Here is a 56,788-nt window from a genome sequence, read left to right as displayed (position 1 = left end):
ACACGGTCTGCGCGGGAGAACGCGTGCGCGCCAGCATCGCGCCCACGCTGCACGCCGGTGCGCCATCGGCATGCGGCGCCGCCTGGATCACCATCGGCGCCAGCGCGCTCTTCTCGATGGCGGCCTTCATCACCGGCAGCAGCGGCTCCGACACCACCACGGCGCGCGCGCCGCTATGGCCAAGCATGTAGGCGTAATCGTCCGCGGTCAGCAGGGTATTGACCGCCACCGGCACCACCCCCACCAGCAGGCAGCCAAGGAACACCGTAGGGAAATCAACGGTATCGAGCGCGCACAGCAGCAGCCGCTCTTCCTGGCGCAAGCCCGCGTCGCGCAGCGCTCCGGCAAAGCGTCGGGCACGGGCATCGAGCTCGGCATAAGTCAGCGAGGTGGTGTCATCGATGTAGGCTGCCTTGGCCCCGCGCCCTGCCTCGAGATTGCGCGACAGCAGGTCTTCGGCGGCGTTGTAGCGGGTGGGCAGTGCCGCAACGACATCGGTGGTGGGTGGAACAGCCGGCGGCACGGGCGATGCAGCCGCTGGCATGCCGGCGGCGGTATTGGGGGGCGTCATTGTCTCCACTCCTTGGTGTCGCGCCGCGGGCCATGGGCGCCGCGCCAACGTCAGTCCAGTCGCTGTTCTGTTTGCCGATGTCCGCCAATGTGCATTCCGGCATCCGCTAGTTAATGCATTTTATTTCATATCAACTATTATGCAAGCGAGGGGATGCACTATAGGACAGGCTTTATCGAACCGACTGCCTGCCGCGCCACTTGGCGCACCAAGGCTGCTCGTATAATGCGCCCTTGCTTTTCCTGCCGGTCAACCCGAAACCACCACCATGCGCCGCGATCCCGCCCCGCTGCCCGCCAACGAGACCGATGCCGACACGCGCCCTGCCGGGGACGCGCCCGCTGCAGCCGCCAACGCCGAGCGCGACCCCTACCTGACGCTGCTGGGCGAGCGCATCCGCTCGCTGCGCGCCTCGCGCGGCATGTCACGCAAGGACCTGGCGCGCGGCGCCGGCGTGTCCGAGCGCTACCTGGCCAACCTGGAAACCGGCACCGGCAATGCGTCGGTGCTGCTGCTGCGCCAGGTGGCGCGCGCGCTCGACGTGCCGCTGCCGGTGGTGCTGGCCGAAGTGGACGGCCTGAACGGCGAGCAGGCCACCGAGTTTGCGCAGATGGTGCAATGGCTGGCGCAGTTGCCCGCAGGCGAACTGGCGCGCGTGCGTGAAGCCTGCCGCCATGCACTGGCCCCCGCAGGGTCCGGCGATGCGCGCCAGCGCCGCATCGCGCTGATCGGCCTGCGCGGCGCCGGCAAGTCGACCCTGGGCCGCGCGCTGGCTGCGGCCAGGGACGTGCCCTTTGTCGAACTGAACACGGTGATCGAGCAGGAAGCCGGCGCCAGCCTGTCGGAAATCCATTCGCTCTACGGCCAGGCGGCCTACCGCCGCTACGAAATGCGCGCACTGGAGCGCATCCTGCGCGAGCACGACCGCCTGGTGCTGGCCACGCCGGGCAGCCTGGTCTCTGAACCCGCCACCTTCAACCTGCTGCTGTCGCAGTGCTACACCATCTGGGTGCGCACCTCGCCGGAGGAACACATGGCGCGCGTCGTGGCCCAGGGCGACATGCGGCCGATGGAAGGCAACCGCGAGGCCATGGCCGACCTGCGCCGCATCCTGCAGGCACGCGCGCCGCTCTATGACCGCGCCGATATCTCGATCGACACCAGCGGCCAGGACGCCGCCGCCTCGCTGCAACAGTTGCGCGCCCAGCTGCAGGCCGCCGGCGCCTGACTACCCGCCGGCCGCGCACGGCTGACAAAGACATTGCGCCGGCCGTCTCCATGCACTATATTTCATCAAAAGCCGCAAGGCACTATAGTGCACTCAGGAGACAACCATGTCCGCGCCGGCAACCACCCCACTACGCCCTGACCAGGCAGATGCCTCGTCAGACAGGCCCGCCCCCGTCACCTTCGAGCGTCATCCCGACCAGTACCACCACTGGAAACTAAGTTTCGGCGGCCCCGTCGCCACGCTGGCGATGGACGTCGACGAGGAAGGCGGACTGCGCCCCGGCTACGCGCTGAAGCTCAATTCCTACGACCTTGGCGTCGACATCGAACTCCACGACGCGCTGCAGCGCATCCGCTTCGAACACCCTGAAGTGCGCACCGTGGTGCTGACCAGCGCGCGCGACCGCATCTTCTGCTCGGGCGCCAATATCTTCATGCTGGGGCTGTCGTCGCATGCGTGGAAGGTCAACTTCTGCAAGTTCACCAACGAGACCCGCAATGCCATCGAAGATGCCAGCCGGCATTCGGGGCTGAAGTTCATCGCCGCCTGCAATGGCACCACCGCCGGCGGCGGCTATGAACTGGCGCTGGCGTGCGACGAGATCGTGCTGGTCGATGACCGCTCGTCCGCGGTAAGCCTGCCCGAGGTGCCGCTGCTGGGCGTGCTGCCCGGCACCGGCGGGCTCACGCGCGTGACCGACAAGCGCCATGTGCGCCGCGTCCATGCCGATATCTTCTGCACCACCACCGAGGGCGTACGCGGGCAGCGCGCCAAGGACTGGAAGCTGGTCGATGAAGTGGTCAAGCCGGCCCGCTTCGCCGAGTACGTCGCCGAGCGCGCGGCGGCGCTGGCGGCCACCAGCGACCGCCCCCAGGGCCACCACGGCATCACGCTGACACCGCTGTCGCGCACCATCGAGCCCGACGGCTACCGCTACGAGACCGTGCGCGTGCATGTCGATGCCGCGGCACGCAAGGCCACGGTCACCGTGTTCGGGCCGGACAAGCACCAGCCCGCCGACCTTGCCGGCGTGGTCTCGGCCGGCGCGCAATGGTGGCCGCTGAAGATGTCGCGCGAACTGGACGACGCCATCCTGACGCTGCGCACCAACCATCTCGATATCGGCATCTGGGTGCTGAAGACCGATGGCGACCCTGCCGCGGTGCTGGCGGCCGATGCCCTGCTGCACGCGCACGCTGGCCACTGGTTCGTGCGCGAGACCATCGGCATGCTGCGCCGCACGCTGGCGCGGTTCGATGTGTCCTCGCGCAGCCTGATTGCGCTGATCGAGCCGGATTCGTGCTTTGCCGGCACGCTGCTGGAACTGGCGCTGGCCGCCGACCGCAGCTACATGCTGCACCTGCCCGACGCCCCCGACGACGCACCGCGCGTGTTCGTCTCGGCGCTCAACTTCGGCCACTACCCCATGCCCAACGGCCAAACCCGGCTGGCGGCGCGCTTCTACGGTGACGAGGCCGCGCTCACGGCGGTGCGCGAGCATATCGGCGCGCCGCTGGATGCGCTCAGCGCCGACTCGCTCGGGCTGATCACCGCCGCGCCCGACGATATCGACTGGGAGGACGAAATCCGCCTCGCCCTGGAAGAACGCGCCAGCCTGTCGCCGGATGCATTGACCGGGATGGAAGCCAACCTGCGCTTCGGCGGCGCCGAGACCATGGAAACGCGCATCTTCGGCCGCCTGACCGCATGGCAGAACTGGATCTTCCAGCGCCCCAACGCCGTTGGCGAGAACGGCGCGCTGAAGGTCTTCGGCAGCGGCAACAAGGCACGCTTCGACTGGGACCGGGTGTAGCGCCCGGGCCCCGCCAGACAACAAGGAGACAGCACGTGAGCATCGACTACAGCCAGAAGATCCCCAACAACGTCAACCTGTCCGACGACCGCGCGCTGCAGCGCGCGCTGGAACACTGGCAACCGGCGTTCCTCGACTGGTGGCGCGACATGGGGCCTGACGGCTCGGACAACTTCGATGTCTACCTGCGCACCGCGGTGTCGGTCGATCCATCGGGCTGGGCGCATTTCGACCACGTCAAGATGCCGGACTACCGCTGGGGCATCTTCCTGCAGCCGGCCGACCCCGAGCGCAGGATCCACTTCGGCGAGCACAAGGGCGAAGCCGCCTGGCAGGACGTGCCGGGCGAGCACCGCGCCAACCTGCGCCGCATCATCGTCACGCAGGGCGACACCGAGCCCGCCTCGGTCGAGCAGCAGCGCCATCTGGGCCTGACCGCGCCGAGCCTGTATGACCTGCGCAATCTGTTCCAGGTCAATGTGGAGGAAGGCCGCCACCTGTGGGCAATGGTGTACCTGCTGCACCGCTACTTCGGCCGCGACGGCCGCGAAGAAGCCGAGGCGCTGCTGGAGCGCCGCTCGGGCGACCAGGACAATCCGCGCATCCTCGGCGCCTTCAACGAGCGCACACCGGACTGGCTGGCGTTCTTCATGTTCACCTACTTCACCGACCGCGACGGCAAGTTCCAGCTGTGCGCGCTGGCCGAATCCGGCTTCGATCCGCTGGCGCGCACCACGCGCTTCATGCTGACCGAGGAAGCGCACCACATGTTCGTGGGCGAATCAGGCGTGTCGCGCGTGATCCAGCGCACCTGCGAGGTGATGCGCGAACGCGGCATCGAAGACCCCGACGAAGTGCGGGCCGCGGGGGTGATCGACCTGGAGACCATCCAGCGCTACCTGAACTTCCACTACAGCGTCACCATCGACCTGTTCGGCGCCGACCAGTCGTCCAACGCCGCCACCTTCTACAGCGCCGGCCTGAAGGGCCGTTTCGAGGAAGGCAAGCGCGCCGACGACCACGTGCTCAAGAGCGATGTCTACCGCGCGCCGGAAGTGCGCGACGGCCGCCTGGGCGAGCGCGAGGTGCCGATGCTCAACGCGCTCAATGAAGTGCTGCGCGACGACTACATCAAGGACAGCATGGGCGGCGTGGCGCGCTGGAACAAGGTCATCGAAAAGGCCGGCATCGCGTTCCGCCTGACCGTGCCGCACAAGGCCTTCAACCGCAAGATCGGCACGCTGGCCAATGTGCGTGTCTCACCCGGGGGCCAGCTGATTGCCGAAGCCGAGTGGAAGGCCAACCAACGCAAGTGGCTGGCCACCGACGAAGACCGCGCCTTTGTTGCCTCGCTGATGGGCCGCGTGGCGGAGCCGGGCAAGTACGCCAACTGGATCGCGCCGCCGGCGGTGGGCATCAACCGACAGCCGATGGATTTCGAGTACGTGCGTTTCAACTGAACCAGAACAACAAGGACAGGCCAGGAGCCACCGGAGACACGCCATGGGCGCCCCCGACATCATCAAGCAGCACCTGATCGATCCGGAAATCTGCATCCGCTGCAATACCTGCGAGGACACCTGTCCGATCGATGCCATCACCCACGACGACCGCAACTACGTGGTCAGGGCGGACGTGTGCAACGGCTGCAACGCCTGCCTTTCGCCCTGCCCGACCGGCGCCATCGACAACTGGCGCACCATGCTGCGCGGCCAGGCCTACCCGATCGCGGCGCAACTGCTATGGGACGAGTTGCCGGCCGAGGTGCCGCTGCCGGAACTGGCCGACCTGGGTGAGGCGCCGCAGGCAACCCTAGGCAGCGGCACGGCAACCGGCGCCGCGCCCGACGCCGCCATCCAGTCCGTGGAAATCAGCCGCCACACCTCGCCGCGCGCGCCGTGGTCGGCGGCCCATCCCTATGTGAATCTGCATGGCGTGCGCGCGCCGGTCACGGCAACCGTGGCCGGCAACTACCGGCTGACCGCCGCGGACGCGTCCAGCGACATCCACCATATCGTGCTGGATTTCGGCACGCACTTCTTCCCGATCCTGGAAGGCCAGTCGATCGGCATCGTGCCGCCCGGCACGGATGCGTCGGGCAAGCCGCACTACATCCGCATGTACTCGGTGGCCAGCCCGCGCGACGGCGAGCGCCCGGGCTACAACAACCTGGCGCTGACCGTCAAACGGGTCGACCAGGACCACGACGGCAAGCCGGTGCGGGGCGTCGCGTCCAACTACCTGTGCGACCTGGCCAAGGGCGACAACGTACAGGTGGTGGGCCCGTTCGGATCGACCTTTCTGATGCCCAACCATGCCGAGGCCAGCATCATGATGATCTGCACCGGCACGGGCTCCGCGCCGATGCGCGCCATGACCGAGCGCATGCGCCGCAACATGGCGCACTTCGGCGGGCGCCGGCAGCTGTTCTTCGGTGCGCGCAACGCCAACGAACTGCCCTATTTCGGCCCGCTGCTGAAGCTGCCCAAGGACTTCCTGGAGATCCATTTCGCCTTCTCGCGCGAGCCCGCCGCGCCACGCCGCTACGTGCAGGACGCGATCCGCGAGGCCGCGGACAGCGCCGCCGCCCTGCTGGCCGATCCCAACGGCCATGTCTATATCTGCGGACTGAAGGGTATGGAGGCGGGCGTGCTGGAAGCATTCGAAGCGGTGTGCGCCGGCGCCGGGCACGCCTGGCCCGAGATTGAGGCCACCATGAAGGCGGAGGGCCGACTCCATATCGAGACCTACTGACGCGGGACCCCGCAGTTCGCTGGTCTTTTCACCAATCGCTTCCCTTCTGAAATGCATCGCCTATAATATTTCTCAAGAAACAGGAGTGATGGCGATGCAATCCAGGCGGATTCCGGAAACCGATCCCGCCGGCGGCCCCGACCCCGGCACCACGCTGACCAAGGCTGTGATGCGCGCCGCTGGCTTCCTCGGCATCAGCCAGGCCGTGGTGGCAACCGTGCTGGGCATCAGCACGGCATCGGTGTCGCGCATGGCGTCTGGCGGCTATGTGCTCGATGCGCACCGCAAGGAGTGGGAATTCGGCGTGCTGTTCGTGCGCCTGTTCCGATCGCTGGATGCCATCCTGGGCCACGGTGACCAGGCCCGGCTATGGCTGACCAATGAAAACCTGGCGCTGGGCGGCAAGCCCCTTGAAATGATCCGCACAACGGAAGGTCTGGTCCGTGTCGTTCACTACCTGGACGCCACCCGCGGTCGCATCTGAGCGCCGGCAGTTCGCGCTCACGCTGTGGCGGGCGGTGGAGGCCCAGCACGTCGTGTCCACCATGCCGCTGGTCGACAGCCTGGAAGAACAGGCTGTGCTGGAAGCCGTGCTCGACGCCGGCAAACCCGCCGTGCCCGCCGAGGCACGCCACCTGCACTACCTGCTGTTCACCCCGTTCCGCTATCCGCCCTCGCCCTGGGGCTCGCGCTTTCGCGCCAGCCAGGATCCGGGCGTGTTCTACGGCGCCAACGAGATCCGCACCGCCTGCGCCGAACTCGGCTACTGGCGCTGGCGCTTCCTCAACGACAGCCCGGCGCTGCCGCGCATCGACGCCCGTGCGCAGACGCTGTTCGAAGTGCGCGTCGACACCTGGGGCGTGGCGCTGGACACACCGCCGTTCGACCAGGACCACGCAACCTGGACCAACCCCGTCCACCACGAGCCCTGCCAGGCCTTCGGCCGCATCGCGCGCGAGGCCGGCCTCGGCATGATCCGCTACACCTCAGTGCGCGATCCCCGGCATGGCCCCTGCGGCGCGGTGCTGACTCCGCGTGCGTTCTCCCACCCGGCGCCGCTGGCCACCACCACCTGGATGCTGACGGTACGCCGCGACCGCGTGATCTGGCAGCGCGACGACCTGCAGCAGCGCGACAGCTTCGAATTCGAAGCCGCGCTGTGGCAGCGCACCATCGATAACGCCGGCAACGGCTGAACCTCTGCCCCGTGCCGGCAATCTAATCGTTATGGCAGGCGGCAATGCTCATCGCTGGAAGGTATTCTTAAACAGGTGTTGCATTGCGCAACCAGATGCTATATAGTCTTCTCTTCGACGGACGCGGGGTGGAGCAGTTGGCAGCTCGTCGGGCTCATAACCCGAAGGTCGCAGGTTCAAGTCCTGCCCCCGCAACCAACCGCATGATGCGTATCAGCGGCACCGTCAAAGCAGATAAACCCGCCTCCGGCGGGTTTTTTGTTTTCTAGTGCTCTCCGACACCGGGCGACCCGATGCTGCCCTCCGTGCAGCGCCCGTCTGCCTTGGTCCCAGGGTGCCCCACCACCCCAATCATGCCTGCCGGCCCCCTCGGCGAGGGTGATACACTTTCGCCATTCCTCCCGGACGCCCCTCATGAAATTCTGCTCGAACTGTGGTCATGCGGTCGTATTGCGCGTGCCTGACGGCGACAACCGCCCGCGCAGTGTTTGCGACAACTGCGGCACCATCCACTACGTCAATCCCCGCAACGTTGTCGGCACGATCCCGGTGTGGGAAGACAAGATCCTGCTGTGCAAGCGCGCGATCGAGCCGCGCTACGGGTTCTGGACCCTGCCGGCGGGCTTCATGGAGATCGGCGAAACCACCGCACAGGCTGCCTCTCGCGAGACGCTGGAAGAAGCCGGGGCGCGCGTGCAGGTCGGCGAGCTGTTCTCGATCCTGAACGTGCCGCATGTGCACCAGGTGCATCTTTTCTACCTGGCCACGCTGGATGACCTGGATATCGCCCCCGGCGAGGAAAGCCTGGAGGTCAAGCTGGTGGAAGAGGCCGATGTGCCCTGGGATGAACTGGCATTCCCCACCGTGATCCACACCCTGCGCTGCTTCTTTGCCGACCGCGCCGCCGGGCGGCTGCAGGACGGCAGCTTCCGGCTGCACAGCCTGGATATCGACAAGCCCATGCGCCCGCTGACCAGCCGGGCCACGGTCACGCCCTGAGCGGCGCAGCTGCCGCGCATCGCCCTACGGCGCAGCCCGCATGATTGCCTGGCTGGACCCGCAAGACCCGTTTCCGCCGGTTGACGAGGCGCTCGGGCCCGATTCCGAGGCCCCCGGCCTGCTCGCCGCCAGCCGCGACCTGTCGCCCCAGCGGCTGCTGCTGGCGTACCGTCAGGGCATCTTCCCGTGGTATTCGAGCGGCCAGCCGGTGCTGTGGTGGAGCACCGATCCGCGCATGGTGCTGCCCCCGCCGGCGCTGCGCGTCTCTCTGAACCTGCGCAAGACCCTGCGGCGCGTGCTGCGCGATGCTGACTGGGAAATCCGCGTCGACGACGACTTCCTGGCGGTCATGCGCGCCTGTGCGACCACGCCGCGCGACGGCCAGGATGGCACCTGGATCACCGACGACATCATTGCCGCGTACGGTGCGCTGCACCGCAACGGCATGGCCCATTCCGTCGAAAGCTGGTACCGCGGCGAACGCGTGGGCGGCCTGTATGGGGTGGCGCTGGGGCGGATGTTCTTCGGCGAATCGATGTTCGCACACCGCACCGACGCCTCAAAGATTGCGCTGGCGGCGCTGTGCGCGTTCCTCGGCAATCACGGCGTGGCGATGATAGACTGCCAACAGGAAACCGACCACCTGGCCTCGCTGGGTGCGCGCCCGATCCCCCGCGCGGAATTCGTGGCCCATGTGCGGGCGGCGACGGCGCAGCCAGCGATCAGCCCGTGGCGGTTCGACAAATCGGTGCTGGAGCGCTGGGCCGGGACGCCAGCCGCGCCAGCTGGCTGAAACCTGGCACGGGACGCCCCGCTGACTGCGCGTCCGGCCGCATCGTCCCGCCCGGAGCCCCCTGAGTCATGAGCAAGCTGAAGGAACTTCCGCTCTCCGCGCTGCAGTTCTATGCCACGGCGCCCTACGCTTGCAGCTATCTCGACGGCCGCATGGCACGCTCCCAGGTCGCCACCCCGGCGCACCTGATCAATGCCGACGTCTATTCACGCCTGGTGCGCGCCGGCTTTCGCCGCAGCGGCATCTTCACCTACCGGCCTTATTGCGACGAATGCCATGCCTGCACGCCATGCCGCGTGGTGGTCGACCAGTTCGCGCCGGACCGCTCGCAGCGCCGCGCCTGGAGCCGGCACCAGCACCTGCAGGCACTGGTCGCGCCGCTGACCTATGTCGAAGAGCATTACTCGCTGTACCTGCTGTACCAGTCGATGCGCCACGCCGGCGGCGGCATGGACCAGGACAGCCGCGACCAGTATGAACAGTTCCTGCTGCAGAGCCGCGTCAACTCGCGCCTGGTGGAGTTCCGCGAACCGCCGGGCTCGCCCGAGGCCGGGCGCCTGCGCATGGTCAGCATGATCGACGTGCTCGACGACGGGCTGTCGTCGGTCTACACCTTCTATGACCCGCTTGAGCGCAACGCCAGCTATGGCACCTACAACATCCTGTGGCAGATCCGCCAGACGCTTGAGCTGGGCCTGCCGCACCTCTACCTGGGCTACTGGATCGCCGACAGCCGCAAGATGGCCTACAAGGCACGCTTCCGGCCGCTGCAGGTGCTGACCGGCAACCACTGGCATGCGTTCGAGGACGAAGCCGGGGATGCGGCCAGTCCGGCGCCTGCACCCACCCGGGAATAGCCAGGCCGCAGCATCCGGCCGCGCGCTGCCCGGGCATGCAGCCCAGCCGCTACAATGCGGGCCTGGTATTCACTCTGCCCTTGCCCCACGTGCTCAACGCGCTCTACCCCCTGTTTCGCCCCGCCCTGTTCTCGATGGATGCCGAGGACGCCCACCATTTCACGCTGAACAACCTGCTGCGCGCCCATCGCATGGGCCTGGGCGGCTGCATCGGCAACAAGATTGCCGCCGACCCGCGCACGGTCATGGGGGTGCGTTTCCCCAACCCGGTCGGCCTGGCCGCGGGGCTGGACAAGGACGGCGCCTATATTGACGGGCTGGCCGCGTTCGGCTTCGGCTTTATCGAGGTGGGCACGGTCACGCCGCGCGCGCAGCCGGGCAACCCGCGCCCGCGCATGTTCCGGCTGCCGCAAGCGGATGCGCTGATCAACCGCATGGGCTTCAATAACGGCGGCGTCGATGCCTTTGTCGCCAATGTGCGGGCATCGCGCTGGAAGGCCGAGGGCGGCGTGCTGGGGCTGAACATCGGCAAGAACGCCGATACGCCGATCGAGCGCGCCAACGATGATTACCTCTACTGCCTGGAACGCGTCTACCCGCACGCCAGCTACGTGACGGTCAACATCTCGTCGCCCAACACCAAGAACCTGCGCCAGCTGCAAGGCGCGAGCGAGCTGGACAGCCTGCTGTCGACGCTGAAAGACGCGCAGCAGCGCCTGGCCGACCAGCACAAGCGCTATGTGCCGCTGGCGCTGAAGATCGCGCCGGACCTGGATGCCGACCAGATCGGCAACATCGGCGACGCGCTGGTGCGGCACAAGATCGACGGCGTGATCGCCACCAACACCACCATCTCGCGCGATGCGGTCAAGGGCCTGCCCCACGCCGAGGAAGCCGGCGGCCTGTCCGGCCGCCCGGTGTTCGAGGCCTCGACCCGGGTGGTGCGCGCGCTGCACGGCGTGGTCGGCGACGCGGTGCCGATCATCGGTGTGGGCGGCATCTTCGGCGGCGCCGATGCGCGCGCCAAGATCGACGCCGGCGCGAAGCTGGTGCAGGTCTACAGCGGCCTGATCTACCGCGGCCCGGCGCTGGTGCGCGACTGCGCCGCGGCGCTGCGCGGCTGAGCCGGCGCCGTCAGGCAGCCTTTCGAAACGTGAATTCAAGATCCCCGCTTCGACTGCGAATATGTTGCGCGTGCCGCATCATTTTCCTCATGCCGGTGCAAGCCAGCATTCGAGGAAAACCTCGCCCCCGGATCGCGCAATTGCATGAAGATGTGGCCGCCGCAATCAGGGTAATCCACAAGCCAAATATGAATCCCGCGCAATAAAATGCGCCTCGATGGCGGATTGCGGGCGTCTGGCAGCATCCGATGCCCCACTTCCGCATGATGACTGTCCATATCGTGCGCGGGAAGTGGTATCCTCGCAGGCTTATCGCTGTCGCATCCGACGCGCCCGCGCACGCTCCCTCCAGCCGCAGGAAGCCGCTCGCGCCCGCCCGGACCGGCACCGTACGCCACCATGCGCGCGGGCCAGGACTGCGGACCGAACCATCCGCGGCCGTATCCAATCCAGAACCGAGTTTCGGGGGAGAGCAGACAATGAAGTCCATCAAGGGTCTCGCAGCAACCAAGTCCATCCTGGGCGGCGCCGTGGCGCTGGCACTGCTGTACGGCGGCGCCGTGCAGGCCCAGACCGTCAAGGTGCTGTCGATCGTCGACCATCCCGCGCTGGACGCCATCCGCGACGGCGTGCGCGCCGAGCTGAAGGCCGCCGGCTATGACGCCGACAAGAGCCTGAAGTGGGAATACCAGAGCGCCCAGGGCAACACCGGCACCGCGGCGCAGATCGCCCGCAAGTTCGTCGGCGACAACCCGAACGCCATCGTTGCCATCGCCACCCCGTCGGCCCAGGCCGTGGTTGCCGCCACCAAGACCGTGCCGGTGGTCTACTCGGGCGTGACCGATCCGGTCGCCGCGCAGCTGGTCAAGAGCTGGTCGGCCTCGGGCACCAACGTGACCGGCGTGTCGGACAAGCTGCCGCTGGACAAGCAGGTCGCGCTGATCAAGCGTGTGGTGCCCAAGGCCAAGACCGTGGGCATGGTCTACAACCCGGGCGAAGCCAACTCGGTGGTGGTGGTCAAGGAACTGAGCGCGCTGCTGGCCAAGGAAGGCCTGACGCTCAAGGAAGCCGCCGCGCCGCGCACCGTGGACATCGGCCCGGCCGCCAAGAGCCTGATCGGCAAGGTCGATGTGATCTACACCAACACCGACAACAACGTGGTGTCGGCGTATGAGTCCCTGGTCAAGGTCGCCAACGAATCCAAGATCCCGCTGGTGGCCGCCGATACCGACAGCGTCAAGCGTGGCGCCGTGGCCGCGCTGGGCATCAACTACGGCGACCTGGGCCACCAGACCGGCAAGGTCGTGGTGCGCATCCTGAAGGGCGAGAAGCCGGGCGCGATCGCCTCGCAGACCAGCGACAACCTGGAGCTCTTCGTCAACACGGGCGCCGCTGCCAAGCAAGGCGTCACGCTCTCGCCGGAGCTGGTCAAGGAAGCCAAGACGGTCATCAAGTAAGCCCGGACCAGCACTGCCCCCTGCCGTCGCGAGACGGCGGGTGCTCCGTCGGGCCTATCCGGCCCGACGGGACAGAACAGGGCGAGGCGGCCGTCAGCCCCACACGGGCGTGCCGGCCCACCCGCCCCGAAGGCGGCGCCAAGGCAGCCGCCAGCCCCTGCAACAGGATTCCCCCATGTCCCTCTTTTCCCTTCTGGGCGCCCTGGAGATCGGCCTGATCTTCAGCCTGGTGGCGCTCGGGGTGCTGATCTCCTTCCGCATCCTCAACTTCCCCGACCTGACCGTTGATGGCAGCTTTCCGCTCGGCGGCGCCGTCGCCGCGACGCTGATCGCCGCTGGCCAGGACCCGTTCGTGGCCACTGCCGTGGCGATCGCGGCCGGCGCGCTGGCAGGCTTCATCACCGGCTGGCTCAATGTGCGCCTGAAGATCATGGATCTGCTCGCCAGCATCCTGATGATGATCGCGCTGTACTCGGTCAACCTGCGCATCATGGGCCGCCCCAATGTGCCGCTGATCACCGAGCCCACGCTGTTCACCATCCTGCAGCCCGACTGGCTGCCTGACTACGTGCTGCGCCCGCTGGTGCTGCTCGTGGTGGTGGTGGTGGCCAAGGTCGGCCTGGACTGGTTCTTCAGCTCGCAGCTGGGCCTGGCGATGCGCGCCACCGGCGCCAACCCGCGCATGGCTCGCTCGCAAGGCATCCCCACCGGCCGCGCCACGCTGGCCGGCATGGCGCTGTCCAATGCACTGGTGGCACTGGCCGGCGCGCTGTTCGCGCAGACCCAGGGCGGCTCCGATATCTCCATGGGCATCGGCACCATCGTGATCGGACTGGCCGCGGTGATCATCGGCGAAACCATCCTGCCGGCACGCCGCCTGATCTGGACCACGCTGGCCGTGGTGCTGGGCGCCATCCTGTACCGCTTCTTCATCGCGCTGGCGCTGAACAGCGACTTCATCGGCCTCAAGGCGCAGGACCTGAACCTGGTCACCGCCGCGCTGGTGACGATCGCGCTGGTGCTGCCGGCGACCCGCAAGAAGCTGTTCGCCCGCAAGAACGGAGGTGCCTGAGATGCTGCGCGCACAAGACCTGAAGCTCACTTTCAACCCAGGCACCCCCATCGAGACCCGCGCCCTGCGCGGCCTCAGCCTGGAGATCCCGAGCGGCCAGTTCGTGGCCGTGATCGGCTCCAACGGCGCCGGCAAGTCGACCTTCCTGAACGCGATCAGCGGCGACCAGATGGTCGACTCGGGCCGCATCACCATCGATGACACCGACGTCACGCGCCAGCCCGCATGGGACCGCGCCCACCTGGTGGCCCGCGTGTTCCAGGACCCGATGGCCGGCACCTGCGAGGCGCTGACCATCGAGGAAAACATGGCCCTGGCGATGGCCCGCGGCAGCCGCCGCGGTTTCCGCCCGGCACTGAACCGCGCCTCGCGCGAGCTGTTCCGCGAAAAGCTGCGCCTGCTCAACCTGGGCCTGGAAAACCGCCTGACCGACCGCATCGGCCTGCTCTCCGGCGGCCAGCGCCAGGCGGTGAGCCTGCTGATGGCCTCGCTGCAGCCGTCGCGCATCCTGCTGCTGGACGAGCACACCGCCGCGCTGGACCCGAAGACCGCGGCGTTCGTGCTGGAGCTGACCGCGCGCATCGTCGAGGAAAGCAAGCTGACCACCATGATGGTCACGCACAGCATGCGCCAGGCGCTCGACTACGGCCAGCGCACGGTGATGCTGCACCAGGGGCAGGTGGTGCTGGACGTGTCGGGCGACAAGCGCAAGGGCCTGGATGTGCCGGACCTGCTGAAGATGTTCGAGCAGACGCGGCACGAGCAGCTGGATGATGATGCACTGTTGCTGGGTTGAAGACAGCGGGCAATGAAGACGGGGAGCCAGGCGGCTCCCCTTTTTCATCCCAGTGCGCGACGCTTCAGTCGATAGTGATATGCCGCTGCCGAATCACGCCGGCCCAGCGCGTGCTTTCCTTCTGGATGGTAGTGGCAAGCTGCTGCGGCGTGCCGCCGGCGGCTTCCATCCCCAGCGTGGCCAGCTTTTCCTTCAGCGTCGCATCAGCCAGCACTGCATCAACATGCTGACTGAGCTTGCGCACGATCTCCGCGGGCGTACCGGCCGGGGCCATCAGCGCATACCACGACAACGCCTCGAACTTCGGGAAGCCCTGTTCGGCGATGGTCGGTACATCGGGCAGCACCGCGGAGCGCTTGGCGCTGGCCACACCCAGCGGGCGCAGCTTGCCGGCCTTGATATAGGGCAGCGCCGCCGACATCTGCGCGAACATCATCGTCACCTGGCCGCCGACCACATCGGTCATGGCCGGGCTGATGCCCTTGTACGGCACGTGGTTCAGCTTGACATGGGCATCCAGCTGCAGCAGTTCGCCGGCCAGGTGCGCCTGGCTGCCGGCGCCGGGCGAAGCAAAGCTCAGCTCACCCGGCTTCTGCCCGGCCAGCTTGAGCAGTTCCGCCAGTGATTTGACTGGCGTGGCCGCATTAACCACCAGCACGTTCTCGGCGGTGGCCAGCATCGCCACCGGCGCCAGGTCGGCCGGCTTGTACGGCAGGTTCGGCATCAGCGTGGGGTTCACCGCGATATTGCCGACCGGCACCAGCGCCAGCGTATAGCCGTCGGGCGCGGCCTTGGCCACCATGTCGACGCCGATAGTGCCGGCGGCGCCGGCCTTGTTCTCTACCAGCACGCTCTGGCCGGTGGCCTTGGCGATGCCTTCGCCGACCGCGCGGCCGAGCACATCGGCGGGCCCGCCGGCGGCGAACGGCACCACGATGCGCACCGGCTTGGCGGGATACCCAGGCGGCTGGGCCAGCGCGGGTGCGGCAGCGAGCCACGGCGCGCAGGCCGCGATGCAGCCAAGCAGGCAGCGCATGGCCATGCGTCGAAGGACAGGATTTACGGCGGGCTTCACGGCAGCTTCCACATCAGGTTTCACAGCGGTCTTCATGACGGTTCCCCTATTTGGCAGTGATCAGGCTTGGCTCCCCCACCGCGCCGGCAGTCTAGTTATTGTGCTTGGCCGTGCCCGGTCCGGCATCGGTCAGCGCAAACCCCGCCTGGTCCGCTTCGCGTGCGAGTTCAGGCAGAACGGCATAGTCGGGCGGTTGCACCGGCGCAAAGCGCGCCAGCCCCAGCATGGACAGCAACGCGCTCCCCGTTGCACCCTCATGCAGCGTCAGCAGCGCGGCACGCACATACGCGCACTCGTGCCGGTCGGCCTGCGCCGAGGCGACCAGCGGCGGGATCGGCGCGGCCGGGGTCACCTCCAGCGTTTTCAGCTGGCCCGCGAGCCCGGGTTCGAAGCGGCGCAGCAGGTCCAGCACATAGCTGTCGACCACTCCCACCTCGGCGTCCCCGCCGATGACCGCGTCGATGACTTGGCGCGGGGTCGGCGTGGGTGCGGCGGCAGGCCGGTACAGCGCACGGGTGCCGGCCGGCGCCAGCCGCATCAGGTGATGGCGCGGCGCGTTGTAGCCCGAGTTGGACTCAGGCAGCATGCATGCCAGCCGAGCGCCGAAGGTCTGCGCCAGCGCCTGCACCGGCGCGTCAGCACGCACGATGAATTCGCTGAAGTAGACCGGGCGCCCGCCGTAGCGTGCCAGCGCCGGCACCGGCGCGGCCAGCAATTGCGGCGTTACCGGCGCGCTGGCATAGGGGTAGCCGCACATGAATACACAGCCGCAGTCCGGCCGCGCCCACAACGCGTTGACCGGGGCCGGCGCGGGATGTTCGACATATGGCAGGTCCACGCCGGCGCGGTCGGCCACGTGCGCCAACAGCGCGCGCCACGCCTGCTCCACCGGCGCGCTGACCGAGTACATGCGGGCGTTGGCGATCATGCGTAGAGCAGCCTCTGGCCCAGGCCGCGGCTCTCGGCCTTTTTCAGGATGGCGTGGCCCAGCGCGATATCGCTCAGCGACAGGCCGCGGTGCCAGAACAGGTTGGTCTCGTCGTCGCTCTGGCGGCCCGGCTTGCGCCCGGCGACGATCTCGCCCAGTTCGGCATAGAGCGTCTGTTCCGACAGCTTGCCGGCTTCCACATGCGCGCGCAGCGAGCCGAACATGCCGCCCTTGCACTGGCCCCAGTCATCCACCACCATCCTGGTCATGATGTCGGTCAGCGACAGCTCGACCGCGCTCATGGTGCCGTACGGCACGACAAAGGCGCCGGGCTTGATCCACTCCGTCTTCAGCATCGGCGTCGGCCGCTCCAGGCGCGAGGCCTCGATCACAATATCGGCGCCGCGCACGCACGACTCCCAGTCTTCGGTGACGACGATCTTCTTGCCGAGATCGCGCTCCAGCCTCGCCGCGAAGGCATTGCGGCTTTCGGGGCGGCGCGAGTGCACGCGGATCTCGTCGAAGTCGAACAGGCTGTCGAGCAGGCGCACGTTCCAGTAGGAGGTGCCGCGCGCGCCGATATGGCCCAGCACCTTGCTGTTGCGGCGCGCCAGATGCTTGGCACCGAGCGCGGTCAGCGCGCCAGTGCGCGCGTCGGTAATGAAGGTGGCATCGATCATCGCCACCGGCATGCCGGTGCGCGGATCGAACAGGTTGAGCATCGCCATTTCCGATGGCAGCCCGAGCTTGTAGTTGTCGACGAAGTCGCCGACGATCTTGACGCCTGCCAGTCCCAGCGGCGCCACATAGCCGCGCAACACGTTGAAGTGGCCGTTGAAGGCGGGGTCGGGAATCAGGTGCACGCGTGGCTCGATCACGGTCTGGCCGTTGCCCTGCGCCACCAGCGCCTGCTCGACCGCGTCGAGGATCTCGGCGTCGGTCATTTCCAGGCGCGCAATGTCCTTGCCGTTAATGTAGGTGAGATGAATGTCGCTCATACAGTCTCCTGCCTCCGGGATGGAAAACCCTGCACATCGCTGGTGCGTGCCCTGTGGCGCGCGGCGTGTGTCGATGGAGTCCAGTGTAGGTATGGCGCCATTGACTGTCATATGCTTATATGTCCGCCAGCCTTAACATCAGGTTAATACCATGAAAATGAACCTACGCCAGATCGAGGTATTCCGCGCCGTGATGCTGACCGGCTCGATCAGCGGCGCGTCCAAGCTGCTGTATGTGTCGCAGCCGGCCATCAGCCGGCTGATGTCGCACACCGAGCAACGCCTCGGCCTGGAACTGTTCCGCCGCACCAAGGGGCGGCTCTACCCCACGCCGGAAGCGCGGCGTCTGCTGGGCGAAGTCAATGCGGTCTACGAAGGGATCGAGCGCGTCAACGAGATCGCAGAGGACCTCGCGGCCAACCGAACTGGCAGCCTGCGCATCACGTGCAGCCCCAACCTCGGCCAGACCGTGCTGCCGCGCGCCATCGCCAGCTTCCGCGCTGCACACCCGGCGGTGCGCGTGGTGGTGCGTACGCAGATTCCGGGCAACATGCTGCGCGCGCTGCTATCGGGACAGGTGGACCTGGCGGTGTCGAACATGCCGCTGGTGCACCCCAACCTCGAGGCGCGCCTGCTGGTGAAAAACGAGATCGTGGCGCTGGTGCCGGTGGGGCATCCCCTGGCCACGCGCAAGTGGGTGCGCCCGGCCGACCTGATCGGCGAGGACCTGATCGGCTACGGACAGGACGTACCGTTTGGCTTGCTGGTGCACGAGATGTTCGGCAACGAGGGCGACCAGCCCGATATGCGGGTGCAGGTGGAACAGGCCCACGTGGCGCGCGCACTGGCGCAGGCCGGCGCCGGCATCGCGCTGGTCGACGCCATGACAGTGTTCGGCGGGGACTGGCCCAACATCGTCGCGGTGCCGGTACGCACGAAGGTCAATGCCTCGGTGCAGATCTTCCATGTGCAGACTGAACCGCTGTCGCGGCTGTCGCTGGAATTCGTGGATACGCTGACGGGGATGATGAAGGGCTAGTAGTGGTGCTGTACTGAAGCCTCAGACCGTTGCCGCCTTGTCCAGCCAGCGCGTCAGCTGGTCCGTCACAGCCGAACTCGAAAACGAGCAGCTATCCTGCGCGAACACTGACGACATCTCGAGCCGGCGCAGCAACTCTTCCATCGCCTGCCCGTAGACCGGCGGCAGCGCCAGCCCGGTACCGGCTTCGCGCCATGCGCGCACCAAATCGCCAGCGGGCATCGATCCGGCCAGGTGCTGGTCCAGTGCGGCACGCATGCGCGCCAGGACTTCGCTGTTGGCTGTGCTCATGAACGTGCTCTCCTTTCCTTGTATAGTTCGCGGAACGTCCGGCCCGACGGGGCCGGCATGTCGCGGGTTTCGGTCCAGCCCTTGCCCGCCATCGGCAGGCTGGCAATCAGCTTGTTGCTGCCGCCCATGCGCCCCAGCAGCCAGGCGCCGATGCGCGTGGCAAAGGCATACAGTTCCGGGCGCTTGGCGACGTAGTCCCACGCCTGCAGCGCAAAGCGCTCCTGCCACGGCCGCAGGCCGCGCTCCATCTGCTTCTCGCGCAGCTTGCGCAGCAGGTCCGACAACGGGATCGATGCCGGGCACACGCGGTTGCACTCGCCGCACATGGTCGCTGCCTGCGGCAGGTCCACCGCATTGGCCAGGCCGACGTAGCTGGGCGTCAGCACGCTGCCCATCGGGCCCGGATAGACCCAGCCGTACGCGTGGCCGCCGATCTTCTGGTAGACCGGGCAGTGGTTCATGCAGGCGCCGCAGCGGATGCAGCGCAGCATCTCCTGGAAGTCGCCGCCGATCAACCCGGTGCGCCCGCCATCGACCAGCACGAAGTACATGTGCTCGGGGCCGTCGCGCTCACCATCGGCGCGCGGGCCGGTCAGCAGCGAGAAGTAGTTCGAGATGGCCTGGCCGGTGGCCGAGCGCGGCAGCAGGCGCATCACCGTGGCCAGGTCTTCCAGCGTCGGCAGCACCTTTTCGATGCCGGTCACGGCCACGTGCACGCGCGGCATCACCGTGCACATGCCCTCATTGCCCTCGTTGGTGACCACCGCCACCGAGCCGGTCTCGGCAATGATGAAGTTGCCGCCGGTGACACCCATGTCGGCGCTCAGGAACTCCGGGCGCAGCACTTCGCGCGCCTCGCGCGTCATCTCCGGGATCTCGGTCAGCCGCGGCTTGTGGTGGACCCTGGCGAACAGGTCGGCGATCTCGTCCTTGTCCTTGTGCACCACCGGCGCAATGATGTGCGACGGCGGTTCCGAGTCGTTGATCTGCAGGATGTACTCGCCCAGGTCGGTCTCGATGCTCTGCACGCCCATCTCGCCAAGCACCTGGTTCAGGCGCATTTCCTCGGTCACCATGGACTTGCTCTTGATGACCTTCTTCACGCCGTGCTTCTGCGCGATCTCGGCGACCAGGCGCGCGGCATCGGCGGTGGTCTCGGCAAACAGCACCGTGGCGCCGCGCTGCGTCGCATTCTCTTCGAAGGTGGCCAGCCAGACGTCGAGGTTTTCCAGCGCGCGGTCGCGGCGCTCCCTGAGGGCCTCGCGCGTGGCGTCGAAGTCGATATCGCGGATCGCGTCGGCGCGTGCCGTGACGAACTTGGTCGAAAGCTTCTTCAGGTTCTGCTGCAAGCGCTGGTCGGCCAGCTTCTGGCCGGCGCGCGCCTTGAATTCCATGCTGTGGACTTGCATCGTGGCGATTCCCCCGATTTCAGCGCATGTCAGGCGTCGCCCGCCAGCACCTGGGCAATATGCAGCACGCGCGTGCTGCTGTCGCCGGTGCGGCGCAGGCGGCCTTCGATATTGAGGATGCAGCCCAGGTCGCCCAGCACCACTGTATCGGCGCCGCTCGCCTTGATGTTGGCGCACTTCTCGTCGACGATCGCCGTCGAGATATTGCCGTACTTGACCGAGAAGGTGCCGCCAAAACCGCAGCAGGCTTCGCAATCCTTCATTTCTGTCAGCTGCACGCCCGGCAGGCGCGACAGCAGCTCACGCGGCTGCTGCTTGACACCCAGCTCGCGCAGGCCGGAACAGGAGTCGTGATAGGTGACATGGCCCGAGAACGACGACGGCAGCGTCTGCACCCTGGCCACGTTGACCAGGAAATCCGTCAGCTCGAACACGCGTTCGCGCAGGCGTTCGTAGCGGCCGTTGAGTTCGGGATCGTTGCGCAGCAGGTCGGCGTAGTGGTGGCGGATCATGCCGCCGCAACTGCCCGACGGCACCACGATGTAGTCGAACATCTCGAACTCGCGCAGGAATTTCTCCGCCAGGTCGCGCGACACCGCGCGCTCGCCCGAGTTGTAGGCCGGCTGGCCGCAGCAGGTCTGCGCCTCGGGCACCATGACCTCGTAGCCGGCGGCTTCCAGCAGCTTGAGCACCGAAAACCCGATTTCCGGACGCATCAGGTCCACCAGGCAGGTGGCGAACAGACCAACTCGCATTGTCGACTTCTCCAGACCCGAAACCCCGCAATTATGCGCGTTTGCGTCGCACGTGGCGCACAAACCGTTGAGCAAGGACGTGAATCCGGTGCAATGCACATCACTTCCCCGGGGCAACATCACCGGGCGTTTCTTACGGTAATGTCATTTCACCTATTGAAATTTTCACGATGCGAGATAGAATCAGGCAGACGCTTAAAAATGCCGCAAGGCAACATTTCTCCTTTTCCCATCTATGTCCGACGCAGACAAGTCACCCGGCAAGACGTCCATCCAGGTCATCGAGCGCATGATGACCCTGCTGGACGCACTCGCCCAGCACGCCGACCCGGTCAGCCTGAAAGAGCTGTCGCTGGCCACGGGGCTGCATCCTTCCACCGCCCACCGCATCCTCAACGACATGGTGGCCTGCCGCTTTGTCGACCGTTCCGATCCTGGCAGCTACCGGCTCGGCATGCGGCTGCTGGAACTGGGCAACCTGGTCAAGGCACGCCTGTCGGTGCGCGACGCGGCGCTGGCGCCGATGCGCGCGCTGCACCGCGTCACCGGCCAGACCGTAAACCTGTCGGTACGCCAGGGCGACGAGATCGTCTACATCGAGCGCGCCTACAGCGAGCGCTCGGGCATGCAGGTGGTACGCGCCATCGGTGGCCGCGCGCCGCTGCACCTGACCTCGGTCGGCAAGCTGTTCCTGGCTGCCGACGAAGCCGCGCGCGTGCGCAACTACGCCACCCGCACCGGGCTGGCCGGACATACCCGCACCTCGATCACCGACCTGACCAAGCTGGAGCGCGAGCTCAGCTGGGTGCGCTCCAACGGCTATGCGCGCGACAATGAAGAGCTGGAACTGGGCGTGCGCTGCATTGCCGCCGGCATCTATGACGACTCGCGCCGGCTGGTGGCCGGGTTGTCGCTGTCGGCGCCGGCCGACCGGCTGCAGGATAGCTGGCTGCAGAACCTGAAGGACACAGCGCTGCAGATCTCGCGCGGCATGGGCTACGTGACCGAAGCCGCCGCCTGAAAACCGCATTACCAGCCACCACCAACGCGCGGGCTGCCGTCATGGCAGTCCGCGCGTTTTGCTTTTGGGGCTGCGGTCATCCCAATTCAATGGTTTACCCTTAGTTTTCAGATAACCAGCAAACCTTATAATCGGCACCCATGCGAACCCGCGCCGTCACCCTCACCGAACAGGTCACCCGCCAGCTGCGCGCCGATATCGAAAGCGGCGCCTACCCCGTCGGCAGCCGGCTGCCGACCGGCAGGCAGCTGGCCGAGCAGTACGGCGTCAGCGCCGCGGTGATCCGCGAAGTCACCGAGCACCTGCGTTCGCAGGGGTTCGTCGAGTCACGCCAGGGCGTTGGCTGCACGGTGCGCTCGCGTACCGGCGCGGCGGGGTTCCAGCTGCCGCGCGAACCCGATATCGACGCCAGCGGGCTGGCCGACCTGTACGACCTGCGCATCGACCTGGAAGGCGCCGCCGCGGCGCTGGCCGCCATGCGCCGCACCGATGAGGACGTAGCCGCACTTAGCGCATTGCTGCAGCGGCTGCACGCTCATCTCTACGACCCGCAGCCGGCCGCCGATATCGACGCCGCCTTCCATATCGGCATTGCCGCCGCCACGCACAACCCCTATTACCGCCAGCTGCTGCAGTACCTGAACCTGCAGCTGCACCAGGCCGTGGCCACCGCGCGCGCCAATACGCTGCGCCAGGCAGGGCTGGCCGAGACCGTGCATGCCGAGCATGAAGCGATCGTCGAAGCCATCCGCCGCGGCGATGCCGCGGCAGCCCGCGCGGCTGCGGTGACGCACCTGCAATGCGCCGCACGCCGGCTTGGCCTTGTGCTGCGCGCGCGCGCCGATGAAGCGTCGACAGCGCGCGGCGCCAGCCACCCTTCCCTTTCCTGAGACGACACCGCCATCATGCATATCGGCCAATTCGCCCAGCGGCTCACCGAGGCCCTCGGCACCGACACCGTCCTGACCAATCCCGACGACATCGCCCCGTGGCTGTCTGACTGGCGCGGCATCTACCGCGGCCAGGCCCAGGCCGTGCTGCGGCCGCGCACCGTGGACGAGGTGTCGCGCGCCCTGGCGCTGTGCCAGCAGGCCGCGGTGCCGGTGGTGCCGCGCGGCGGCAATACCGGCCTGTGCGGCGGCGCCACGCCCGATGCGCAGGCGCAGAACGTGGTGCTGAGCCTGGATCGCATGAACGCGGTGCGCTCGCTCGACACCATCGCCAACACCATGGTTGCCGAGGCCGGCTGCATCCTCGGCAACCTGCGCCGCGCGGCGCAGGACGCCAACCGGCTGCTGCCGCTGTCGCTGGCGGCCGAAGACTCGTGCCAGATCGGCGGCAACCTTGCGACCAATGCCGGCGGCGTGAACGTGGTGCGCTATGGCATGGCGCGCGAGCTGGTGCTGGGCGTGGAAGCGGTGCTGCCCAATGGCGAGGTCTTCCACGGCCTGCGCACGCTGCGCAAGGACAATACCGGCTATGACCTGAAGCAGCTGCTGATTGGCTCCGAAGGCACGCTCGGCGTGATCACCGCGGCCGCGCTGCGGCTGTTCCCGCGCACCGACACGCGCAGCGTGGTGCTGGCGGCGGTGGCCTCGCCGGCGCAGTCGCTGGCACTCTATGAGCTGCTGTTCGCGCAATGCGGCGCACGCCTGCAGGCCTTCGAATTCTTTACCGGCGACTGCCTGGACCTGGTGCTCACGCACGCGGAAGGAGTGCAGGAACCGTTTGCGCAACGCTACCCCGCCTATGTGCTGGTGGAGCTGGCCGACACCACCGATGAAGCGGCACTTAACGCGCTGCTCGAACGCGTCATCGGCGAGGCGCTGGAGCGCGAGCTGTGCCTCGACGCCGCCGTGTCTGCCTCGCTCGCACAATTGCAGGCGCTGTGGAAACTGCGCGAGGAAATCTCTGAAGCACAGCGCGCCGACGGCCCGCACCTGAAGCACGACATCTCGCTGCCGATCGAGCAGATCCCGGCCTTCATGACCTCGATGGAAACGCGGCTGCGCGTGCTCGATCCCGCCATCCGGCCCTTTATCTTCGGGCACTTCGGCGACGGCAACCTGCACTACAACCTGTCGCGCCCAGCCGGCGCGCCCAAGGACTGGGCGGCCACGCAAGGCGATGCGGTGACCGACGCGGTGCTGGACGAAGTGATGCGCTACGGCGGCAGCATCAGTGCCGAGCATGGCATCGGCCAGCTCAAGCGCCATGCCTTCCTGGCCATGAAGGACCCGCTGGAACTGCGGCTGATGCGCGAGATCAAGGCCGTGTTCGACCCGGCCGGCATCATGAACCCCGGCAAGCTGCTCTGACGGCTGTGGCCGCCTGAAAGAAAAACGCGCCGTAGCACGGCGCGTTTTTTTTCTGGACAGGCGTTCCGTATCAGATGCCGCGCGACTGCTGCGCGGCCAGGATCGCGTGCGCGCCGCCCGGGGCCTGCGTCAGGTTCGGCGACGACGGGAAGCCACGCGGCGGGGACGATGGCGACGGCGCATGCTCCAGCCAGTCCTTGACGCGGTTGGCATCGGCAAAGCGCGACAGCTTGCCGGCCGAGTCCAGGAACACCATCACCACGTTGCGGCCCTGGACCTTGGCCTGCATCACCAGGCACTGGCCGGCTTCGGAGATAAAGCCGGTCTTCTGCAGGCCGATCTCCCAGTTGCCGCCGCGCACCAGGCGGTTGGTGCTGACGTAGTGCTGGGTGCGCCCCAGCACGTTGACCTCATGCTCGGTCTGCGTCGAGAACTCGCGGATGGTCGGGTTGCGGTACGCCGCGTTGACCATGCGCACCAGGTCCGTTGCGCTCGACACATTGCTGCTCGACAGGCCGCTGGAATCGACGAAGTGGCTGTCGTTCATGCCCAGCTCGCGGGCCTTGCGGTTCATCGCCTGCACAAAGGCCGGCAGGCCGCCCGGGTAGTTGCGGCCCAGCGCCGACGCGGCGCGGTTCTCGGACGACATCAGCGCCAGCAGCAGCAGTTCCTGGCGCGTCAGCTGCGTACCAAAGCGCAGGCGCGAGCTGCTGTGCTTTTCGGTGTCGCGGTCGTCTTCGGAGATGGTCAGGACTTCGTCCATCGGCAGGCGGGCGTCCATCACCACCAGCGCGGTCATCAGCTTGGTGATCGAGGCAATCGGCAGCACCGCACTGGCGTTCTTCTGGAACAGCACCTCGTTCGAGTTCTGGTCCATCACCAGCGCCACGCTGGAACGCAGTGCCAGCGCGTCATCGGTGTCGCGCAAGCCCATGGCTTCGCCCAGCGACGGCTTGGCCGGGGTGAAGACGGCGCGCACGGGTGCCGCGCGCTGGGCCACGACGGTGTGGCGCTTGCCGTTCTTCAGCACCACCACTTTGCGCGTGCCGCTTGCTTCGCTCTTGGCGACCTTGGCGCCACGTGAACTCTTCGAAGCACTTTTTTTCTCGGCGTTAGCCGATGTTGCCTGCTTCTTGGATGTTTTTTGGGTAGTTGCGGACGTGGTGGCCGCATCGGCCACGGGCGCCGCGACCATCGACACCGACACCAGGACCGCGGCGGCAACAGCGGACAGGGGTGCGGAGCCGAAGAATCTGGAAAAAATGGAATCAGACCGGAACATGATTCGTTCAGCGCATAAGAATGGCGCTAGTGTAGGAAAGAAAGAAATTGTTAGCAAGATTAAAGACTTACAGACGCTCCTTAAAGTTCGATTTGCAAACATTTCCACATTACGGAAAAAACCACCAAAAGGTCACGTTTGCATGCGAACCGCCTCTGGCTTGCCCCAGGCGTACCCGGGTTCAACTTGCTGCCCTTTGAAACACTCCAGCCAATACAGGGAAATCGCCTTGTATATCGGCATTCATCGTTACACATTGATACAAACTTTGCTATGAGAGGAAACGCGCGAACCCGCTGACCGGTTCACGTTCCGTGGTCAGTTGGTTCTCGATCGCCTCCGGGTCGGCAAAACCCAGTGACATGCCGCACACCACCATTTCCTCCGGCGGCAGCCGCAGGTGACTGCCAATGATCTTGTGGAACTGCGTGAACGCCGCCTGCGGGCAGGTATCGAGCCCGCGCGCCCGGGCGGCGACCATGATGCTTTGCAGGAACATGCCGTAGTCCAGCCAGCTGCCCTGCTCCATGATGCGGTCGATGGTGAAGATCATCCCTACCGGCGCATCAAAGAAACGGAAGTTGCGCGCGTGCTGTTCATGCATGCGCGCCTTGTCTTCGCGGCTGATCTCAAGCAGCCCGTACAGGTCCCAGCCCACCTTGCGCCGCCGCGACAAGTAGGGATCGGCCCACTCGCGCGGGTAGTACGGATACTCCTCCAGGTATTTGCTGTCGCGCTCGGGGTCTTCGTAGGCGCCCAGCACATCGGCGCACAGCTTGGCCTTGGCCTCGCCGGACAGCACATAGACCCGCCACGGCTGCGTATTGGTGCCCGACGGCGCACGGCTGGCCACGCCCAGTATTTCTTCGACGGTCCGGCGCGGCACGTGCGTATCGAGAAAGGCCCGCACCGAACGCCGCGTCAGGATCGCGCGATCCACGCAGTCCACGGCATCCTGCGAACCGAATTGCATCTCGTGGGACATCTTGTTCATCTCCAGTTGCCCCGTCCTTACCCTTGCCCGCCCGTCACTGCGTCGGTCATCACCAACGGCAGCAACGCCTCGCGCAGCGGCTCGGGCAACGGCACCGGCCGGCGCGTGGCGCGATCGACATAGACGTGGATGAAATGCCCCTGCGCGGCAGCGGTCTCGTTGTCGCCGCTGAACAGCCCGACCTCATAGCGCACGCTCGACGTACCCAGCCTTGTCACGCGCAGGCCGGCCACGACGGTCTCGGGGAAGCTGAGCGACGAGAAGTAGTTGCACTGCGTCTCGATCACCAGCCCGATCGTGTCGCCCGACGTGACATCGAGCACGCCCTGCCGGATCAGGTAGGTATTCACCACGGTATCAAAGTAACTGTAGTAGACAACGTTGTTGATGTGGCCATAGACATCGTTATCCATCCAACGCGTGGTGATCGGCTGGAAGTACGGATAGGCACTGCGCGACTCGGCTTGCGGTTTCATGAGACGTGGGCGGGACAAGAGGGGAGAGGAATATTCTGAAATCCCGCATACGCAACACGAACGCGCCGCGGCTAGCGGCGGATGACAAGTGCGACCCCAAGCGCCGCGAGCACCATGCCGGCGGCGGCCAGCGGCGGAAAGCGCTCGCCGAAGAGCAGCCAGGCCATCACCGCGGTAGTGGGCGGCGTCAGGTACATCAGGCTGGACACTTTGGTGGCCGCGCCCTGCCGGATCAGCAGGAACAGCAGCGAGATCGCGCCGATCGACAGCGCCACCACCGACCACGCCATGGCACCAAACATCGCGGCACTCCACTGCACCGCGCGGGTCTCGAACAGGAACATGAACGGCACGCACGCAAGTGCCGCCGCGGCGAACTGGATCACCGAGCCCATGCGCAGGTCGAACACCGGGCAGAAGTGCTTCTGGTAGACCGTGCCGACCGTGATGCTGAGCAAGGCGCCACCCGCCAGTGCCAGGCTTGCCGGCGTGAGCCCGCTGGCACCCAGCTTGTTGGCCACCACCAGCGCCACGCCGGCAATGCCCAGCAGCAGCCCCAGCCACTGGTGCGCGCCGATGCGCTCACCCATGCGCGTGGCGATCAGCGCGGTCAGGATCGGCTGCATGCCAACGATCAGCGCCGATACCCCGGCGGGCATGCCAAGCTTGATCGCCGCCCAGACGCCGCCCAGGTAGCCCGTCTGCAGCAGCAGCCCGGCGACGGCGATATGGCCGACCGCGCGCCAGTCTGTTTCCGCCTTGCCTGGCAGGCGCGGCAGCGGCACGCGCGCCAGCAGCACGAATGGCACCATCAGCACCACCACGCCGGCAAAGCGCAGGAACAGAAAGGTCATCGGCTCCGCATACGGCATGCCGTATTTGGCGACGATAAAGCCGGTGCTCCAGATCAGCACGAACAGCCACGGCATCGACGCCACCCACAACGTGGCGCGGGCGCCTGCCGCTGCGCCGCCTTGCTCCATCACCCCGCTCATGAGGCCAGCGCCACCTGTGCATGGCGCGCGTGATATTGCGCGGCCAGGCTCACAGTCTGCGCGTGGACCGCAACAGTGTCCTCGATCTGGTTGCCGTAGCCGCCCGCCATCGCCACCGCCACCGGCAACTGGCGCGCATGCGCGGCATCGAACACCAGCCGGTCGCGCCGTGCCAGGCCCGCAAGGGTCAGCCTGAGCCGCCCGAGGCGATCGCCCTCATGCGGATCGGCACCGGCCAGGTAGATGAGCAGCTCAGGATCGAAGCGGCTGAACAGCGTGCCCAGCGCCGCCTGCAGCGCCTGCGCATAGGTGTCGTCGTCGCAGCCGTCCGGCAGGCCGACGTCCAGGTCGCTGGCCTCTTTGCGGAACGGATAGTTCTTCTCGCCATGCAGCGACAGCGTGAACACGGACGGATCGCCTTGCAGGATCGACGCGGTGCCATTGCCCTGGTGCACGTCCAGGTCGACCACGGCCACGCGCCGCACGGCGCCATCGCGCTGCAGCACGCGGGCCGCAATGGCGGCATCGTTGAACACGCAGAAGCCGCCGCCCTTGTCGGCATACGCATGGTGGGTGCCGCCCGCCAGGTTCACGGCAATGCCTTCGCGCAGCGCCATCCTGCAGGCCTCGATGGTGGCGCCAGCGGAGCGCCGCGAGCGTTCCACCATGGCCTCGGACCACGGGAAGCCAATTTCGCGCTGGCGCGACGCGTCGAGCGTGCCGGCTGACGCGGCCTGCACGTACCCGGGCGTGTGCGCCAGCAACAAGGCGTCGTCACCCGCGCGCGGCGCCTCCACCAGGCGCAGCCCCGGCACCTGCGCCGCGACGGCATCGCGCAGCATGCTGTACTTGCGCATCGGGAAACGGTGCCCGGTTGGCAGTGGCAGCACAAAGTGGTCGGCGTAGAAAGCGAGCATGGCGGTGGCCTGGGCGGTTCTGTTCACGTCTTGTTGGATCCCCGGCGGCGGCCAGCCGTGCGGGCGCGGGCAGTCTGCGATAGTAGCACCCCTGCCCGGCCATCGCCGGAGCGCCCCGGGGTGGCGGCGCAGCCACATCCGTGTATCGCGTGCAACGCTGTTTTGTGCATCGCACAAAATCCACTTGACATTGAATCCGGCGTCTCTAAAATAGGAATTGTTGCGGCGCACCAAACAAGAAATGCGCCTTGACCCACCCACACGCCTGGGCTGGCCGATTCGGGCACAACGCCGTCACGGCCCTGACATCTAGGCGGCTTAATTTGCTAGACCTTGAAGTTCACCACTGGAGACCAGCAATGATCCTCACCCCGGAACAAGTTGCAGCAGCGCAAAAGGCTAACCTCGAAACGCTGTTCGGCCTGACCACCAAGGCGTTTGAAGGCGTCGAAAAGCTCGTCGAGCTGAACCTGCAGGTCGTCAAGACCACGTTCGCAGAAAGCGTGGACAACGCCAAGAAGGCGCTGTCGGCCAAGGACGCACAGGAACTGCTGGCCATCCAGGCCGCAGCCGTGCAGCCGGTTGCCGAAAAGACCCTGGCCTACACCCGCCACCTGTATGAAATCGCTTCGGAAACCCAGAGCGAATTCACCAAGGTAGCCGAGGCCCAACTGGCCGAAGGCTCGAAGAACGTGCAAGCCCTGGTCGAGAACCTCGCCAAGAACGCCCCGGCCGGTTCGGAATCGACCGTGGCCATCGTGAAGTCGGCGATCTCCGCTGCCAACAACGCCTACGAGTCGGTGCAGAAGGCGACCAAGCAAGCGGTCGAAATCGCCGAAACCAACTTCCAGGCTGCGGCAACGGCTGCCACCAAGGCTGCCCAGCAAGCCAGCGCCACGGCCCGTACGGCCACGGCGAAGAAGACGACGGCTGCCTGATAGCAGTCTGCGTTGAAGATGGACCGGCTGCGGCCGGTCCGTTGGCAAAGCATATCGACGCCTGGCGTTTGCGGTGTGCTTTGCCAACGATGAAGGTAGTGCCCTGACCGAGCTGGAGCGGCGCTGCCTTGTCTGCCGATGTCTCCTCGGTACCGCGGTCTCCTTGTCCAAAGGTATCGTTAAACCCGACCTCTACAGGTCGGGCTTTTTTTTTGTTCTTCATCCTTCCACGAGGTTGGTCCCAGTGACCAGCGGCGGAGAGCCCCACGCCTGCATGCCGGCCTATTCCACGATGTGCACAGGAATCCGCCGCCGCCCAGGACAGCGGAGCCCGGGTAAAAGTGGTTGAGCGGCTCCTTTTCGACAGGATCGATACAGAAGCCGGACGAGCGGCCATAGGCGGTCAGCGCCATCCGCTGGCGCACGAAGCAAGCGCCGCGCTGCTCGCCATGCAGGCGGCAATGGCGCGGGCACAGGTCGCACTGCATGCGGCCGTCATCCAGGAAATGCCAGTAACGGCCGGGATAGCTGCCTGAGCCAGGCGCATCCTTCATGGATGGTCCTTGTGCGGTTTGCTGACCACTGTTACCGACAACACATCCAGGTCGAAGAACGGGCTGTCCGCCGGAGGCGGGGGCAATCCGGCACCCCAGCCGGCGATGGCATGCTTGATGTACTCTGCCATCTGCTCGTCGGCAACGTCCCTGGGCTGGTCGATCATCACGACATAGCGGCGTGTGCTCATGGCGGATCCTTTATGGCGCCCGTCACAGGCACCATGGTGGCGTCACGAACGTGTCCGGCGTCATCGATGCCGGCGACCCATTCACGCGACGTTTAGCGATATACCAGCACGGGAATCTTGCTGTGGGTCAGTACCTTCAGGGTTTCGCTGCCGATCAACAGCCCCTTCACACCGCTGCGTCCATGAGACGCCATGACAATCAGGTCACAATCCTTTTCTTCGGCAGCCTTGATGATGGCATCGTAGGGGTGATCGTCGACCACGCTGCTGGTGTCACAGGGCACGCCTGCCGCGGCGGCCTCTCGCGCGATGCCGTCGAGGTATTTCGATGCGTCCTCGAGGACCGCCTCTTCGAACTGCTCCCGGGTGTCGGTGAGCATTTCGGTATGGTAAGTCGTGATGTGGAAATCTGGGCAGGCGCGCACCGCCGTAATGCTGGCCTGCGTCTCCTGCGCAAACGCCAGTGCCTTGCGAAAGGCCGCTTCGGCCAGAGCGGAGCCGTCTACGGCAACAAGAAGATGCCTGAACACGTCGTGCCTCCTTGTCAGCTAAGCGGTAGCCACCGGGGGGGCCACCGGATCCCGCCAGCAGGCATCCGGCAAGCGATCGGCCGTGTGCGAATATGCAGCGCCGCCCTCGCTTGCCTTGGGATGCATGTCGACTGAGTTCAGTATAGGCATCGAGGGTCTTGCCCCGGTTCTGTCGCAATCGGCACCCTGGCCGCGACGCAATCGGTCGTGGCAGCCAGACCTCGCGGGCGCCGGGAAATCCTGGCGGTTAATTGCATACTTCCCTATGAAAAAACCCGCCTGGCCAGGCGGGCTTTCTCGCTTGCAGCGAACGGCGCTCAGCGCTTGCGCGGCGGCGGCACGTCAGTGCACGTACCTTCGTAAATCTCCGCCGCCATGCCGATCGACTCACCCAGCGTCGGGTGCGGGTGGATGGTCTTGCCGATATCCACCGCATCGGCGCCCATCTCGATCGCCAGGCAGACTTCGCTGATCAGGTCGCCGGCATGCGTGCCGACGATGCCGCCGCCGATCACGCGATGGGTTTCCTCGTCGAAGATCAGCTTGGTGAAGCCCTCGTCGCGGCCGTTGGCGATGGCGCGGCCCGACGCCGCCCAGGGGAACACGCCCTTGCTGTACTTGATCCCCTTCTCCTTGCACTCGTCTTCGGTCACGCCGGCCCAGGCCACTTCCGGATCGGTGAAGGCCACCGACGGGATCTGCTTGGCGTCGAAGTAAGCCTTCTCGCCGTGCGCGGCTTCTGCGGCAACGTGCGCTTCGTGCACGGCCTTGTGTGCCAGCATCGGCTGGCCGACGATATCGCCGATCGCAAAGATATGCGGCACGTTGGTGCGCAACTGATTGTCGACGTCGATAAAGCCGCGGTCGGTCACGGCAACGCCGGCCTTCTCGGCGCTGATGCGCTTGCCATTGGGCGAGCGGCCCACCGACACCAGCACCAGGTCATAGCGCTGCGGCTCGGCCGGTGCGGCTTCGCCTTCGAACTTGACGTAGATGCCGTCCGGCCTGGCTTCCACCCCGACGGTCTTGGTCTTCAGCATGACCTTGCCGAAGCGGTCCTTGTTCTTCTTTTCCCAGACCTTGACCAGGTCACGGTCAGCGCCGTTCATCAGGCCGTCGAGCATTTCCACGACGTCGATGTCGGCACCCAGCGTGCTGTACACCGTGGCCATTTCCAGGCCGATGATGCCGCCGCCGATGACCAGCATCTTGTTGGGCACTTCGGGCAGCTCCAGCGCGCCGGTCGAGTCGACGATGCGCGGGTCTTCCGGGATGAAAGGCAGCTTCACCGCCTGGCTGCCGGCGGCGATGATCGCCTTCTCGAAGCGGATCACGGTCTTCTTGCCGGTGGTCTGCTTGCCCTCGCCCTCAGTCAGCTCCACCTCCAGGTGATGCGGGTCGAGGAAATTGCCGACGCCGCGCACCACCTGCACCTTGCGCGCCTTGGCCATGCCGGCCAGGCCGCCGGTCAGCTTGCCGACCACCTGGTTCTTGTAGTGGCGCAGGCCGTCCAGGTCGATCTTGGCTTCGCCGAACAGGATGCCGTGGGCAGCCAGCGCCTTGGCTTCATCGATCACGGCGGCGTTGTGCAGCAGCGCCTTGGACGGGATGCAGCCCACGTTCAGGCAGACGCCGCCCAGGGTGCCGTAGCGCTCCACCAGCACCGTGTTCATGCCCAGGTCCGCGGCGCGGAAGGCGGCCGAGTAGCCGCCGGGGCCAGCGCCCAGCACCAGCATCTCGCACTGGATATCGGCGCCGCCGCTGTGGCTGGCGGCGGCAGGAGCCGGGGCCGCAGCCGCCGCGGGTGCGGGTGCGGGAGCCTGCGCCGGTGCCGGGGCTTGCGCGGGCGCCGGGGCGGCCGCGGCCTGCTGGGCCTCGATGGTGCAGATCACCGCACCCTGGCCGACCTTGTCGCCGACCTTGACCCTGACCTCGACCACCTTGCCGGCGGCCGACGACGGCACGTCCATGCTGGCCTTGTCGGATTCCAGCACGATCAGGGACTGTTCCACCTCGACCGTGTCGCCGGCCTTGACCAGCACCTCGATCACTTCCACCGCGTCGAAATCGCCGATATCCGGCACCTTGACTTCGATCACACTCATGTTTGCTCCTCTATGCGCGCCCGCCTCTCGGCTTCAGGGCGCGCCGTCGTTGTTGGTTGCCGCGCTGTCGGGTGCAGTATTACCGGTTGCCGGATTGCCGCTCGTGGTACCGCCAGTCGCCGGTGCCGGCGCAGCGTCACCCTCGTGCAGCCGCACGGTGTGCACCTCGATCGGCCCAGCCGAACTCTTGTCGAACTCCACGCCCGCATCGACGCCGATACGCGCGATCTCGCCCGCATCCAGGTCCGGCCGGTCATAGACCGCATGCATCGCGCCCAGTGCGTAGTTGCGGCCCGAGCCGATACCCCAGAAGCGGTCGAACGAAAACACCTCGCGGTACGAGTAGACGCCGAAGATGCCAGCCGGATTGGCGATCAGGCATACGATCTGCGACGACTCGTAGGGATCGTCCTCGTCTTCCTTGGTGTTGACGAAATAGTCCGACTTCAGCTTCTCATGCACCTTCAGGAAGGTGCGGAACACGTCATCGCGCGAGCCCAGCCGGCACTCTTCACCCAGCCCCGCCAGCAGCGTGCGCATGACCGGAAAGTGCGCAGTGGTCCCGGCCAGGGCGATAAAGCCGTCGCCCACCGGGAACACCTTCTGGTTGCGCTCGTAGGCGCGCGACAGACGCGTGTCGCCAAAGGTGACCAGCGCATCTGCCGCGATGGCCACCTCGGCGCCCTTCCTGACGACCACACAGGTAGTCATGGCTCGCTCCCGGTTGCGCGTGGTGCGCCGGGCAGGCCAGGCCATCGGCCAGCCCGCCCGGCGCAACCCCGCTTACAGCAGGATCCGGCGGAAATCCGCCAGCAGTTGCCCGAAGTACGTGTTGAAGCGCGCGGCCTCGGCACCGTCGATGACGCGGTGGTCCCACGACAGCGACAGCGGCAGCGTCAGGCGCGGCACGAACTGCTTGCCGTCCCACACGGGCTTCTGGTACGACTTGCACACGCCCATGATGGCCACTTCCGGCGCATTTATGATTGGCGTGAAGTACGTGCCGCCAATGCCGCCCAGCGACGAGATCGAGAAGCAGCCACCCTGCATCTGGTCCGGCTTGAGCTTGCCGTCGCGCGCCAGCTTGGCCAGCTCGTTCATCTCCTGGCTGATCTCGAGCACGCCCTTCTTGTCGGCGTCCTTGATCACCGGCACGACCAGGCCGTTCGGGGTGTCGGCGGCGAAACCGATGTTGAAGTACTTCTTCAGCACCAGGTTGTCACCGTCCAGCGAGGCATTGAAGTTCGGGAACTTCTTCAGCGCCGCCACCGTGGCCTTGATCATGAACGCGAGCATCGTCACCTTGATGCCGGCCTTCTCGTTTTCCTTGTTCAGCTGGACGCGGAAAGCTTCCAGTTCGGTGATGTCCGCTTCGTCATGGTTGGTGACGTGCGGGATCATGACCCAGTTGCGGTGCAGGTTGGCGCCCGAGATCTTCTTGATGCGCGACAGGGCCTTGCTTTCGACCTCGCCAAAGCGGGTGAAATCGACCTTCGGCCACGGCAGCAGGCCGAGCTCGCCACCACCGGCGCCAGCCGCGGCGGCCTGCGCGGGCGCGGCGGCCTGGCCGGTCATCACGCCCTTGACGTAGCTCTGCACGTCTTCCTGGGTGATACGGCCCTTGGGGCCGGTGCCCGGCACGCGCGACACGTCCACGCCCAGCTCGCGTGCGAACTTGCGCACCGAGGGGCTGGCGTGGGCGGCCTTGCCGGTTGCGCCAGCGGCGGCCGGCGCGGCAGCAGGCGCTGCGGCCGGAGCCGGGGCGGCTGCGGGGGCCGGTGCGGGCGCGCTGGCCGCCGGAGCCGGTGCCGCGGCCGCAGCGGCGGGGGCGGCCGCTGCGGCCGCGCCTTCCAGGATCAGCAGCAGCGTGCCCTGGGCGACGTTGTCGCCGACCTTGACCTTGACTTCCTTGACCACGCCGCCTTGCGGCGACGGCACGTCCATGGTGGCCTTGTCGGACTCCAGCGTCACCACGGCGTCTTCGGCGTTGATGGTGTCGCCCACCTTGACGTGGACTTCGATGACCGGCACGGCGTCGTAGTCGCCGATATCAGGCACCTTCACCTCGATGATGCCGCCACCGCCAGCCGGCGCTGCGGCCGGGGCCGGGGCCGGCGTAGGCGCTGCGGCGGGTGCCGGCGCCGGTGCAGCGGCGGCAGGCGCCGGTGCGGCTGCAGGCGCGGGCGCAGCAGCGGCCTGGCCGGCCGGCTCCAGCATCACCAGCACCGAGCCTTCGGCAACGTTGTCGCCAACCTTGATCCTGACGTCCTTGACCACGCCGCCCTGCGGCGAGGGCACGTCCATGGTGGCCTTGTCCGACTCCAGCGTCACCAGCGCGTCTTCCGCGTTGATGCTGTCGCCGGGTTTCACATGCACTTCAATGACGGGAACGGCGTCATAGTCGCCGATATCCGGCACCTTGATTTCAATCGCTTGACTCATTCAGTGTCTCCTGGGCAGGCCGGCACGCGCGACGTCCGCAAGCGGCGAGATTACCTTCGCCGCCCGCTTCTGTCACGCCGCCATGCCGCAAGGCGCCGTCCGGCGTCTGGCCGGGGCGCCCGCGGCACGGCGTTGCCGTACTGCGGGGGTTGGTGCTGGCTGCCGGATCAGACCGACATCGGGTTGGGCTTGTTCGGGTCGAGGTTGTACTTCTTGATGGCCTCGGCGACCTTGTCGCGGCCGATCGCACCCTCGTCGGCCAGCGCCTTGAGCGCGGCCAGCGTGACCCAGTAGCGGTCCACTTCAAAGAAGTGGCGCAGCTTCTCGCGCGTATCCGAGCGGCCGAAACCGTCGGTGCCCAGCACCACGTAGCGGCGCGGCACGAACGGACGGATCTGCTCGGCAAAGGCGCGCACGTAGTCGGTGGAGGCGATCACCGGGCCGCGGGCCGACTTCAGGCTCTTGGCCACGTGCGATTCGCGCGGGGTCTCGGTCGGGTGCAGCAGGTTGAAGCGCTCGACGTCGTGGCCTTCGCGGGCCAGTTCGGTGAAGCTCGGGCAGCCCCACAGGTCCGATTCCACGCCCCAGTCCTTCTTGAGAAGGTCAGCAGCGGCGATCACTTCGCGGAAGATCGTGCCCGAGCCCAGCAGCTGCACGCGCGGCGCGTTGCTGTTCTCGACGCCCTTGCGGAACTGGTACATGCCCTTGACGATATCCTGCTCTACGCCAGCCGGCATTTCCGGATGCTCGTAGTTCTCGTTCATCACCGTCAGGTAGTAGTAGACGTCTTCCTGCTCGGCGTACATGCGGCGCAGGCCGTCCTGCATGACCACTGCCAGCTCGTACTGGAAGGTCGGGTCGTACGAGATGCAGTTCGGGATGGCGGCGTGGAACACGTGCGAGTGGCCGTCTTCATGCTGCAGGCCTTCGCCGTTCAGCGTGGTGCGGCCGGCGGTGCCGCCCAGCAGGAAGCCGCGCGAGCGCATGTCGGCAGCGGCCCAGCACAGGTCGCCGATACGCTGGATGCCGAACATCGAATAGTAGATGTAGAACGGGATCATCTGCACGCCGTGCGTCGAGTACGACGTGGCGGCGGCGATCCAGTCGCACATGGCGCCGGCTTCGTTGATGCCTTCCTGCAGCACCTGGCCAGTCTGCGATTCCTTGTAGAACATCAGCTGGTCATGGTCTTCCGGCACGTACTTCTGGCCTTCCTGGTTCCAAATGCCGACCTGGCGGAACAGGCCTTCCATGCCGAAGGTGCGCGACTCGTCCGGGACGATGGGCACCACGTGCTTGCCGATCTGCTTGTCTTTCAGCAGGGTGTTCAGGATCCGCACGAAGGCCATGGTGGTGGACACTTCGCGGCCTTCGCCGGTGGCCTTGAGCAACGCGTCGAACGCAGCCAGTTGCGGCACCGGCAGCGCCTCGGCCTTCTGGCGGCGGGCCGGCAGGTAGCCGCCCAGGTTCATGCGCGCCTGGCGCATGTATTCCAGTTCCTTCGAGCCTTCCGGGAACGTGATGTACGGCACATCTTCGAGCTGGTCGTCGGCAACAGGGAGGTTGAACTGGTCGCGGAACTTGCGGATCGCGTCCACCGGCATCTTCTTCTGCTGGTGGGCCACGTTCATGGCCTGGCCGGCGTCGCCCATGCCATAACCCTTGATGGTCTTGGCCAGGATCAGCGTGGGCTGGCCCTTGTGCTCGCTGGCGGACTTGTAGGCGGCGTAGATCTTGTGCGGGTCGTGGCCGCCGCGGTTCAGGCGCCAGATGTCCTCGTCGGACCAGTCGGCGACCATCGCTTTCAGTTCAGGCGTGTTGAAGAAGTGCTCCCGGACGTAGGCGCCGTCCTTGGCCTTCATGGTCTGGTACTCGCCGTCCACGCATTCCATCATGCGCTTCATCAGCAGGCCCTTGGTGTCGCGCGCCAGAAGGGAATCCCACTTGCTGCCCCACACCACCTTGATCACGTTCCAGCCGGCACCGCGGAATTCGGACTCCAGCTCCTGGATGATCTTGCCATTGCCGCGCACCGGGCCGTCCAGGCGCTGCAGGTTGCAGTTGATGACGAAGACCAGGTTGTCGAGCTTCTCGCGGCCGGCCATGCCGATCGCGCCCAGCGATTCCGGCTCGTCGGTCTCGCCGTCGCCCAGGAAGGCCCAGACCTTGCGGTCGCCGGCCTTGGCCAGGCCGCGGCTGTCCAGGTACTTCATGAAGCGGGCCTGGTAGATGGCCATGATCGGGCCCAGGCCCATCGACACCGTCGGGAACTGCCAGAAGTCCGGCATCAGCCACGGGTGCGGGTAGGACGAGATGCCCTTGCCGTCCACTTCCTGGCGGAAGTTGTCGAGCTGGTCCTGGGTCAGGCGGCCGAGCAGGAAGGCGCGCGAATACACGCCCGGAGCCGAATGGCCCTGCACGAAGACCAGGTCGCCGCCGCTGGCTTCCGACGGGGCGCGCCAGAAGTGGTTGTAGCCGACGTCATACAGCGTGGCCGCCGAGGCAAACGACGAGATGTGGCCGCCGACATTGGTGTGCTTGTTGGCGCGCAGCACCATCGCCATGGCGTTCCAGCGGGTGTATGAGCGGATGCGGTGCTCGATGTCCTGGTCGCCGGGAATGCGGGCCTGCTGCTCGACCGGAATCGTGTTGATGTACTGCGTCTCGGCGTGGAACGGCTGGGTGACGCCGTTCACGCGTGCGTATTCGATCTGTTTGTCGATCAGGAAAGCGGCGCGCGCCGGACCTTCGGCGGCCAGGACGCCCTGCAGGGCGTCGAGCCATTCATGGGTTTCCTGGGGATCGGCGTCGTTGGCGCTCGAGGCGCCGAGAATCTGCTCTGGTACGGCGGACATGACTGTCTCCTGGGTGAATTCTTTGCTTCCGCGCCCGCGCTGGCAGCGCCGGGACACAACTTTACGTATGACTCGCACCGACTTGCGGATCCGGCGCCATGACGCCTTGCATCGGAGCACCGCCGGGAAACCTGTTCCGGTCTCTCCGCGCGGCAGGCGCATGGCTACCGCCCGCATCTTGGGTCGGACCGATTCTATGGAAGCCCAAAGTCCAATACAAGTGAAATTTTCAAATTGCGGTATCGTTTTTTATAATGTGGAATTATGCGGCGGTGCACCAAGAATCACCACCGGGCCGGCCCGCCATGTGCCGCAAGCCTGCCCGCGCCGGCCACAGCGGCAATGTTTTCATTGGCGCTTTCCCCAAGCGACGCACTGCAATAATCTCGGTACACTGGTCGGTCAGCCGTCAATCCCTCCCATGCCGTTTTTCGACCGACTCCTTTCCAGCCTGCGTGCAGCCATGCTTCCTCCCGACGCGTCGGGGTCAGCCAAGGCGGCCGGAGGCGATCCCGCGCACGCCCCTTCGCCGGCGGCCGGACTAGGGCCGATCGAGGCGCTGGGCCCCGACGACGGCGCCCCCGTGGCCGCACCGCGCGGGCTGTGGTGGCTGCGCTGGCGCAACCTGGTGGCCACCAGCTGGTTCATGTTCATCCCGCTGGTTGCCATCGTACTATTCACGGTGGCCATGGGCGTGATCCTGTGGTCCCTGCACGAGACCGAGCGCCAGCAGCAGCGCGACGCCCTGTACCGCGACGCCGCCTGGGCACAGCAGCGCGTGCGCCTGTCGCTGCTCAGCAACCAGGACCAGCTGGCCTCGCTGGCACGCGACATCGCCGCCGCGCAGCTTGATCAAGGCGCCTACCGCACCGCGGCACAGGAAATCCTGCGCGAAAATCCCGAGATCGTCTTCATCAACTGGCTCGATGCCACCAAGCGCGGCCGCTGGTCGCTGCCATCGACCTCGGAATTCGCCAGCCGCCTGCGCGAGAACCATGACCAGCCGCTCGAACCGGAAGTGCTCGACACCTTCGACGCCGCGCGCGAGACCCAGCGCGTGGTCTATTCGCGCCCGCTGGTCAACGAGCGCGGCGACAGCTTCATGCTGATGGAAGTGCCGATCGTGCGCGACAACGAGTTCCTCGGCACGCTCGGCGCGCTGTACTCGATCAACGGCATCCTGACGCACCTGCTGCCGCCCGAGCTGACCGAGCGCTACCGCTTCTCGCTGATCGACAAGAACAACCAGACCCGCGCCAGCACCTCATTGCGGCCGGTGCCGGGCAATGCGCTGTCGTATGAAGTGTTGCTGGATCCGCCGGGCCACTCGCTGTCGCTGCGCGCCGATGCCTACCCGCCGGCGTCGAACCTGCCCAACAACATGCTGCTGTGGCTGGTGGTGGGGCTGTCGTGCTTCCTGCTGTGGAGCCTGTGGAGCATGTGGCGCCACACCAGCCGCCGCTCCGAAGCGCAGCGCGCGCTGCTGGCCGAGACCTCGTTCCGGCGCGCGATGGAAAACTCGATGCTGATCGGCCTGCGCGCGCTCGACCTGAACGGCCGCATCACCTATGTCAACCCGGCCTTCTGCCGCATGACCGGCTGGCAGGAGAACGACCTGGTCGGGCGCCTGCCGCCCTTCCCCTACTGGCCGCCCAACGACCAGCAGGAGATGCAGAAGCAGATCGACCTGACCCTGCAGGGCAAATCGCCCGCCGGCGGCTATGAGATGCGCGTGATGCGCCGCGACGGCAGCAGCTTCTATGCGCGCATGTATGTGTCGCCGCTGGTGGACAGCCGCGGCCGCCATACCGGCTGGATGAGCTCGATGACGGACATCACCGAGCCCAAGCGCGCGCGCGAGGAACTGGCCGCCGCGCATGACCGCTTCACCACGGTGCTGGAAAGCCTGGACGCAGCGGTGTCGGTGCTGGCCACCGACAAGGCGGAACTGCTCTTTGCCAACCGCTATTACCGCCAGCTGTTCGGCTGGGAGGCCGAGGGCCACCTGAAGCTGGCCGGCGACGACCTCGACAAGGACCAGGTCTCCAGCGACAACACCGACTATGTCGACGCCTATGCCGGCCTGCCGGCATCCGAGCTGATGCCGTACGCATCGGATGCGCGCGAAGTGTTCGTGCCGGACATGCAGAAATGGTTCGAAGTGCGCCGCCGCTATATCCAGTGGGTCGACGGCCACCTCGCGCAGATGCAGATCGCCACCGACATCACCGTGCGCAAGGCCGCCGAGGAAATGGCGCGCCAGCATGAAGAGCGCCTGCAGTTCACCAGCCGCCTGACCACCATGGGCGAGATGGCCTCGTCGCTGGCGCATGAGCTGAACCAGCCGCTGGCGGCCATCAACAACTACTGCATGGGCGCGGTGGCGCGGCTGCATTCGGGCCGCAGCACGCCGGAGGACCTGATCCCGGTGCTGGAGAAAACCTCGGCCCAGGCGGTGCGCGCCGGCACCATCATCAGCCGCATCCGCGGCTTCGTGAAGCGCAGCCAGCCGCAGCGGCGCGAGGCCGCGCTGCACGACATCGTCGCCGACGCGGTAGGCCTGGCCGACCTGGAGGCCACGCGCCGCCGCGTCACCATCCTGACCCGCCTGCCAACCCCGCCGCTGACGGTCTATGTCGACCCGGTGCTGATCGAGCAGGTGCTGGTGAACCTGCTCAAGAACGCGGTCGAGGCCATGGCTGGCCTGCCCGCCCTGCGCGCCGGCGGGGTGGTGCGGCTGCACGCGCGGGTGGAGCCGGGCGAGATCGGCGACAACGTCCATATCGACGTGATCGACCAGGGCCCGGGCGTGGACGAAGCCACCAAGGAGCGCCTGTTCGAGCCCTTCTTCAGCACCAAGTCCGACGGCATGGGCATGGGCCTGAACATCTGCCGCTCGATCATCGAGTCGCATCAGGGCCGGCTGTGGGTCGAGAACAATGTCGACGGCATCGGATGTACATTTAAGATCATGCTGCCGCTGCAGTCGGCGCTGGCCGAACATTAAGCCGAACCACAGGCCCCGTTGCCGGAGCCTTCGCCCCGGGCGTACCCAAGGATTCCCATAAAAAGCCGGCCCGCCCCGTTTCCCCACGGATGTGGGGGGCCTGTCTCGCCACAGAGGGCCGCTGCCGGTTACACTTCGCAGCAATGAATTGTTGTCCCGAGGAGACTACATGACCGCAACGCCAAACCCCACGCCCCACCGCGGCGAGACCGTGTTCATCGTCGACGACGATGAAGCCATGCGCGACTCGCTGACCTGGCTGCTGGAGGGCAATGGCTATCAGGTGCGCAGCTTCACCAGCGCCGAGCAGTTCCTCGCCGCCTACGATGCCAGCCAGGTGTCGTGCCTGATCCTCGACGTGCGCATGCCCGGCATGAGCGGCCCGGAACTGCAGGAGCGCATGCTGGCCGAGCAGATCGACATTCCCATCGTCTTTATCACCGGCCATGGCGACGTGCCGATGGCGGTGTCGACGATGAAGCGCGGCGCCATCGACTTCATTGAAAAGCCCTTCGATGAGTCCGAGCTGCGCGCACTGGTCGAGCGCATGCTGGCCAAGGCCCGCACCGACCATTCCGCCGCACGCGAGCAGCGCGCCGCCAAGGACCTGCTGGGCAAGCTGACCACGCGTGAACAGCAGGTGCTGGAGCGCATCGTGGCCGGCCGCCTGAACAAGCAGATCGCCGACGACCTGGGCATTTCCATCAAGACCGTGGAGGCGCACCGCGCCAACATCATGGAAAAGCTCAACGTCAACACCGTCGCCGACCTGCTGCGCCTGGCACTGTCGCGCAACAGCTGAGCGGCCGGCGCCTGCCTCTGCCTGACCCGGTGCGGCCCGCGGGCCGCACCGGCCGCCCTCTCCGCGCGCCGTCCGGCGCCGCCCCTGCATCCCCTCAGTCCCGTCAGCGGTCCAGGTATTCCTCGTCCCGGAACGTGACAACCCACTGTGGCCGATAGACCACAAAAATCGCCACCAGCATGCCGGTCAGGAAGGCCTCGCCAAACGCCAGGATGATGGCTGCCGTCAGGGTATCGGCAACGCTCCATGGCAGGCCCGGCGCCGTCAGGTGGCGCCAGCCGGCCTCCGCCGCGCTGGCGCCCAGCGCGGCCAGCCCGGCCGTGAAATAGCCGTGCCCCAGGATAAAGACGAACGGATGCCGCGGCAGCAGGCGCCGCATCATTGCCTGCAGCGCCGCGGAGATCAGCGCCGGCAGCAGCGCCAGCCAGACGTAGCGCACCCACAGCGAGGGCCAGTCGAACTGGGCCCAGCCATGCCCGGCCAGGTATTCGAGCCCGAACAGCGACACCACGTCCACCACGAACAGCGACAGCAGCGCCAGCGGCAGCCCGAACAGCGTCACCATCAGCGTGGCGCCGAGCAACTGAATCACCAGCCCGCCGACCAGCGTGGCGCGCAACGTCCACAGCAACGCCACCAGCACCATCGCACCCAGCCAGGCGTTCTGCAGCGCATTGCGCCGCAACAGCCGCCAGGGCCGGCGCGTCAGCGCCCACAGCAGCCCCGCCAGGGACAGCAACAGCAGCAAGGGGTGAGACAGAAGGGACGGCAGCGCGGTGTGCATGCGGCCGATGCTACCAGCGCTGCCCCCGCCCGGCCCTTGCACCCGGTCAAGCTCCGTGCGGCAAGCCCCACGCAACCTTTATAATTCCGGCTTTGGCCCAACCCGCGCTCCGGCGCGCGGCGGCGCCTCCACCTCCCGGCCACGAACCCGCCCTGCCTCCATGCCTGCCCAACTGATCGACGGCAACGCCCTTGCCAAACACATCCGCTCCGAAGCCGCCCTGCGCGCCGCCCGCCTGACCGAGCGTGGCCACCGGCCCGGCCTGGCCGTGATCCTGGTCGGCGAAGACCCGGCCAGCCAGGTCTACGTACGCAACAAGGTCAAGGCCTGCCAGGACAACGGCTTTCATTCCTCGCTCGACCGCTACCCGGCCGACCTGTCGGAGGCGGAACTGCTGGCCCGCATCGACGCACTGAACCAGGACCCGAACATCCATGGCATCCTGGTGCAGCTGCCCCTGCCCAAGCATATCGACAGCCACAAGGTGCTTGAAGCGATCGCGCCGGAAAAGGATGTCGACGGCTTCCACGTGGCCAATGCCGGCGCGCTGATGACCGGCGCCCCGCTGTTCCGCCCCTGCACGCCCTACGGCTGCATGAAGATGCTGGAATCGATCCAGTTCCCGCTGCGCGGCGCCCGCGCCGTGGTGGTGGGCGCCTCCAATATCGTCGGCAAGCCGATGGCGATGCTGCTGCTGCAGGCTGGCGCCACCGTCACCATCTGCAACAGCAAGACGCGCGACATCGGCGCCCACACCCGCGACGCGGATGTGGTGGTGGCCGCGGTCGGCAAGCGCAACCTGGTGACGGCCGACATGGTCAAGCCGGGCGCGGTGGTGATCGACGTGGGCATGAACCGCGACGATAACGGCAAGCTCTGCGGCGACGTCGACTTCGCCGGGGTGCGTGAGGTCGCCGGCTACGTCACGCCGGTGCCGGGCGGAGTCGGCCCGATGACCATCACCATGCTGCTGGTCAATACGCTGGAAGCCGCCGAGCGTGCCGCCGGCTGAGGCCGCGCACGATACGCCACCCGGGGCTCTGGAAAATCCGGCGCCCCGGCCCCATCTGCGGGAATATAGCCCGATCGAGGCCAGCCAACCGAGAACACGCCATGGACCAAGCTGCCAACGCTACCAATCCTCTGCTGGACTTTTCCGACCTGCCCCGCTTTGCCGAGATCCGGCCCGAGCACATCAGCCCGGCACTGGACGTGCTGCTGGAACGCGCACAGCAGGCCGTCGCCCGCGCCGAAGATCCGGCCACTCCCGCCGACTGGGCCAATGCCGTGCAGGCGCTGGAAGCGGCCACCGAGCCATTGGGCCGCGCCTGGGGCGTAGTCAGCCACCTGAGCGCCGTGGCCGATACGCCCGAACTGCGCCGCGCGCACGCCGAGAACCTGCCGCGCATGACCGAGTTCTGGTCCTCGCTCGGCCAGAGCCTGGCGCTGTACGACAAGTACAAGGCGCTGGCCGCCAGCCCGGAGTTCGCCGGCATGAGCGCGGCGCGCCACCAGCTGATCGAAAACGAACTGCGCGGCTTCCGCCTGGGCGGTGCCGAGCTGCCTGAGGACAAGAAGCCGCGTTTCGCCGAAATCCAGGAGCAGCAGGCCCAGCTGTCCAAGGCCTTCTCTGACCACGTGCTGGATGCCACCAACGCCTACGCGCTGCATGTCGAGGACGAGGCCCGCCTGTCCGGACTGCCCGACGACGCAAAGGAGGCCGCCCGCCATGCCGCCGATAAGGATGGCAAGGCCGGCTGGAAATTCACCCTGCACTTCCCGTCCTACTTCCCTGTGCTGCAGTACGCGGACGACCGCGCGCTGCGCCAGACCCTGTATGAAGCCAATGTCACGCGCGCCTCGGAACTGGGCCCGCAGCATGGCCAGGGCCAGGCCGACTGGGACAACACCGCCAATATGCGCGAGCAGCTGGCCCTGCGCCGCGAAGAGGCGCAGATGCTGGGCTACCAGTGCTATGGCGAAGTCTCGCTGGTGCCGAAGATGGCTGAATCGCCGGCCGAGGTGCTGAAGTTCCTCGACGAGCTCGCCGTCAAGGCGCGCCCCTACGCCGAGAAGGACTGGGCTGAAATGAAGGCCTTTGCCGCGGCGGAGCTGGGACTGCCTGAACTGGCGCCGTGGGATGTCGCCTATGCCTCGGAGAAGCTGCGCCAGCAGCGCTATGCGTTCTCCGAGCATGAGGTCAAGCAGTACTTCCCGGAAGCGAAGGTGCTCGAGGGCCTCTTCGGCGTGGTGCAAAAGCTGTTCTCGGTGCGCATCGAGCCCGAGCAGGCGCAGACCTGGCACCAGGACGCACGCTTCTTCCGCGTCACCACCGCCGACGGCACGCTGCTGGCCCAGTTCTACATCGACCTGTACGCGCGCGAAGGCAAGCGCGGCGGCGCCTGGATGGACGACGCGCGCGGCCGCAAGGTGCTGGAGCAAGGCGGCGTGCAGACGCCGGTGGCCTACCTGACCTGCAACTTCTCGGCGCCGGTGGGCGGCAAGCCCGCGCTGTTCACGCACGATGAAGTGATCACCCTGTTCCATGAGTTCGGCCACGGCCTGCACCACATGCTGACGCAGGTGGGCGAGCTGGGCGTGTCGGGCATCAACGGCGTGGAATGGGATGCGGTGGAGCTGCCGTCGCAGTTCATGGAGAACTTCTGCTGGGAGTACGAAGTGCTGACCGGCATGACGCAGCACATCGACACCGGCGAGCCGCTGCCGCGCGCGCTGTTCGACCGCATGCTGGCCGCCAAGAACTTCCAGAACGGCATGATGACGCTGCGGCAGATCGTGTTCTCGTCGTTCGACATGCACCTGCATACTGACTTCGACCCGGCCGGCGCCACCTCGGTGCTGGACCTGTCGCGCCAGATCAACGACCGCGTGCACGTGGTGCCGCAGCATCCGCTGTCGCGCTGGCCGAACACCTTCAGCCATATCTTCGCCGGCGGCTATGCGGCGGGCTACTACAGCTACAAGTGGGCCGAGGTGCTGTCGGCCGACGTGTACGCGGCGTTCGAAGAAGCCGCGCAGCTGTCGGGCAGCGTGCTCGACAGCGAGACCGGTGCGCGCTACCAGCGCGAGATCCTGTCGGTGGGCGGCAGCCGTCCGGCGATGGACTCGTTTGTCGCATTCCGCGGCCGCGCGCCGCAGATCGACGCGCTGCTGCGCCACGGCGGGATGGCAGCATGAGCGCGGCCGCCCTGCCCGCCAGCGGCCTGCTTCGCATTGCCAGCTGGAACGTCAACTCGCTCAAGGTGCGCCTGCCGCAGGTGCTGCAATGGCTGGCCGAGCAGGACCAGGCCGGCGCGCCGATTGACGCGCTGTGCCTGCAGGAACTGAAGCTGCCGGACGACAAGTACCCGCTGGCCGAGCTGGAGAACGCGGGCTTCCACAGCATCTACACCGGGCAGAAGACATACAACGGCGTGGCCATCCTCGCCCGCGACGCCAGCATGCCCGGCCCCACCGACGTGGTGCGCAACATCCCCGGCTTCGAGGACGCGCAGCAGCGCGTGATCGCGGCCACTTATGGCGACGTGCGGCTGGTCTGCGCCTACTTTCCCAACGGGCAGGCGCTGGACTCGGACAAGTTCGTCTACAAGCTCAAGTGGCTGGATGCGATGACGGCCTGGCTGCGCGAAGAGATGAAGCGCTACCCGAAGCTGGCGCTGCTGGGCGACTTCAATATCGCGCCGGAAGACCGCGACGTGCACGACCCCAAGAAATGGGAAGGCCAGAACCTGGTCTCGCCACAGGAACGCGCCGCATTTGCCGCGCTGGTGGAACTCGGCCTGGCGGATGCGTTCCGCCAGTTCGAGCAGCCCGAGAAGGCCTTCTCATGGTGGGACTACCGCATGATGGCATTCCGCCGCAATGCGGGCCTGCGCATCGACCACATCCTGCTGTCGCCGGCATTGGCCAGCGGCTGCAGCGCCTGCGTGATCGACCGCGCGCCGCGCACATGGGAGCAGCCGTCGGACCACACGCCAGTGGTCGCCACGCTCGGCTGCGGCTGAACGCGCCGCTGGCGCCGCGCGCAGGTTCAGGCAGGTCCGGACAAGCCCCGCTCGCCGCGCGGCGCCGCGCCCGCTACACTGCGGGCATGAGCCACACCCGCCAGGCCATGTTCCGCCACCGCAACCTTCCTCACCTGCTGCTGCAAGCGCGCGAGACATTGCTGGCCGGCTTTCGCCCGATCCTGCGGCAATTCGGCATCACCGAGCAGCAATGGCGCGTGATGCGCACGCTCAACGAGCGTGAGCCGATGGAGCCGAACCAGCTGGCCGATGCCTGCCTGATCCTGAGCCCCAGCCTGACCCGCATGCTGGGCGGCATGGAAGACGCCGGGCTGGTCGAACGGACCCGCTCTGCCACCGACCAGCGCCGCCAGCTGGTAAGCCTGACGCCGTCGGCGCGCGCCATCATCGTGCAAATGGAACCGCTGGTCGATGCACGCTACCAGGAGCTGGCGCAGCGGCTTGGCCCCGAGCGGCTGACCGAGGTCTACCGCGCGCTCGACGCCATGCTGGCCGTGCTGGCGCCGCAGCCGAACCTGCCTGAATCCACCCCGCCCGAATCCGTTGCCTCGCCACCGCCTGCACGCGGCAGCGAGGCCGGCTGAGCCTGCCCTTCATTGCCGATGCCCGCGTCCCGTCCCGGATCCCTCCTGCCGCGCCTGTTTCCATGGAGCCAGCGCGTCGACAAGACCACGCTGCGCGCCGACCTGGTGGCCGGCCTGCTCGGCGCCGTGCTGGTGCTGCCGCAGGGCGTGGCCTTTGCCACGCTGGCCGGCCTGCCGCCGCAATACGGCATCTACAGCGCGGTGGTGCCGTGCATCGTGGCGGCGCTGTTCGGTTCGAGCTGGCACGTGATGTCGGGGCCGACCAACGCCAATTCGCTGGCATTGTTCGCGATGCTGAGCCCGCTTGCGTTTGCCGGCAGCCCGGCCTATATCGGGCTGGCGCTGGCCGTCACCATCGTGGTGGGCGTGATGCAGCTCGCCGTGGGCACGTTGCGGCTTGGCACGCTGGCCAACTTTATTTCACCGTCGGTGTTGCTCGGCTTCACCTGCGGCGCCGCGACGCTGATCGGCCTGTATGCGCTCAAGGACCTGTTCGGGCTGGCGGTGCCGACCGGCACCAGTGCGTTCGGCGTGTTGCGCCACCTGTTCGAGAACATCGGCACCATCAACTGGGGCGCGGCCACCGTAGGCGCGGTCACGCTGGTGGTGACGCTGCTGTGCAAGCGGCTGTGGCGGCGGCTGCCGTTCATGCTGCTGGGGCTGCTGGCCGGCTACGGCGTAGCGCTGCTGCTGAACCAGTCCGGCGCGGGCGGCGCCCACCATGTCAACGTGGTCGGACCGATCCCGTCGGCGCTGCCGCGCTTCCACCTTCCCGATGTGGACTGGCGCAAGCTGCCCGACCTGCTGGGCATCGCCTCGGCGCTGACCATCGTCGCGCTGGGCCAGTCGATCTCGATCGCCAAGGCGGTGGCGCTGCGCTCGGGCCAGCATATCGACGCCAACCGCGAGTTCATCGGCCAGGGCCTGTCCAATATCGCGGGCGGCTTCTTTTCAGGCTATATCTCGTGCGGCTCGCTCAACCGCTCGGTGCCGAACTTCGAGGCCGGCGCGCGCACGCCGCTGGCCAGCGTGTTCTCGGCGCTGTGGCTGGTGGCGCTGGTGGCGGTCAGCGCCCCGCTGCTGGCACAGATCCCGATGGCGGCGATCGCAGCGATGCTGCTGCTGGTGGCGTGGGGCCTGCTCGACACCGCGCGGCTGCGCCGCATCTTCACGCTGAGCCGCACGGAATTCGCCATTGCCATCGGCACCTTCGCCGCCACGCTGGTGATCCGGCTGGAGATGGCGGTGCTGCTCGGCACAATGCTGTCGCTGGTGGCCTACCTGTACCGCACGTCGCGGCCGGCCGTGCGCAGCCTGGTGCCCGACGCCGACGATCCCGGCCGGCGCTTCACGCCGCTGGACGAGCTGCGCCGCCCGCAGCCGGAATGCCCGCAACTGAAGCTGCTGCGCATGGAAGGCGCGATCTACTTCGGCGCCGTGCAGTACGTGACGGATCGGCTGCACTGGCTGCGCACGGTCAACGCCGGCCAGACGCACCTGCTGGCGATGACCAAGAGCATGAACTTCATCGACCTGGCCGGTGCCGAGATGTGGGAAAACGAGCTTGCCGAACGGCGCGCGCTGGGCGGCGATCTGTACTTCCACCGCCCGCGCACGCAGGTGCTGCAGGCCTGGGCGCAGACCGGCTTTACCGACAAGCTCGGGGCCGACCATATCTTCCCGACCAAGCGGCAGGCGCTGCACACGATCGTCGGCCAGCTCTCGCCCGACATCTGCGCGCAATGCACCGTGCGGATCTTTGAAGAGTGCGCGTCACGGCCTGGCGCCGCAGCCCCGGCAGCACAATGAACTGAAGCGCCGGCGCGTCGGCATGAGCGGCGGCCGCGCACCAGCGTTCAGCAACAATACGGCTGCAGGAAACCAGGAAACTGAAACGGGAAAACCGGGAGACTGCCTGTGCCGGCGTTGCCGGCTTGGCACGCAAGGCCGGACAGCCCTACGTCTGGGAACCTGACAACAGATGGGCGCCCGCGGCATGCCGGGGGCTGGCCGGGGCATCCATCCGCATCAGATCGGCGCCACGTGGGCGCGCTTGACGACGATTGGCTGGGGCGCGCCCTGTTCGATCAGCACCACGGCGGCGCGTTCGATGGTTTCGCGACCGGCACGGAATGCCTCTTCCAGCGACAGTACCTGGTCGGCACTGAAGCCTTCCCACAGTGCTTCGCGTGTCACCACGCAAGTCACCTTCTCGCCATTGACAAGTGCCTGGAACAACAAGCCTTCATTATTGATGTCGTAGCGCTCTTGCTCTTGGAATTTGATTTCCATCGGTGCAGCCCTCCATATGCAAGTGGAGAAACATCCTAACATGGCTCCGGCAAAATCGTATGGATACAGCCCATGCGAATGCGCTCATTGCAAAGACCATCACGGCCGCCTCTGAGTTCCATCCGCTTGCATGTGTGGCTCCCGGTCACAACGACGGGGTTGTTCCGGCAAGTGCATCAAACATTTGACAGCGCCGGAAATCATGCTAGAATCTCGTTCTTCGTTGGGGCGTTAGCTCAGTTGGTAGAGCAGCGGACTCTTAATCCGTAGGTCGAGTGTTCGAGTCACTCACGCCCCACCACCGAATACAGAAAGGCCGGAAGCATCGCTGCTTCCGGCCTTTTGCTTTGTGCGCTTGCCTTATTGGGCTATCCGCTGCGGCGCAGGCACATGCCCGCGCCACCGCGGCCCCTGCATCAGGCGCCCTGGCTGGCCCGCTCGAACAGCGTACGCGCCAGCGCGCGATGGCGCAGCAGCACGTTGGGCAGGTCGGCCGTCAGCAGCGCACCGTCGCGCACCACTTCCCTGCCGTTGATCACGCTGGCCGCGACATTGGCCGGCGTGCAGAACACCAGCGCCGCCACCGGGTCATGGCCGGCGCCGGCAAAGCCGACCTGCGACATATCGAAGGCGACAAAATCCGCCGACATGCCCGGCGCCAGCGCGCCGATATCGTCACGGTTGAGCACGCGCGCACCACCCAGCGTGGCAATCTCCAGCGCCTCGCGCGCGCTCATGGCGGCCGGCCCGTAGCCAACGCGCTGCAGCAGCATGGCCTGGCGCGCCTCGCCCAGCATATGCGCGCCGTCGTTCGACGCGCTGCCGTCCACACCCAGGCCCACCGGCACGCCAGCATCGCGCATGGCTCGCACCGGCGCAATGCCGGACGCCAGCCGCATGTTCGAGCACGGGCAATGCGCCACGCCGGTCCCGGTGCGGGCAAACAGTGCGATGCCCTCGTCGTCCAGCTTGACGCAGTGCGCATGCCACACATCGTGGCCGACCCAGCCCAGGTCCTCGGCATACTGGGCCGGCGTCAGGCCGAATTTCTCACGCGAGTAGGCAATGTCGTTGACGTTCTCGGCCAGGTGCGTGTGCAGCGACACGCCATAGTGCCGCGCCATATTGGCCGACTCGCGCATCAGGTCGCGCGACACCGAAAACGGCGAGCACGGCGCCAGCACCACGCGCAGCATCGCGTGGCGCGCACTGTCGTGGTACTGCTCCACCAGCCGCTGGCTGTCGCGCAGGATGGCGGCTTCCTCTTCGACTACCACGTCCGGCGGCAGGCCGCCCTTGCTGCGGCCCACGCTCATCGAGCCGCGTGCGGCGTGGAAGCGCATGCCCATCTCCTGCGCCGCGGCGATCGAGTCATCCAGGCGCGAGCCGTTCGGGAACAGGTAGAGGTGGTCGCTGGTGGTAGTGCACCCGGACAGCATCAGCTCGGCCATCGCGGTCTTGGTCGATACCGCGATCATTTCCGGGGTCAGGTGCGACCACAGCATGTACAGGTTGGTCAGCCACGAGAACAGCTCGGCATCCTGCGCCGCCGGCACCGCGCGCGTCAGGCTCTGGTACATGTGGTGGTGGGTGTTGACCAGGCCGGGCGTGACCACGCGGCCGCGCATGTCCAGCACCTGCGCGCTGCCGTCGTCGGCCATGCGCCGGTACTGCGGCGGCAGCTCCGAGGTGGGGCCGACCCACTGCACGGCGGGGCCTTCGGCAACCAGGGCGCCGTCGCGGATCTCGCGGCGCTGCGCGTCCATGGTGACCAGCACGTCGGCGTTCAGGGCAATCAGGGTCATGGCGGAATTCCTTGCAAAACGAATTGGGGGACTGGATGGCCGCCAGTCTACGGCGGCGAGATGCCAACCCCCAAGCGCAGAATTCCGATCATCCTGTCCACAAAAAGTGGACACCCGTCCGTAGCAACCCCTTGATCAGCGCGCCTGCGCAAACAATACGGCCAGGGCGTCGCCGATGCGCTCGGCCATCAGCCCGGCGGCGGCGCTGAGCGGGCCGCGGGCCCGCGCCACCAGCGTCAGCGTCTGGCCCTGCAGGTGGCGGTCGCGCAGCGGCACATAGACCAGCGCCTGGCGGGCGCGCTCTTCCATCACATCGAGCGGGTTCAGCAGCGCGATGCCGGTGCCCAGCATCACCAGTTGCCGGATCAGCGCGGTCGAGGTGGACTCCGCCACCGGCGAGACCTCGATCGCATTGCGGGCAAACGCCGCATCCAGGATGGCCCGGATCGACAGCGATGGCGCCGGCAGGATCAGCGGATAACCGACGCATTCGCTCAGCAGCGCCGATTGCCGGGCCGCCAGCGCATGGCCCGGCGGCACCACCACGCCGATCCGCCAGTCGCTGGTGGCCAGCGCGCGGAAGGCGGGCAGTTCCGGCAGGTCATAGCCAAGGCCCAGGTCGGCATCGCCCTGCTCCACCGCCGTGATGATGTCGGCCACCGGCAGGTCGGCGACGCGCACCACGATGCCCGGATAGCGCTGGCGGAAATCATGCACCAGCGACGGCATCAGCGAGCCCGCCAGGCCGGCCGTGACCGCCACGGTGACCTCGCCGCGGCGCGCGCCCTTGAAGTCCTCGATGCGCTCGCGCAGCGCATCGTGCTCGCGCAGCGTCTGGCGCACGTGGGCCAGCACCATCTCGCCCAGCGGCGTCAGCCGCAGCCGCTTGTTGATGCGCTCGAACAGCGGTGCGCCCAGTTCCGCCTCCAGGTCCAGGATCTGGCGGTTGACCGCGGTCGGTGCCACGTGCAGGTGCTCGGCCGCCTTGCGGATCGAACCGCGGCGGACGACCTCGTCGAGATAGCGCAGGACTCTGGCATGCATGGGCTGGGCAAGCTGGTGGATCGGCCCCCCCGCGCGGGATGCGCGCGGTGGCCTGGCATTGTAGCGGCCAGTGCAGGTTGGCTCGCAAAAATTGTGCGAAGGCTATTGCGTCTTATCCGATACCTTGCTACAATCCTTTTCTTCGTTGGGGCGTTAGCTCAGTTGGTAGAGCAGCGGACTCTTAATCCGTAGGTCGAGTGTTCGAGTCACTCACGCCCCACCAGCGAATTCAGGAAAAGCCGGAAGCCTTGCTTCCGGCTTTTTTCATTTCCCCCGCCCTGCTTCTGCGCGCGTCGGCATGGCTGCCGATTTCTTGATACGCGGGTTCTCACCAATTCCCCTGCGCCCGCTTTCCCGGTTGAATCGCTTCCGCGCACATTGTGGAACATGGTTCCGTATCGCGGAACTATCGCAAGGTGCCGGCCGTCGCCGCATCCCGGCACGGCACGGTCATGCCAGCGCGGGGATCCGTGACAGCGCGGGGCGCAGACGGAAGGTCGCGCCCGAAGAAACGCCTGCAGCCCGCCTGGCCAATCAGTGAAAGAAGAACGGAGGCACTCCTTGAAAGCAGTTATCAACGCCGGCGCAGCCGCCTGTATCGTCGCCCTTGGCGCCCACGCCGGCCTCGCCCAGGCCCAGTCCTACCCCAACAAGCCGATCCGCCTGATCGTTCCGTTCGCGGCCGGCGGCACCACCGACATCGTGGCGCGCGCGGTCTCCGACGGCCTCGGCCGCGAACTGGGCCAGCCGGTGGTGGTGGAAAACCGCGGCGGCGGCGGCGGCGCAATCGGCGCCGACGCGCTCGCCAAGTCCGCCCCGGACGGCTACACGCTGGGCATCGCCACCGTCAGCACGATGGCGACCAACCCCGCCACCAACGCCAGGAACCCGTACGACCCGCTCAAGGATTTCGCGCCGATCACCAACCTGGTCAACGTGCCGAACGTGCTGACGGTCAACCCGAAGGTGCCGGCCAAGACCCTGAAGGAATTCGTCGCGATGCTGAAGGCCAACCCCGGCAAGTACAGCTACGCCTCGGCCGGCAAGGGCAGCATCTCGCATCTGGACGGCGAGCTGTTCAAGGACATCACCAAGACCGACATGGTCCATATCCCCTACCGCGGATCGGGCCCTGCGCTGAACGACACGCTGGCCGGCCAGGTCAACGCGCAGTTCGACAACCTGCCGTCGTCGATGCCGCATATCCAGGCCGGCAAGCTGCGCGCGCTGGCCGTGGCGGCGCCCAAGCGCGTCGAGGGCCTGCCAGACGTGCCGACCTTTGCCGAAGCCGGCATGAAGGACATGAACAACATGGCATGGTACGGCCTGGTGGCCCCGGCCGGCACGCCGGCGGCAATCATCACGCGCGTGCATGATGCCGCGGTCAAGGCCCTGCAGGACCCGAACGTCAAGCGCCGCCTGGCCGACAGCGGAGCCTACACTGACGGCAACACCCCGGCGCAGTACGCCGCCCAGATCAAGCGCGAGCTGGACCTGCGCAAGAAGATCGCACGCGACCAGAACATCACACTGGAATAACCGGACGGCGAAACCGCCCGCGAGGGGTCATGACCGGCTGCCATCTGGCAGCCGGTTTTTTTATTGGCTTGCCGGTTGAAAAGGGGCCATGGGTCACCCAGATCTGTCCCAGGATCGTTGCATTTGATCTGACGCAGTACGCAGGCAACGCCATGGGTGTTCAATACTTGTAGAAGAAACTTTCACTTTGCGGACAAGCGCTGACTCGGTACATTAACCGGGTGTTCCGCCAGCCCGGCCGTCACCGGCCAAGCTCGGCCCCAAAACCGGATTCGCGCAGGCGCTGCGCGACCGTCAATCGCGAGGATAAGCAAGATGCTGAAGAAGACCGTTCCGACCCTGATCGTTGCAGCACTGGCCGCGCTGGGCGCGACGCAGGTCTATGCGCAGAAGAACTACACCGAAGGCGGCGATCTCTACGGTGGCAGCCACACCAAGAAGGCCAGCCCGAACCAGAACCCCGCCAAGTCCGGCAAGTTCGACCCGTACACCGATGGCGCCAAGCAATCGACCAAGTCGGACCTGACCAGCTCGGGCAAGAAGTTCGACCCGAACACGGATGGCGCCAAGGCCGGCAAGTTCGATCCGTACACCGACGGCGCCAAGGCCGGCAAGGCCGATCCGTACACCGACGGCGCCAAGGCGCCCGCCAGCCAGGGCAGCAAGGCACAGTAAGCCTGCTACCGCCGCCAACCGGCGGCACCAAGGCAAACAGCCCGCATGCGCGGGCTGTTTTGCTTTCTGGCGGAGACAGCGCTCAGGCTGCCATCGCCTGGGCCGGCTGCGCGGGCTGCATGGTGCCGCGGTCGCGGAAACCGACATGCCAGGACAGCGCCTCTTCCAGCAGGTGCGGGGTCTGGCCACCATGGGTGCTGGCGCGCCGGAAGTAGTCGCCCAGCAGCTCGCGGTATTGCGGGTCGGCACAGTTGGCGATGACCGTGCGCGCGCGTTCGCGCGGCGCCAGCCCGCGCAGGTCGGCCAGGCCGTGCTCGGTGACGATGATGTCGACGTCGTGCTCGGTATGGTCCACGTGCGCCACCATCGGCACGATGCTGGAGACATCGCCGCCCTTGGCCACCGACTTGGTCACAAATACCGACAGGTGCGCATTGCGCGCAAAATCGCCGGAGCCGCCGATGCCGTTCATCATGTGCGTGCCCCCTACATGGGTGGAGTTGACGTTGCCGTAGATGTCGCACTCCAGCGCCGTATTGATGGTAATCAGCCCGAGCCGGCGCAGGATCTCCGGATGGTTGCTGATCTCCTGCGGACGCAGCACCAGGCGCGACCGATAGCGGTCCAGGTTCGACAGGAAGCGCTGGTACACCTCGCGCGTCAGCGTCACCGAAGAGGCCGAGGCAAACGCCAGGCGCCCCGCATCCAGAAGTTCGATGGTGCTGTCCTGCAGCACCTCGGAATACATCTGCAGGCCGCGGAACGGTGAATCGGCCATGCCGTGCAACACCGCGTTGGCGATGGTGCCAATGCCCGCCTGCAGCGGCTGCAGCGAGGGCGAGAGCCTGCCGGCGCGGACTTCGCGCAGCAGGAAATCGTTGAGATGGCCGGCGATATTGCGCGTATCGGCATCCGGCGGCAGCGCGTTGGACGGGCTGTCGTCCTTGGCGGTGATGACAATGGCCGCAATCTTCTCGGGATCGATGGGGATATACGGCAGGCCAATGCGCTGCTCGGGCGCGATCAGCGGGATCGGCTGGCGGTACGGGCGCTGCACCGGGAAGCAGATGTCGTGGAGCCCTTCCAGCGCGAGCGGCATGTTCAGGTTGATCTCGACGATCACCTTGCGCGCCAGCATGGCGAAGCTGGCCGAGTTGCCGACCGAGGTGCTGGGAATGATGCCGCCCTGCTCGGTGATCGCCACCGCTTCCACCACCGCAACGTCCACCGGTGCGATCTGGCCGGAGCGCAGTTGCTCCACGGTCTCGGACAGGTGCTGGTCGATGAACATCACTTCGCCGGCGTTGATCTTGCGGCGCAGCGTGGCGTCTGACTGGAACGGCAGGCGGCGCGCAATCACGTCGGCCTCTGCCAGTACCCGGTCGATATCGTTGCCCAGCGAGGCGCCGGTCATCAGGGTGATGCGCAGCGGCT

51 protein-coding genes and 3 tRNA genes (2 of these 54 running past the window's edge) are annotated in these 56,788 nt (G+C 66.7%); 30 read left to right on the top strand and 24 right to left on the bottom strand.

The features are described from left to right. Window positions 1-571: the start of a benzoate-CoA ligase family protein gene (locus tag A3A5_RS0109615; RefSeq protein WP_018310380.1), read on the bottom strand. Its footprint begins 1,085 nt before the window's first position; only the first 571 of its 1,656 coding nucleotides appear in the window; its start codon is at window positions 569-571; the stop codon falls past the left edge of the window. A 268-nt stretch (window positions 572-839) separates the two neighbouring features. On the opposite strand from A3A5_RS0109615, the gene A3A5_RS0109610 reads away from it, so the two are divergent. The 14 genes from A3A5_RS0109610 to A3A5_RS0109545 all read left to right on the top strand — a co-directional run bounded on the left by A3A5_RS0109610 (window position 840) and on the right by A3A5_RS0109545 (window position 14,663). Further along, entirely contained in the window at window positions 840-1,799 is a 960-nt protein-coding gene (locus A3A5_RS0109610) for a helix-turn-helix transcriptional regulator (protein WP_018310379.1), read from the top strand. 106 nt (window positions 1,800-1,905) lie between these two features. Further along, a complete protein-coding gene (gene boxC / locus A3A5_RS0109605; RefSeq protein ID WP_026200622.1) occupies window positions 1,906-3,615 on the top strand; it encodes a 2,3-epoxybenzoyl-CoA dihydrolase in 1,710 nt (569 codons plus the stop codon). A gap of 35 nt (window positions 3,616-3,650) precedes the next feature. Beyond that, window positions 3,651-5,075, top strand: a complete 1,425-nt coding sequence (gene boxB / locus A3A5_RS0109600) for a benzoyl-CoA 2,3-epoxidase subunit BoxB (protein WP_018310377.1) — start codon at window positions 3,651-3,653, stop codon at window positions 5,073-5,075. Window positions 5,076-5,118: 43 nt separating this feature from the next. Further along, on the top strand, window positions 5,119-6,369 hold the full coding sequence (gene boxA, locus A3A5_RS0109595; RefSeq protein WP_018310376.1) for a benzoyl-CoA 2,3-epoxidase subunit BoxA: 1,251 nt from the start codon (window positions 5,119-5,121) through the stop codon (window positions 6,367-6,369). A gap of 94 nt (window positions 6,370-6,463) precedes the next feature. Next, window positions 6,464-6,853, top strand: coding sequence for an MbcA/ParS/Xre antitoxin family protein (locus A3A5_RS0109590; protein ID WP_018310375.1), 390 nt, complete (start codon window positions 6,464-6,466; stop codon window positions 6,851-6,853). Further along, window positions 6,813-7,565, top strand: a complete 753-nt coding sequence (locus A3A5_RS0109585) for an RES family NAD+ phosphorylase (protein WP_026200621.1) — start codon at window positions 6,813-6,815, stop codon at window positions 7,563-7,565. The genes A3A5_RS0109590 and A3A5_RS0109585 overlap by 41 nt, the downstream gene beginning before the upstream one ends. A 122-nt stretch (window positions 7,566-7,687) precedes the next feature. After that, window positions 7,688-7,763: transfer RNA gene (locus A3A5_RS0109580), tRNA-Met, on the top strand. Between the two features lie 216 nt (window positions 7,764-7,979). Then, on the top strand, window positions 7,980-8,564 hold the full coding sequence (locus tag A3A5_RS0109575; RefSeq protein ID WP_011615057.1) for an NUDIX hydrolase: 585 nt from the start codon (window positions 7,980-7,982) through the stop codon (window positions 8,562-8,564). A gap of 40 nt (window positions 8,565-8,604) precedes the next feature. Further along, window positions 8,605-9,357, top strand: coding sequence for a leucyl/phenylalanyl-tRNA--protein transferase (aat, locus tag A3A5_RS0109570; protein WP_018310372.1), 753 nt, complete (start codon window positions 8,605-8,607; stop codon window positions 9,355-9,357). A gap of 68 nt (window positions 9,358-9,425) precedes the next feature. After that, window positions 9,426-10,214, top strand: a complete 789-nt coding sequence (locus A3A5_RS0109565) for an arginyltransferase (RefSeq protein WP_018310371.1) — start codon at window positions 9,426-9,428, stop codon at window positions 10,212-10,214. Between the two features lie 89 nt (window positions 10,215-10,303). Continuing rightward, the gene (locus A3A5_RS0109560) at window positions 10,304-11,338 is read left to right on the top strand and encodes a quinone-dependent dihydroorotate dehydrogenase (RefSeq protein ID WP_026200620.1); all 1,035 of its coding nucleotides are present in this window, start codon (window positions 10,304-10,306) and stop codon (window positions 11,336-11,338) included. A 479-nt stretch (window positions 11,339-11,817) separates the two neighbouring features. Then, a complete protein-coding gene (locus A3A5_RS0109555; RefSeq protein WP_018310369.1) occupies window positions 11,818-12,795 on the top strand; it encodes an ABC transporter substrate-binding protein in 978 nt (325 codons plus the stop codon). Between the two features lie 175 nt (window positions 12,796-12,970). Then, window positions 12,971-13,867 carry an ABC transporter permease gene (locus A3A5_RS0109550; protein WP_018310368.1) on the top strand — a complete coding sequence of 299 codons (897 nt, stop codon included), beginning with the start codon at window positions 12,971-12,973 and terminating at the stop codon, window positions 13,865-13,867. Window position 13,868: 1 nt separating this feature from the next. Further along, entirely contained in the window at window positions 13,869-14,663 is a 795-nt protein-coding gene (locus tag A3A5_RS0109545) for an ABC transporter ATP-binding protein (RefSeq protein WP_018310367.1), read from the top strand. A 64-nt stretch (window positions 14,664-14,727) separates the two neighbouring features. Here A3A5_RS0109545 and A3A5_RS0109540 read toward each other — a convergent pair whose 3' ends face one another. Genes A3A5_RS0109540 through A3A5_RS0109530 form a run of 3 tightly spaced genes read right to left on the bottom strand, consistent with a single transcriptional unit; the run spans window position 14,728 to window position 17,664 of the window. Then, window positions 14,728-15,774, bottom strand: coding sequence for a tripartite tricarboxylate transporter substrate binding protein (locus A3A5_RS0109540; RefSeq protein WP_051108503.1), 1,047 nt, complete (start codon window positions 15,772-15,774; stop codon window positions 14,728-14,730). 55 nt (window positions 15,775-15,829) lie between these two features. Next, entirely contained in the window at window positions 15,830-16,666 is an 837-nt protein-coding gene (locus tag A3A5_RS0109535) for a phosphate/phosphite/phosphonate ABC transporter substrate-binding protein (RefSeq protein WP_018310365.1), read from the bottom strand. Continuing rightward, on the bottom strand, window positions 16,663-17,664 hold the full coding sequence (locus tag A3A5_RS0109530; protein WP_011615047.1) for an ornithine cyclodeaminase family protein: 1,002 nt from the start codon (window positions 17,662-17,664) through the stop codon (window positions 16,663-16,665). The genes A3A5_RS0109535 and A3A5_RS0109530 overlap by 4 nt, the downstream gene beginning before the upstream one ends. A 151-nt stretch (window positions 17,665-17,815) precedes the next feature. On the opposite strand from A3A5_RS0109530, the gene A3A5_RS0109525 reads away from it, so the two are divergent. Further along, complete coding sequence (locus tag A3A5_RS0109525; protein ID WP_026200619.1) at window positions 17,816-18,703, top strand: LysR substrate-binding domain-containing protein; 888 nt, start codon at window positions 17,816-17,818, stop codon at window positions 18,701-18,703. A gap of 21 nt (window positions 18,704-18,724) precedes the next feature. Here the strand turns inward: A3A5_RS0109525 and A3A5_RS0109520 are convergent, their stop codons facing one another. From A3A5_RS0109520 to A3A5_RS0109510, 3 genes are read right to left on the bottom strand one after another with little or no spacing between them, the layout of a single operon-like run. Next, window positions 18,725-18,994 carry a hypothetical protein gene (locus A3A5_RS0109520; protein ID WP_018310363.1) on the bottom strand — a complete coding sequence of 90 codons (270 nt, stop codon included), beginning with the start codon at window positions 18,992-18,994 and terminating at the stop codon, window positions 18,725-18,727. Continuing rightward, complete coding sequence (locus A3A5_RS0109515; protein ID WP_026200618.1) at window positions 18,991-20,403, bottom strand: LutB/LldF family L-lactate oxidation iron-sulfur protein; 1,413 nt, start codon at window positions 20,401-20,403, stop codon at window positions 18,991-18,993. Before A3A5_RS0109515 ends, A3A5_RS0109520 begins: the two co-directional genes overlap by 4 nt. A gap of 29 nt (window positions 20,404-20,432) precedes the next feature. Beyond that, a complete protein-coding gene (locus A3A5_RS0109510) occupies window positions 20,433-21,158 on the bottom strand; it encodes a (Fe-S)-binding protein (RefSeq protein ID WP_018310361.1) in 726 nt (241 codons plus the stop codon). 235 nt (window positions 21,159-21,393) lie between these two features. On the opposite strand from A3A5_RS0109510, the gene A3A5_RS0109505 reads away from it, so the two are divergent. From A3A5_RS0109505 to A3A5_RS0109495, 3 genes are all read left to right on the top strand, one after another. Continuing rightward, entirely contained in the window at window positions 21,394-22,179 is a 786-nt protein-coding gene (locus A3A5_RS0109505) for an IclR family transcriptional regulator (RefSeq protein WP_013956405.1), read from the top strand. Between the two features lie 140 nt (window positions 22,180-22,319). Continuing rightward, window positions 22,320-23,069, top strand: a complete 750-nt coding sequence (locus A3A5_RS0109500; RefSeq protein ID WP_018310360.1) for a FadR/GntR family transcriptional regulator — start codon at window positions 22,320-22,322, stop codon at window positions 23,067-23,069. A gap of 15 nt (window positions 23,070-23,084) precedes the next feature. Further along, window positions 23,085-24,497 (top strand): FAD-binding oxidoreductase, encoded by a 1,413-nt coding sequence (locus tag A3A5_RS0109495; protein WP_018310359.1) that lies wholly within the window; start codon window positions 23,085-23,087, stop codon window positions 24,495-24,497. Window positions 24,498-24,567: 70 nt separating this feature from the next. Here the strand turns inward: A3A5_RS0109495 and pbpG are convergent, their stop codons facing one another. From pbpG to A3A5_RS0109470, 5 genes are all read right to left on the bottom strand, one after another. Next, on the bottom strand, window positions 24,568-25,779 hold the full coding sequence (pbpG, locus tag A3A5_RS0109490; protein ID WP_018310358.1) for a D-alanyl-D-alanine endopeptidase: 1,212 nt from the start codon (window positions 25,777-25,779) through the stop codon (window positions 24,568-24,570). Between the two features lie 271 nt (window positions 25,780-26,050). Continuing rightward, window positions 26,051-26,773 carry a nitroreductase gene (locus A3A5_RS0109485; protein WP_018310357.1) on the bottom strand — a complete coding sequence of 241 codons (723 nt, stop codon included), beginning with the start codon at window positions 26,771-26,773 and terminating at the stop codon, window positions 26,051-26,053. Between the two features lie 17 nt (window positions 26,774-26,790). Then, on the bottom strand, window positions 26,791-27,249 hold the full coding sequence (locus A3A5_RS0109480) for a thioesterase family protein (RefSeq protein ID WP_018310356.1): 459 nt from the start codon (window positions 27,247-27,249) through the stop codon (window positions 26,791-26,793). 71 nt (window positions 27,250-27,320) lie between these two features. Next, a complete protein-coding gene (locus A3A5_RS0109475; protein ID WP_198293120.1) occupies window positions 27,321-28,244 on the bottom strand; it encodes a DMT family transporter in 924 nt (307 codons plus the stop codon). Next, window positions 28,241-29,161, bottom strand: a complete 921-nt coding sequence (locus A3A5_RS0109470) for a histone deacetylase (RefSeq protein ID WP_018310354.1) — start codon at window positions 29,159-29,161, stop codon at window positions 28,241-28,243. Before A3A5_RS0109470 ends, A3A5_RS0109475 begins: the two co-directional genes overlap by 4 nt. A gap of 359 nt (window positions 29,162-29,520) precedes the next feature. Here A3A5_RS0109470 and phaP1 point away from each other — a divergent pair, with 359 nt between their 5' ends. Beyond that, window positions 29,521-30,099 (top strand): TIGR01841 family phasin PhaP1, encoded by a 579-nt coding sequence (gene phaP1, locus A3A5_RS0109465; protein ID WP_018310353.1) that lies wholly within the window; start codon window positions 29,521-29,523, stop codon window positions 30,097-30,099. 179 nt (window positions 30,100-30,278) lie between these two features. On the opposite strand, the gene A3A5_RS44580 is transcribed toward phaP1, so the two are convergent. From A3A5_RS44580 to aceE, 7 genes are all read right to left on the bottom strand, one after another. Continuing rightward, the gene (locus tag A3A5_RS44580; RefSeq protein ID WP_232431302.1) at window positions 30,279-30,653 is read right to left on the bottom strand and encodes a hypothetical protein; all 375 of its coding nucleotides are present in this window, start codon (window positions 30,651-30,653) and stop codon (window positions 30,279-30,281) included. Then, the gene (locus A3A5_RS0109455; RefSeq protein WP_018310351.1) at window positions 30,650-30,844 is read right to left on the bottom strand and encodes a hypothetical protein; all 195 of its coding nucleotides are present in this window, start codon (window positions 30,842-30,844) and stop codon (window positions 30,650-30,652) included. Before A3A5_RS0109455 ends, A3A5_RS44580 begins: the two co-directional genes overlap by 4 nt. Before the next feature lie 92 nt (window positions 30,845-30,936). Next, on the bottom strand, window positions 30,937-31,374 hold the full coding sequence (locus tag A3A5_RS0109450; protein WP_018310350.1) for a universal stress protein: 438 nt from the start codon (window positions 31,372-31,374) through the stop codon (window positions 30,937-30,939). A 317-nt stretch (window positions 31,375-31,691) separates the two neighbouring features. After that, window positions 31,692-33,479: a dihydrolipoyl dehydrogenase gene (gene lpdA, locus A3A5_RS0109445; protein WP_018310349.1), complete on the bottom strand. Its 1,788-nt coding sequence runs from the start codon at window positions 33,477-33,479 to the stop codon at window positions 31,692-31,694. Window positions 33,480-33,512: 33 nt separating this feature from the next. Further along, window positions 33,513-34,190, bottom strand: coding sequence for an MFS transporter (locus tag A3A5_RS0109440; RefSeq protein WP_018310348.1), 678 nt, complete (start codon window positions 34,188-34,190; stop codon window positions 33,513-33,515). 72 nt (window positions 34,191-34,262) lie between these two features. Beyond that, window positions 34,263-35,921 carry a dihydrolipoyllysine-residue acetyltransferase gene (gene aceF / locus A3A5_RS0109435; protein ID WP_018310347.1) on the bottom strand — a complete coding sequence of 553 codons (1,659 nt, stop codon included), beginning with the start codon at window positions 35,919-35,921 and terminating at the stop codon, window positions 34,263-34,265. Window positions 35,922-36,088: 167 nt separating this feature from the next. Next, on the bottom strand, window positions 36,089-38,776 hold the full coding sequence (gene aceE, locus A3A5_RS0109430; protein WP_018310346.1) for a pyruvate dehydrogenase (acetyl-transferring), homodimeric type: 2,688 nt from the start codon (window positions 38,774-38,776) through the stop codon (window positions 36,089-36,091). A gap of 421 nt (window positions 38,777-39,197) precedes the next feature. Between aceE and A3A5_RS0109425 the strand changes: the two genes are divergently transcribed. Continuing rightward, window positions 39,198-41,783 (top strand): PAS domain S-box protein, encoded by a 2,586-nt coding sequence (locus tag A3A5_RS0109425; protein ID WP_026200615.1) that lies wholly within the window; start codon window positions 39,198-39,200, stop codon window positions 41,781-41,783. Window positions 41,784-41,952: 169 nt separating this feature from the next. Next, window positions 41,953-42,585, top strand: coding sequence for a response regulator transcription factor (locus A3A5_RS0109420; protein WP_018310344.1), 633 nt, complete (start codon window positions 41,953-41,955; stop codon window positions 42,583-42,585). Window positions 42,586-42,688: 103 nt separating this feature from the next. Here A3A5_RS0109420 and A3A5_RS0109415 read toward each other — a convergent pair whose 3' ends face one another. After that, entirely contained in the window at window positions 42,689-43,369 is a 681-nt protein-coding gene (locus A3A5_RS0109415) for a hypothetical protein (RefSeq protein WP_026200614.1), read from the bottom strand. A gap of 160 nt (window positions 43,370-43,529) precedes the next feature. On the opposite strand from A3A5_RS0109415, the gene folD reads away from it, so the two are divergent. The 5 genes from folD to A3A5_RS0109390 all read left to right on the top strand — a co-directional run bounded on the left by folD (window position 43,530) and on the right by A3A5_RS0109390 (window position 49,808). Next, the gene (gene folD / locus A3A5_RS0109410) at window positions 43,530-44,381 is read left to right on the top strand and encodes a bifunctional methylenetetrahydrofolate dehydrogenase/methenyltetrahydrofolate cyclohydrolase FolD (protein WP_018310342.1); all 852 of its coding nucleotides are present in this window, start codon (window positions 43,530-43,532) and stop codon (window positions 44,379-44,381) included. Between the two features lie 101 nt (window positions 44,382-44,482). Then, window positions 44,483-46,567: a M3 family metallopeptidase gene (locus A3A5_RS0109405; RefSeq protein WP_018310341.1), complete on the top strand. Its 2,085-nt coding sequence runs from the start codon at window positions 44,483-44,485 to the stop codon at window positions 46,565-46,567. Further along, window positions 46,564-47,394 (top strand): exodeoxyribonuclease III, encoded by an 831-nt coding sequence (gene xth / locus A3A5_RS0109400; protein WP_018310340.1) that lies wholly within the window; start codon window positions 46,564-46,566, stop codon window positions 47,392-47,394. The genes A3A5_RS0109405 and xth overlap by 4 nt, the downstream gene beginning before the upstream one ends. Before the next feature lie 86 nt (window positions 47,395-47,480). Then, the gene (gene hpaR / locus A3A5_RS0109395) at window positions 47,481-47,999 is read left to right on the top strand and encodes a homoprotocatechuate degradation operon regulator HpaR (protein WP_018310339.1); all 519 of its coding nucleotides are present in this window, start codon (window positions 47,481-47,483) and stop codon (window positions 47,997-47,999) included. Window positions 48,000-48,017: 18 nt separating this feature from the next. Beyond that, a complete protein-coding gene (locus tag A3A5_RS0109390) occupies window positions 48,018-49,808 on the top strand; it encodes a SulP family inorganic anion transporter (protein ID WP_018310338.1) in 1,791 nt (596 codons plus the stop codon). Between the two features lie 219 nt (window positions 49,809-50,027). Here the strand turns inward: A3A5_RS0109390 and A3A5_RS0109385 are convergent, their stop codons facing one another. Beyond that, entirely contained in the window at window positions 50,028-50,291 is a 264-nt protein-coding gene (locus A3A5_RS0109385) for a DUF1488 domain-containing protein (protein ID WP_010813081.1), read from the bottom strand. A gap of 225 nt (window positions 50,292-50,516) precedes the next feature. On the opposite strand from A3A5_RS0109385, the gene A3A5_RS0109380 reads away from it, so the two are divergent. Beyond that, a tRNA-Lys gene (locus A3A5_RS0109380) sits at window positions 50,517-50,592 on the top strand. 115 nt (window positions 50,593-50,707) lie between these two features. Here the strand turns inward: A3A5_RS0109380 and A3A5_RS0109375 are convergent. Further along, window positions 50,708-52,096, bottom strand: a complete 1,389-nt coding sequence (locus tag A3A5_RS0109375; protein ID WP_018310337.1) for an 8-oxoguanine deaminase — start codon at window positions 52,094-52,096, stop codon at window positions 50,708-50,710. Window positions 52,097-52,231: 135 nt separating this feature from the next. Continuing rightward, entirely contained in the window at window positions 52,232-53,140 is a 909-nt protein-coding gene (locus A3A5_RS0109370) for a LysR family transcriptional regulator (RefSeq protein WP_018310336.1), read from the bottom strand. 147 nt (window positions 53,141-53,287) lie between these two features. Here A3A5_RS0109370 and A3A5_RS0109365 point away from each other — a divergent pair. From A3A5_RS0109365 to A3A5_RS0109355, 3 genes are all read left to right on the top strand, one after another. Continuing rightward, window positions 53,288-53,363 (top strand) — tRNA-Lys (locus A3A5_RS0109365). 338 nt (window positions 53,364-53,701) lie between these two features. Continuing rightward, window positions 53,702-54,679, top strand: coding sequence for a tripartite tricarboxylate transporter substrate binding protein (locus tag A3A5_RS0109360; RefSeq protein ID WP_018310335.1), 978 nt, complete (start codon window positions 53,702-53,704; stop codon window positions 54,677-54,679). A 315-nt stretch (window positions 54,680-54,994) separates the two neighbouring features. After that, window positions 54,995-55,354, top strand: a complete 360-nt coding sequence (locus A3A5_RS0109355; RefSeq protein ID WP_018310334.1) for a hypothetical protein — start codon at window positions 54,995-54,997, stop codon at window positions 55,352-55,354. Between the two features lie 82 nt (window positions 55,355-55,436). Here A3A5_RS0109355 and A3A5_RS0109350 read toward each other — a convergent pair whose 3' ends face one another. Continuing rightward, window positions 55,437-56,788, bottom strand: partial view of an acetyl-CoA hydrolase/transferase family protein gene (locus A3A5_RS0109350; protein WP_018310333.1) — the 3' portion only. Its footprint extends 166 nt past the window's final position; only the last 1,352 of its 1,518 coding nucleotides appear in the window; the start codon falls outside the window, past its right edge; it ends in the stop codon at window positions 55,437-55,439.

Origin of the sequence: Cupriavidus sp. UYPR2.512 (genome assembly GCF_000379565.1) — a bacterium.
GTDB lineage: Bacteria > Pseudomonadota > Gammaproteobacteria > Burkholderiales > Burkholderiaceae > Cupriavidus.
The sequence above is the reverse complement of the archived record's forward strand: the minus strand, read 5'-3'. Positions and strand labels throughout refer to the sequence as shown.

Excerpts from the sequence above, each read along its gene's own strand:
- A3A5_RS0109610 (WP_018310379.1), top strand. The coding sequence starts at position 840 with ATGCGCCGCGATCCCGCCCCGCTGCCCGCCAACGAGACCGATGCCGAC.
- boxC (WP_026200622.1), top strand. The coding sequence starts at position 1,906 with ATGTCCGCGCCGGCAACCACCCCACTACGCCCTGACCAGGCAGATGCC.
- boxA (WP_018310376.1), top strand. The coding sequence starts at position 5,119 with ATGGGCGCCCCCGACATCATCAAGCAGCACCTGATCGATCCGGAAATC.
- A3A5_RS0109590 (WP_018310375.1), top strand. The coding sequence starts at position 6,464 with ATGCAATCCAGGCGGATTCCGGAAACCGATCCCGCCGGCGGCCCCGAC.
- A3A5_RS0109575 (WP_011615057.1), top strand. The coding sequence starts at position 7,980 with ATGAAATTCTGCTCGAACTGTGGTCATGCGGTCGTATTGCGCGTGCCT.
- aat (WP_018310372.1), top strand. The coding sequence starts at position 8,605 with ATGATTGCCTGGCTGGACCCGCAAGACCCGTTTCCGCCGGTTGACGAG.
- A3A5_RS0109565 (WP_018310371.1), top strand. The coding sequence starts at position 9,426 with ATGAGCAAGCTGAAGGAACTTCCGCTCTCCGCGCTGCAGTTCTATGCC.
- A3A5_RS0109555 (WP_018310369.1), top strand. The coding sequence starts at position 11,818 with ATGAAGTCCATCAAGGGTCTCGCAGCAACCAAGTCCATCCTGGGCGGC.
- A3A5_RS0109550 (WP_018310368.1), top strand. The coding sequence starts at position 12,971 with ATGTCCCTCTTTTCCCTTCTGGGCGCCCTGGAGATCGGCCTGATCTTC.
- A3A5_RS0109545 (WP_018310367.1), top strand. The coding sequence starts at position 13,869 with ATGCTGCGCGCACAAGACCTGAAGCTCACTTTCAACCCAGGCACCCCC.
- A3A5_RS0109540 (WP_051108503.1), bottom strand. The coding sequence starts at position 15,774 with ATGAAGACCGCTGTGAAACCTGATGTGGAAGCTGCCGTGAAGCCCGCC.
- A3A5_RS0109535 (WP_018310365.1), bottom strand. The coding sequence starts at position 16,666 with ATGATCGCCAACGCCCGCATGTACTCGGTCAGCGCGCCGGTGGAGCAG.
- A3A5_RS0109530 (WP_011615047.1), bottom strand. The coding sequence starts at position 17,664 with ATGAGCGACATTCATCTCACCTACATTAACGGCAAGGACATTGCGCGC.
- A3A5_RS0109525 (WP_026200619.1), top strand. The coding sequence starts at position 17,816 with ATGAAAATGAACCTACGCCAGATCGAGGTATTCCGCGCCGTGATGCTG.
- A3A5_RS0109520 (WP_018310363.1), bottom strand. The coding sequence starts at position 18,994 with ATGAGCACAGCCAACAGCGAAGTCCTGGCGCGCATGCGTGCCGCACTG.
- A3A5_RS0109515 (WP_026200618.1), bottom strand. The coding sequence starts at position 20,403 with ATGCAAGTCCACAGCATGGAATTCAAGGCGCGCGCCGGCCAGAAGCTG.
- A3A5_RS0109510 (WP_018310361.1), bottom strand. The coding sequence starts at position 21,158 with ATGCGAGTTGGTCTGTTCGCCACCTGCCTGGTGGACCTGATGCGTCCG.
- A3A5_RS0109505 (WP_013956405.1), top strand. The coding sequence starts at position 21,394 with ATGTCCGACGCAGACAAGTCACCCGGCAAGACGTCCATCCAGGTCATC.
- A3A5_RS0109500 (WP_018310360.1), top strand. The coding sequence starts at position 22,320 with ATGCGAACCCGCGCCGTCACCCTCACCGAACAGGTCACCCGCCAGCTG.
- A3A5_RS0109495 (WP_018310359.1), top strand. The coding sequence starts at position 23,085 with ATGCATATCGGCCAATTCGCCCAGCGGCTCACCGAGGCCCTCGGCACC.
- pbpG (WP_018310358.1), bottom strand. The coding sequence starts at position 25,779 with ATGTTCCGGTCTGATTCCATTTTTTCCAGATTCTTCGGCTCCGCACCC.
- A3A5_RS0109485 (WP_018310357.1), bottom strand. The coding sequence starts at position 26,773 with ATGAACAAGATGTCCCACGAGATGCAATTCGGTTCGCAGGATGCCGTG.
- A3A5_RS0109480 (WP_018310356.1), bottom strand. The coding sequence starts at position 27,249 with ATGAAACCGCAAGCCGAGTCGCGCAGTGCCTATCCGTACTTCCAGCCG.
- A3A5_RS0109475 (WP_198293120.1), bottom strand. The coding sequence starts at position 28,244 with ATGAGCGGGGTGATGGAGCAAGGCGGCGCAGCGGCAGGCGCCCGCGCC.
- A3A5_RS0109470 (WP_018310354.1), bottom strand. The coding sequence starts at position 29,161 with ATGCTCGCTTTCTACGCCGACCACTTTGTGCTGCCACTGCCAACCGGG.
- phaP1 (WP_018310353.1), top strand. The coding sequence starts at position 29,521 with ATGATCCTCACCCCGGAACAAGTTGCAGCAGCGCAAAAGGCTAACCTC.
- A3A5_RS44580 (WP_232431302.1), bottom strand. The coding sequence starts at position 30,653 with ATGAAGGATGCGCCTGGCTCAGGCAGCTATCCCGGCCGTTACTGGCAT.
- A3A5_RS0109455 (WP_018310351.1), bottom strand. The coding sequence starts at position 30,844 with ATGAGCACACGCCGCTATGTCGTGATGATCGACCAGCCCAGGGACGTT.
- lpdA (WP_018310349.1), bottom strand. The coding sequence starts at position 33,479 with ATGAGTGTGATCGAAGTCAAGGTGCCGGATATCGGCGATTTCGACGCG.
- A3A5_RS0109440 (WP_018310348.1), bottom strand. The coding sequence starts at position 34,190 with ATGACTACCTGTGTGGTCGTCAGGAAGGGCGCCGAGGTGGCCATCGCG.
- aceF (WP_018310347.1), bottom strand. The coding sequence starts at position 35,921 with ATGAGTCAAGCGATTGAAATCAAGGTGCCGGATATCGGCGACTATGAC.
- aceE (WP_018310346.1), bottom strand. The coding sequence starts at position 38,776 with ATGTCCGCCGTACCAGAGCAGATTCTCGGCGCCTCGAGCGCCAACGAC.
- A3A5_RS0109425 (WP_026200615.1), top strand. The coding sequence starts at position 39,198 with ATGCCGTTTTTCGACCGACTCCTTTCCAGCCTGCGTGCAGCCATGCTT.
- A3A5_RS0109420 (WP_018310344.1), top strand. The coding sequence starts at position 41,953 with ATGACCGCAACGCCAAACCCCACGCCCCACCGCGGCGAGACCGTGTTC.
- A3A5_RS0109415 (WP_026200614.1), bottom strand. The coding sequence starts at position 43,369 with ATGCACACCGCGCTGCCGTCCCTTCTGTCTCACCCCTTGCTGCTGTTG.
- folD (WP_018310342.1), top strand. The coding sequence starts at position 43,530 with ATGCCTGCCCAACTGATCGACGGCAACGCCCTTGCCAAACACATCCGC.
- A3A5_RS0109405 (WP_018310341.1), top strand. The coding sequence starts at position 44,483 with ATGGACCAAGCTGCCAACGCTACCAATCCTCTGCTGGACTTTTCCGAC.
- xth (WP_018310340.1), top strand. The coding sequence starts at position 46,564 with ATGAGCGCGGCCGCCCTGCCCGCCAGCGGCCTGCTTCGCATTGCCAGC.
- hpaR (WP_018310339.1), top strand. The coding sequence starts at position 47,481 with ATGAGCCACACCCGCCAGGCCATGTTCCGCCACCGCAACCTTCCTCAC.
- A3A5_RS0109390 (WP_018310338.1), top strand. The coding sequence starts at position 48,018 with ATGCCCGCGTCCCGTCCCGGATCCCTCCTGCCGCGCCTGTTTCCATGG.
- A3A5_RS0109385 (WP_010813081.1), bottom strand. The coding sequence starts at position 50,291 with ATGGAAATCAAATTCCAAGAGCAAGAGCGCTACGACATCAATAATGAA.
- A3A5_RS0109375 (WP_018310337.1), bottom strand. The coding sequence starts at position 52,096 with ATGACCCTGATTGCCCTGAACGCCGACGTGCTGGTCACCATGGACGCG.
- A3A5_RS0109370 (WP_018310336.1), bottom strand. The coding sequence starts at position 53,140 with ATGCATGCCAGAGTCCTGCGCTATCTCGACGAGGTCGTCCGCCGCGGT.
- A3A5_RS0109355 (WP_018310334.1), top strand. The coding sequence starts at position 54,995 with ATGCTGAAGAAGACCGTTCCGACCCTGATCGTTGCAGCACTGGCCGCG.